This is a genomic window from Pantoea cypripedii (assembly GCF_011395035.1).
In the GTDB taxonomy this organism is placed as follows: Bacteria; Pseudomonadota; Gammaproteobacteria; order Enterobacterales; family Enterobacteriaceae; genus Pantoea; species Pantoea cypripedii_A.
On record NZ_CP024769.1, the window covers coordinates 288,543 to 333,864 of the forward strand.

36 protein-coding genes and 1 pseudogene are annotated in these 45,322 nt (G+C 51.3%); 16 read left to right on the plus strand and 21 right to left on the minus strand.

The window, feature by feature from the left end:
- Positions 1–328 precede the first annotated feature (328 nt).
- Both CUN67_RS21745 and CUN67_RS21750 read right to left on the minus strand, forming a co-directional pair.
- A complete protein-coding gene (locus CUN67_RS21745; protein ID WP_208717538.1) occupies positions 329–1,747 on the minus strand; it encodes an amidohydrolase family protein in 1,419 nt (472 codons plus the stop codon).
- Positions 1,748–1,756: 9 nt separating this feature from the next.
- Complete coding sequence (locus CUN67_RS21750; protein ID WP_208717539.1) at positions 1,757–2,725, minus strand: ABC transporter substrate-binding protein; 969 nt, start codon at positions 2,723–2,725, stop codon at positions 1,757–1,759.
- A 583-nt stretch (positions 2,726–3,308) separates the two neighbouring features.
- On the opposite strand from CUN67_RS21750, the gene CUN67_RS21755 reads away from it, so the two are divergent.
- From CUN67_RS21755 to CUN67_RS21765, 3 genes are all read left to right on the plus strand, one after another.
- Positions 3,309–4,289, plus strand: a complete 981-nt coding sequence (locus CUN67_RS21755; protein ID WP_208717540.1) for an isopenicillin N synthase family dioxygenase — start codon at positions 3,309–3,311, stop codon at positions 4,287–4,289.
- A gap of 272 nt (positions 4,290–4,561) precedes the next feature.
- The gene (locus CUN67_RS21760) at positions 4,562–5,098 is read left to right on the plus strand and encodes a C40 family peptidase (RefSeq protein WP_208717541.1); all 537 of its coding nucleotides are present in this window, start codon (positions 4,562–4,564) and stop codon (positions 5,096–5,098) included.
- A gap of 133 nt (positions 5,099–5,231) precedes the next feature.
- Positions 5,232–6,305: a GGDEF domain-containing protein gene (locus CUN67_RS21765; protein ID WP_208717850.1), complete on the plus strand. Its 1,074-nt coding sequence runs from the start codon at positions 5,232–5,234 to the stop codon at positions 6,303–6,305.
- 13 nt (positions 6,306–6,318) lie between these two features.
- Here the strand turns inward: CUN67_RS21765 and CUN67_RS21770 are convergent.
- The 7 genes and pseudogenes from CUN67_RS21770 to CUN67_RS21800 form a co-directional block, all read right to left on the minus strand.
- Positions 6,319–7,931, minus strand: a pseudogene (locus CUN67_RS21770) (mechanosensitive ion channel family protein).
- Positions 7,932–7,950: 19 nt separating this feature from the next.
- The gene (locus CUN67_RS21775; protein WP_208717542.1) at positions 7,951–9,138 is read right to left on the minus strand and encodes an OmpP1/FadL family transporter; all 1,188 of its coding nucleotides are present in this window, start codon (positions 9,136–9,138) and stop codon (positions 7,951–7,953) included.
- A 16-nt stretch (positions 9,139–9,154) separates the two neighbouring features.
- Positions 9,155–9,454, minus strand: coding sequence for a YicS family protein (locus tag CUN67_RS21780; protein WP_208717543.1), 300 nt, complete (start codon positions 9,452–9,454; stop codon positions 9,155–9,157).
- Positions 9,455–9,468: 14 nt separating this feature from the next.
- Positions 9,469–10,743, minus strand: coding sequence for an anaerobic sulfatase maturase (locus CUN67_RS21785; RefSeq protein WP_208717544.1), 1,275 nt, complete (start codon positions 10,741–10,743; stop codon positions 9,469–9,471).
- Between the two features lie 24 nt (positions 10,744–10,767).
- Positions 10,768–11,775 (minus strand): HAD family hydrolase, encoded by a 1,008-nt coding sequence (locus CUN67_RS21790; RefSeq protein WP_208717545.1) that lies wholly within the window; start codon positions 11,773–11,775, stop codon positions 10,768–10,770.
- 58 nt (positions 11,776–11,833) lie between these two features.
- A complete protein-coding gene (locus CUN67_RS21795; RefSeq protein WP_208717546.1) occupies positions 11,834–13,528 on the minus strand; it encodes an arylsulfatase in 1,695 nt (564 codons plus the stop codon).
- A gap of 174 nt (positions 13,529–13,702) precedes the next feature.
- Positions 13,703–15,676 (minus strand): alkyl/aryl-sulfatase, encoded by a 1,974-nt coding sequence (locus CUN67_RS21800; protein ID WP_208717547.1) that lies wholly within the window; start codon positions 15,674–15,676, stop codon positions 13,703–13,705.
- Positions 15,677–16,114: 438 nt separating this feature from the next.
- Between CUN67_RS21800 and CUN67_RS21805 the strand changes: the two genes are divergently transcribed.
- Complete coding sequence (locus CUN67_RS21805; protein WP_208717548.1) at positions 16,115–16,381, plus strand: YdgH/BhsA/McbA-like domain containing protein; 267 nt, start codon at positions 16,115–16,117, stop codon at positions 16,379–16,381.
- Positions 16,382–16,422: 41 nt separating this feature from the next.
- Here CUN67_RS21805 and fhuE read toward each other — a convergent pair whose 3' ends face one another.
- A complete protein-coding gene (fhuE, locus tag CUN67_RS21810) occupies positions 16,423–18,636 on the minus strand; it encodes a ferric-rhodotorulic acid/ferric-coprogen receptor FhuE (protein WP_208717549.1) in 2,214 nt (737 codons plus the stop codon).
- Between the two features lie 442 nt (positions 18,637–19,078).
- Here fhuE and CUN67_RS21815 point away from each other — a divergent pair, with 442 nt between their 5' ends.
- Positions 19,079–20,173 (plus strand): YncE family protein, encoded by a 1,095-nt coding sequence (locus tag CUN67_RS21815; protein ID WP_208717550.1) that lies wholly within the window; start codon positions 19,079–19,081, stop codon positions 20,171–20,173.
- A gap of 93 nt (positions 20,174–20,266) precedes the next feature.
- On the plus strand, positions 20,267–21,010 hold the full coding sequence (locus tag CUN67_RS21820) for a 2-phosphosulfolactate phosphatase (RefSeq protein WP_208717551.1): 744 nt from the start codon (positions 20,267–20,269) through the stop codon (positions 21,008–21,010).
- 2 nt (positions 21,011–21,012) lie between these two features.
- On the opposite strand, the gene CUN67_RS21825 is transcribed toward CUN67_RS21820, so the two are convergent.
- From CUN67_RS21825 to CUN67_RS21845, 5 genes are all read right to left on the minus strand, one after another.
- Complete coding sequence (locus tag CUN67_RS21825) at positions 21,013–22,659, minus strand: hypothetical protein (protein WP_208717552.1); 1,647 nt, start codon at positions 22,657–22,659, stop codon at positions 21,013–21,015.
- Between the two features lie 242 nt (positions 22,660–22,901).
- Positions 22,902–24,524 carry a hypothetical protein gene (locus CUN67_RS21830; RefSeq protein WP_208717553.1) on the minus strand — a complete coding sequence of 541 codons (1,623 nt, stop codon included), beginning with the start codon at positions 24,522–24,524 and terminating at the stop codon, positions 22,902–22,904.
- A 203-nt stretch (positions 24,525–24,727) separates the two neighbouring features.
- Positions 24,728–25,552, minus strand: a complete 825-nt coding sequence (locus tag CUN67_RS21835; RefSeq protein ID WP_208717554.1) for a sugar phosphate isomerase/epimerase family protein — start codon at positions 25,550–25,552, stop codon at positions 24,728–24,730.
- A complete protein-coding gene (locus CUN67_RS21840) occupies positions 25,549–27,003 on the minus strand; it encodes a sugar porter family MFS transporter (RefSeq protein ID WP_208717555.1) in 1,455 nt (484 codons plus the stop codon). Before CUN67_RS21840 ends, CUN67_RS21835 begins: the two co-directional genes overlap by 4 nt.
- A gap of 168 nt (positions 27,004–27,171) precedes the next feature.
- A complete protein-coding gene (locus CUN67_RS21845; protein ID WP_208717556.1) occupies positions 27,172–28,041 on the minus strand; it encodes an AraC family transcriptional regulator in 870 nt (289 codons plus the stop codon).
- A gap of 699 nt (positions 28,042–28,740) precedes the next feature.
- Between CUN67_RS21845 and CUN67_RS21850 the strand changes: the two genes are divergently transcribed.
- The 4 genes from CUN67_RS21850 to CUN67_RS21865 are packed head-to-tail and all read left to right on the plus strand — an operon-like array spanning position 28,741 to position 32,620.
- Positions 28,741–30,150 (plus strand): sugar porter family MFS transporter, encoded by a 1,410-nt coding sequence (locus CUN67_RS21850; RefSeq protein WP_208717557.1) that lies wholly within the window; start codon positions 28,741–28,743, stop codon positions 30,148–30,150.
- Between the two features lie 24 nt (positions 30,151–30,174).
- On the plus strand, positions 30,175–31,185 hold the full coding sequence (locus tag CUN67_RS21855; RefSeq protein ID WP_208717558.1) for a Gfo/Idh/MocA family protein: 1,011 nt from the start codon (positions 30,175–30,177) through the stop codon (positions 31,183–31,185).
- 37 nt (positions 31,186–31,222) lie between these two features.
- The gene (locus tag CUN67_RS21860) at positions 31,223–31,651 is read left to right on the plus strand and encodes a PTS sugar transporter subunit IIA (RefSeq protein ID WP_208717559.1); all 429 of its coding nucleotides are present in this window, start codon (positions 31,223–31,225) and stop codon (positions 31,649–31,651) included.
- Positions 31,652–31,678: 27 nt separating this feature from the next.
- The gene (locus CUN67_RS21865; protein ID WP_208717560.1) at positions 31,679–32,620 is read left to right on the plus strand and encodes a sugar phosphate isomerase/epimerase family protein; all 942 of its coding nucleotides are present in this window, start codon (positions 31,679–31,681) and stop codon (positions 32,618–32,620) included.
- 38 nt (positions 32,621–32,658) lie between these two features.
- Here CUN67_RS21865 and CUN67_RS21870 read toward each other — a convergent pair whose 3' ends face one another.
- Positions 32,659–35,859 carry an autotransporter domain-containing protein gene (locus tag CUN67_RS21870; protein ID WP_439332290.1) on the minus strand — a complete coding sequence of 1,067 codons (3,201 nt, stop codon included), beginning with the start codon at positions 35,857–35,859 and terminating at the stop codon, positions 32,659–32,661.
- Positions 35,860–36,180: 321 nt separating this feature from the next.
- Between CUN67_RS21870 and pagP the strand changes: the two genes are divergently transcribed.
- The 5 genes from pagP (at position 36,181) to CUN67_RS21895 (ending at position 40,306) form a co-directional block, all read left to right on the plus strand.
- Positions 36,181–36,738, plus strand: a complete 558-nt coding sequence (pagP, locus tag CUN67_RS21875) for a lipid IV(A) palmitoyltransferase PagP (protein WP_208717561.1) — start codon at positions 36,181–36,183, stop codon at positions 36,736–36,738.
- Between the two features lie 15 nt (positions 36,739–36,753).
- Positions 36,754–38,277 carry an alpha/beta hydrolase gene (locus CUN67_RS21880; RefSeq protein ID WP_208717562.1) on the plus strand — a complete coding sequence of 508 codons (1,524 nt, stop codon included), beginning with the start codon at positions 36,754–36,756 and terminating at the stop codon, positions 38,275–38,277.
- Positions 38,278–38,439: 162 nt separating this feature from the next.
- On the plus strand, positions 38,440–38,976 hold the full coding sequence (locus CUN67_RS21885; RefSeq protein WP_439332292.1) for a tetratricopeptide repeat protein: 537 nt from the start codon (positions 38,440–38,442) through the stop codon (positions 38,974–38,976).
- Between the two features lie 53 nt (positions 38,977–39,029).
- Positions 39,030–39,509, plus strand: coding sequence for a sigma-70 family RNA polymerase sigma factor (locus tag CUN67_RS21890; protein WP_439332293.1), 480 nt, complete (start codon positions 39,030–39,032; stop codon positions 39,507–39,509).
- Entirely contained in the window at positions 39,506–40,306 is an 801-nt protein-coding gene (locus CUN67_RS21895) for a hypothetical protein (protein ID WP_208717564.1), read from the plus strand. Before CUN67_RS21890 ends, CUN67_RS21895 begins: the two co-directional genes overlap by 4 nt.
- Positions 40,307–40,309: 3 nt before the next feature.
- Here the strand turns inward: CUN67_RS21895 and CUN67_RS21900 are convergent, their stop codons facing one another.
- From CUN67_RS21900 to CUN67_RS21915, 4 genes are all read right to left on the minus strand, one after another.
- Positions 40,310–41,071: a dimethylarginine dimethylaminohydrolase family protein gene (locus CUN67_RS21900; RefSeq protein ID WP_208717565.1), complete on the minus strand. Its 762-nt coding sequence runs from the start codon at positions 41,069–41,071 to the stop codon at positions 40,310–40,312.
- 55 nt (positions 41,072–41,126) lie between these two features.
- The gene (locus CUN67_RS21905; protein ID WP_208717566.1) at positions 41,127–42,842 is read right to left on the minus strand and encodes an ABC-F family ATP-binding cassette domain-containing protein; all 1,716 of its coding nucleotides are present in this window, start codon (positions 42,840–42,842) and stop codon (positions 41,127–41,129) included.
- A 430-nt stretch (positions 42,843–43,272) separates the two neighbouring features.
- Positions 43,273–43,581, minus strand: coding sequence for a contact-dependent growth inhibition system immunity protein (locus tag CUN67_RS21910; protein WP_208717567.1), 309 nt, complete (start codon positions 43,579–43,581; stop codon positions 43,273–43,275).
- Between the two features lie 2 nt (positions 43,582–43,583).
- The gene (locus CUN67_RS21915) at positions 43,584–43,751 is read right to left on the minus strand and encodes an RNase A-like domain-containing protein (protein WP_302882497.1); all 168 of its coding nucleotides are present in this window, start codon (positions 43,749–43,751) and stop codon (positions 43,584–43,586) included.
- A gap of 77 nt (positions 43,752–43,828) precedes the next feature.
- Between CUN67_RS21915 and CUN67_RS21920 the strand changes: the two genes are divergently transcribed.
- On the plus strand, positions 43,829–44,770 hold the full coding sequence (locus CUN67_RS21920; RefSeq protein WP_208717569.1) for a bifunctional helix-turn-helix transcriptional regulator/GNAT family N-acetyltransferase: 942 nt from the start codon (positions 43,829–43,831) through the stop codon (positions 44,768–44,770).
- A 223-nt stretch (positions 44,771–44,993) separates the two neighbouring features.
- Here the strand turns inward: CUN67_RS21920 and CUN67_RS21925 are convergent.
- The coding region (locus CUN67_RS21925) for a transposase (protein ID WP_208717570.1) at positions 44,994–45,322 on the minus strand (329 nt) is incomplete at its 5' end.

Below are 45,322 nucleotides of genomic sequence, written 5' to 3' on the forward strand. Positions count from 1 at the left end.
CTCCGGAAAACAAAATGGCGTATAGTGTTAACCGGTTCCCGACCTCGTCATCAGAGATTGTTCAGCCTGCCTTGTGATGCGAAGTCAGTCTCGCGAGAGAAAGCTTCCTGGTACTCTTCGGCCCGGACAAGGAGGCGGGAGCCACTCTACAGACGAAGTCACTGTGATAGCTGCTTCCAGCGGCGCGCGGCTTCCCGGTTATCAGTTCAGATTTCAGAGAAATCATAATCTGACCCTCCAAACATACAAGCGGCGCGATTTATCGCGCAATTCTGTGCACGGGACCAGAAAACCCGGCGCGATGAATCGCGCCGCTACGGAACCAGCGTTACACCGTCACACCTGCGCGCTGTTGCAGCGTCTGCACCGCATCAGCGGCAGCTCGCCTCAGCTCCAACAAATCAACCCCCGGAATCACATCATCCTGCATGATAATGTTGCCGTGGCAGAGTAGCGCTTTGATGTGCGCCCGTCCGCCACAGGCAATCGGGCCGATGGCCATATCGTGCAAGCCAAAGTAGCGCGGATCATCGAGTTGATAGACCGCGATATCCGCCGCCATTCCCGGTGCAATCACGCCAGTGTTCAGCCCCAGTACCTGTGCACCGCCGTGAGTGCCCCAGCGCACCACATCTTCAATGCTGGCGGCATCACCACCCCCTTCGAAGGTGCCACCGGCATAACGTGGTTGCGCCAGCATGCCTTTGCGGGCGCGTTGTAATTGCCAGGCCGCATGAGTTTCGCTCTGCATATCTGCGGCTTCATTGGATGCCGCGCCATCAACGCCTATCGAAATTTTCACTCCTGCCTGCTCCAGGGCGACCAGGTCAGCAATACCACTGCCGAGGCGGGCGTTGCTCTGCGGGCAATGGGCGATGCCGCTGCCTGCCGCGCCGAGTAAGGCGATCTCTTCCGGCAGTAACTTCACCAGATGGGCGAACCACACATCGCTGCCGATCCAGTCATGTTCGGCACAGAATTGCAGCGGCGTCATACCGAATTTCGCTTTAGCGGCATCGAGATAATCAACGGTTTCGGAGAGGTGGCTGTGCAGACGAATGCCCAGCTGGCGCGCCAGACGGGCGCTTTCCCGCAGCTCCTGTTGGGTGGTGGAATGCAGCGTGGTGGTGGGGGCCATCACCACCTGACGCATCGCGAAGGGATCGGCTTGATGATATTGCGCCACCAGTCGTTCGACATCGGCCATCATGGTGTCGAATTTTTCCGGGCGTAGCGCGGTGGGTAAATCGCTCTCCAGTCCGCGACTTTGGGTGGCACCTCCACGACATAACACAAAACGCACGCCGAGCTGCTGTGCTTCCTCAAACAGGATTTGCGCGCCATCAAACGGCATCTCCGGCCAGTAAAGATAGTGGTGATCGGCAATGGTGGTACAGCCGGAACGCACCAACTCCACCAGACCGATGCGCGCGGCGATGCGGAAGGTGTGTTCATCAAACGCACCACGAAAACGGTAAGGCGTCGCAGCCAGCCAGGCCCCGAGGCTTTGGTTCAATCCCTGCGGCTCGCCCTTCAACAGCGATTGAAACAGATGATGATGGGTGTTAACCCACCCCGGATAGATAACGCAATTGCCTGCGTCGATCACCTGCTCATCGGCCTGTGCCTGAAGAGAACCCAGTTCGCGGATCAGGCCGTTTTCAATGCGGATATCGCGCGCGCTGCTGCGGGGCTGCTGAGCATCGCCGGTGAGGATAGCCTGGCAGTTTTTAATCAGAATTTTCATGGCTGTCCCTTACATGGCCGCCTGACGGTAGAACTGGGTAGTGAAGGCTTTTTGCCACGGCGTGGCGGCATCCAGCAATCCGGCTTTCACCATAAAATCGCGCGTGGTTTGCCAGCGTTGTGCCGTCATCACCCCTAAGCCCTGTTTTGCGGCATCGCCACCATCGATCAGATGCAGCGTTTTCATCTGCGACACGCCAAAGGCCAGGATCGCGTCGGTCATCTGCGGGTTTTCTTTTTTGATCAGGGCGTTACCCGCAGTTGGATCGGCCAGATAGGATTTCCAGCCTGCCATCGACGCTTCGACAAAGCGTTTCATCACATCCGGTTTCTGCTGCAACAGGTCATCGCGCGTTACCAGAATGCCGCCATACGCGGGATAGCCGTAATTGGCGAACAGATAGAATTTGCTGTCCGGCTGTACCTCTTTGATTTGCTGAACTTCTGAGGTGGCGTAGGCCTGCTGAGCGGTATTTTTATCGGCGAGGAACGGCTGCATATTGAAAGTATAAGGGCGCACCTGGCCGTCGCTGAGCTGATATTTGCTTTTCAGCCACGGCCACCAACTGGCCTGGCCGCTGGCGGAGACCAGCACGGTTTTGCCCTTCAACCCCGCCAAATCTTTAACATCACCGTGGGTGATAATGCCTTGCGGATCGAACTGGAAGGGGGCGGCAATGGCTTTTAGCGGGAAGTGACGCTGGATGCCCTGCAACACCTGAAGATCATAGCTGACGATAACATCGGCACGATTTGCCAGCAGCAGCGTCATATTATTCAGCTGCGGCCCGCCCGAACGGACTTCCACATCCAGCCCATATTTTTTATAGATCCCGGTGGCGACAGCCTGGTAATAACCGCCTTGTTCGGCCTGCGCCACCCAGGTGGTTTGCAGCACCAGCTTGTCGGCGGCGTGGGCGAGAGAAGATGCGCCGATAAGTGCGGCGAACAGGGACAAACGGAAGGATGACATTGACATAAAAACCCCCAAAGCAAACGCAGAAATTGTGTTCGTGTCCAGGGGATGGTGCGGTGTATCAACCTGCTCACGATGCATAGCACCGTCCCCTGACGAGGTACAGCCGAAGCTGTAGAGCAATGTTCCGCATGGCAGGCGCGCCACGCTAACCGCTTATACTCTGCACTGAAATTAGCAAAGCCCATGCCATTCACAATGTTTATTATTATCATCATGATTTTAATCAATAAATTTCTTTCCGATATTATGAGTGAGTGAGATGTTTGTGAAACTTTGCTCTTATGTGAGTCATTAGTTGCTGATTTGCATCTTTATGGTGCAATAAAGTTGCATTTAATCCGTAGCGGCGCGATTTATCGCGCGTCGTTGCATCGGTGCACTACAGCAACAGCGCGATAAATCGCGCCGCTACGGAGTCGTGCGATTTGTGGCACAGATATTGCCAGATTGATATTGAGTAGAAGCTGTCAGCCGTGGTCGTTGCCCGGTGGGTCATTGCTCGATCGCCCAGCCAATGGGCGCGGGGATGGCCTGCCAGTTGCGGTGCAGGTCATCCGTTATCTCTTTATAACGAGGTGCACCAATGGAAAAGACAACGACTTACGCAATGCATGAACTTGATAAAGAATCGCGGATGGGCGCTCGCGGCAGTGAAGCGGTGCGCGAAGTGCGTATCATCGATCTCGCTGATTTTGACCAACGTAAACACGAAATCGCCGACCAGCTGTGGCAGGCCGCAATGGAGATCGGTTTCTTCCAGGTATCCGGCCACGACATCCCACTTGAAGATATCAACGCGGCATTCGCTAATGCGCAGCGTTTTTTTGCGCTGCCGGAAAATGAAAAAGCCCGCCATCCCCTGAGCCGCAATGCGGGGTGGGAATATCGCGCGCAAATCCGTCCTTCCACCGGCAAGCCTGACCAGAAAGAGTCATACCAGATCACACTGCCGCGCATGGATGGCCTGTGGCCGGATGATGACACCCTGCCTGGTTTCCGGGATCAGGTGATGACGTTCGAGCGTCAGTGCTGGGCGGTGGGTATGAAACTGCTTTCCTGCTTTGCATTGAAGCTTGGCTTCCCGGAAGACTTCTTCAGCCACGCACATGAACCCACGCAGGCCACTTATCAAAGTACCTTACGTATGCTGCATTATTTTGCGATCACCGGTGAGGTGGATGGTCCGTGGCGTGCGGGTGCGCATACCGATTTCGATTGCCTGACGTTGTTGTTCCAGCGTGATGGGCAGGGCGGTTTACAGGTGTGCCCGGGTAAAGAGATGGAAGAGCAGGTCTGGACGCCAATCGCGCCGCTGGATGGGCTGATCACCTGTAATATTGGCGATATGCTGATGCGCTGGAGCGACGATAAATTGCCGTCCAATTTCCATCGCGTGGCGAATCCGTTACCTGGTGAGTCGGTTCCGGCGCGCTACAGCCTGGCATTTTTCTGCCAGGCAAATGAAGACGTCATGATCGAAGGGCCGGAGAAAAAATATCCACCGATTTCGGCGAAGGATTATCTGGCACAACGAATCAGTGCCAACTTCTCCGGCAAATATTGAGCGCACAAATAATACCGTTTCGCTTCATAAGTCAGCGCTGAATTATTTTTAAGCCAAATTTGTGTGCAGGATGTGCAATTGCATCCTGCACCTGTCGATTAATTCACCATAAAGTGATTTAACTATTTACCTGCGGAAATATCCTGGTATTGTAGTGTAAGCCTGAGTAAGTGAAGTGTAAGGTACTGCAAGTCTGAGCGGTTCTGATTTTTCCGGCGTTCATTACTGCGGTATAAACCTGAAACCAACTTCAATGAGTGACACACGACACCATGAATTCCCCTGCAATGTTTAAGGCACTGGCCGCTCTGGTTTTTCTCTCTCTCGCAGGGTGTTCCTCCCATTCTGCCCATCGTGACTCACAGGCCGATAATGACGGTGCCCAGAGCCAGGAAGATCTTATTCCGGTTATTGCCGCGCTGCATGACCAAATGCATTCATGGCAGGGAACCCCCTATCAATGGGGTGGTACACAATTATCCGGTGTCGATTGTTCCGGTTTCGTTTGGCGTACCTTAAAGGATCGTTTCAATATTCCGATGGATCGCGTCACCACGCGTGAATTAATTCAAATGGGTGAGCGGGTTCAGCCTGACCATATGCAGCCCGGAGACCTGGTATTTTTCCGCATCAACCATGAATTGCACGTTGGTTTTTACGACACCGATCAACAATTCCTGCATGCATCGGCCAGCCGTGGTGTGATGCGTTCTTCTCTCAACAATCCTTACTGGAAATCGGTATTTATTCAGGCGCGGCGCCTGCACCGTGAATACAACTCCGAAATCACTCTGAATAAAACCACCTGACAGCGCGATAAATAGCGCCGCCGCCGATCGCAGATACACTGTATATCACCGTCATCTAATTGAAGGGTCACTGGTGAATATCAGTCTGAGAGAACGTCGGCAAACGATGCCGCACTGGCGCGAGCGAAGCGATATGGTCAGACAGGCGTTGTCACAAAGCCTGCCGTGGTTTGCCTTTGTCAATTTCAGTTTCGCGTTGGTTATTGCCCTGCGCAATTGGCTGGTCGTTAACTACGACGACAGTCTGCTCAGTCATAACGCGTTAATTCCGGTGATTGAAACAGGCGTCTGGCTGGTGATCACCGCCTCGCTATTGCTCATGCTGGTGGCATGGCGTGGACTCACACAGGCCTCCGTTACCCTGCAATGGCTGAGCCTGACGCTGATCATGCTGATGAGTCTGATATGGTCTGCGAGCTGCTACTGCTTCCTGATTTACTGGCAACTGCCGTTTACCTATCCACTCGGTATTATTCTGCTATTAAGCGCCGTTACGGCACTCTATTTTTATCCGCAAGCGCTACTGGCTTACCTGTTGCCACTGTGGCTGGCACTTCCGTTTGCCAGTTGGCAACTCAACGATGGTATCAACTCACGTTTTTTTGTCGTCTGGCTGATTCTGACGCTAATCATCGTCTATGGCCGCTTTATGCTCATGCGCTGGTTCAACGAAGCCTGGTGGCGCTACGAGCAAAACCAACTCCTGATTTCGCGCCTGGACATGCTGGCGCACCAGGATGGATTAACCGCCACCGCGAATCGTCGTGCGCTGGAAAAGCATCTCAGCCAGGCGATAGCGCAGCAGCGACCCTTCAGCATCATCATGCTCGATGTTGATTACTTCAAACGTTACAACGACCATTATGGTCACCAGGCCGGGGATGCCTGTCTGGCGGCGGTCGCGGCCATCCTCAGAGAATCGGTGCGCACGCCGGAAGATGTGGTGGCGCGTTACGGTGGGGAGGAATTTGTGGTGATGCTGCTGGATGCGAATCTGGCGCAGGCAGAAGCGGTTGCCGGGCGTATTCAGCAGCATCTGCAACAGCGAGCGCTGGCGCATGCGACTTCAGCGGTGGCAGCCTATGTGACCGTTAGTATGGGACTCGCCAGTAGTGCCCCCGACCTTGCCGCTGAGCCGTTGATCGCTCTGGCCGATGCAGCGTTGTATCGTGCCAAACAGCAGGGACGTAATCGCTGGGCGCGGTAACTTATTGCGGACATTACGATGACTCCTGCGACTCTTTTTTTGCTGGCGGTGTAAACCAGTCTTCAGGCTTAACCACCACAGTGGCTTCGGGCTGTCCGACAAAGTTCGGCGACATAATCTGCACGCCAAATTCGTTAAAAACATCCTGGATGTGGCAATGGAGTTCGTTTCTGGCTGCTGCAAGCGATCCGTCAGCAGGAAGGCAAACCTGGAGTTCGTAGGCGATATACCAATCCATCAACGCCAGCTGCCGTACCAATATCGGCATGTCGTGGTTAATACTTCGTGTACGGCTGGCTGCGAGTTCCAGCATGCTGTGCACCTGGCGCCAGGGCGTGTCATAGCCAATCGTCACGCTGGTAGTCAGATTGATACCCGCACCTTTTAACGGCGAGCTGAGATTGATAATTTTACCGCTCACGACAACGGCGTTTGGCACCGTAACTTCATAGTTTTCCCGCGTCAGGAGTTTGGTCGCCAGCATGCCAACTTCACTCACCACGCCTTCGTTGTCATTAATACGGATCACATCGCCTTTACGCAGGGCGCGTGAATAGGTGAGAACCAGCCCGCTCATGGCATGGTTCATTATTCCTGCCGATCCCAGTGTCAGCATCAAACCAAAAAATACACTGATGCCCTTGAAGGCCAGGGAATTGGCACCGGGAAGGAAAGGGTAGGCAGCAGACAGAGCAAACAGCCAGATAACGACACTAATTAAGCGCCGGGTGACGCCCACTGTTTCAGGATAAAGGCCTGGGATGTGGAGAGTGCCCATTTCGACCCGGCGCAAAATCAGCCGGATGATGCGGGTAAAGAAGGCGGTAATCAGGAAAATCACCGCCACGATAAACAGCCCTGGTAATGCTGAGAGCATGGCGACGCCGATATCCTGCAACAGACTCAGGGCATAGTTGCCGAGGTCTATTCCCCAGACCCGGGTATAAGGAAACAGGCGTAGTATCCAGCTTAGCCACAGATAACAGGCACCAAGGCAGATGATGACCAGCAGCGAGTGATAAAAGCGCAGTCTGACAGGACCTAAGAAGCTGCGCATCGGTGCAGGTAGCAAATGACGATGTTTTGCGGGCCGTGTGTTTTCCTGCCGCGTCAGCCATTGTGCCACGCGCCAGCTCAACACCAGCAACAGGATCAGCAGAAATAAACCCGCCAGACTTTTGCCCAGCGAGAGCAGCAAATAATGCGGGGAGTATTGTTCTTTCAGCAGCAGACGTATGGCTTCCAGACGCTGGCGTACCCGTTCGGCAGCTTGTGCCAGCGTTAAATCATCTCCTTCATCCAGGTCTGCCTGGGCAAGTAACATGAATGGATGGTTATTAACAGAAAACAATACCGCTTGTTGGTGATAGCGCATCAGAGTGTGTGTCTGGACCGGTTGCTGCAAATCCGTCGCATTAAGGGCACGAAGCTGATTTATGATGCGCTGCACACGTTCTTCCGGGGTAGTCAGGCCGAATTTTGCCTGTAACATCACCACCGGCTGGTAAGCAGCATCAACGTACGTGCCTGCTCTTGCGGCGAGGGAGACTGTCGCGGTTCAGCGCTAAATACAGCAAATGCGGCCAGCAATAACATACTGCTCAACAGATAAATGCCAGTTTTCATGCATGCCACCTTCATGACATCAGAATTGATAGCTGTAATTCATGCTGAAAAAGTAGATATTGGGATCGTGATATCCGCCTTTCACCAGCGGTGATGACACTGACGATGATTCCATATTCAGATATTCAAATGCGGCACCAATATTACTGGATGGCGTGAGCTGATATTGGGCACCAATGCCGTAACGCCATGCCGCCCCTGATGGCATCGTCATCGCGGTATCGTCCTGGTTTTTATAGAAGCTGCTGTCATAGGCAATACCGGCATTCAAGCGCCATTGATCATTGGGACGAAACTGCACGCCGAGCGCGGTATGCCAGGTATCGTTCAGGCGATTTTCCCGCGTCAGCGGCTGGCCGGAAACCTGAATCTGGTTCGCGCCGTAGCTGCTCCAGTCCTGCCAGCCCAAATCAGCAAGTAACGACCATTGCTGATTTAAATCATGAACCGCACTCAGCATCAGTTGAGCCGGGGTATTAATTTGCGCCGCAATCGGCAGGGCCCAGGAGACATTATCCAACTGCGGGAAACGTGCCTCGCCATTGATATTGAAGTGGTATTCCGTTTTGCTGGTATAAGTCAGGCCGATACGCGTTGCCTGCGTTACCTGCATCAACAGACCGGTGCGGAAATTGAGCGCCCAGTCGTGATCGGTGGCTTTCTCATCCTGCCCGTCAACATTGCGCGTCAGCGAAAGAAAACCGTAATTGATGCCGAGACCCAGCCCCCATGACAGGCGGTCATTAATCTTCAAGGCAATCGCAGGGCTGAGTGTCATCCCGACCAGGGTGCTTTTTTTGATCAGGCGGTCGCCAGCCCATTCACCAAAATCCAGTCCCAAACCGTAATTACCGTACAGGCCGATGCCCGCTGACCAGGCGTCGTTGATACGTTGCTGGTAAAAAACACTGGCACCGGGAAACCAGCCAATGGTGTTACCCGGGCTGTTGCCCTTCAGGATGGCATCGTTATCCAGTTGGTACGGCGTGTCGCCATACAGCGCTTGCAGGCCACCCGTGATCATGCGATCGGGCAGGCGTGTCATCCCGGCGGGGTTAGTCATCAATGTGGAAGCATCCTGCGCACGCGCTGCCTGGCCTGCACCCGCCAGCCCAATATCTTCCGTTGCGATTTCATACAGATAGAGGCCGCTGGCGCTGGCAGACAGCGGCGACATAACGGCCAGTAACAGGACAATATGGCGCATAATGGCTCCCAACTGTTTATTTGCTGGTTAAATCGGTTGGGCAGATCACAGCAGATATTTTTTGCTGGTAAAGCTGTTTTTTACCGTTTTTTAGCTCGTAAGCGGCGCTGGTTATGGCTTCATGGCTAGCCGGGTTATCCATAAAGTGTTTTTTCATTACTTCATCGGAAATGTTTTGACTGACATGGCAATGTGCACGCAAATCCTGGAGGATAGTTTGCTCGCGCAATGCCGTTGCGAGGCTGTCGTAAGGTGATGCGGCCAGGTGCTGAATGGGTATCACCGCGAATATGATCATCAGTAGAGATCGGCGCATGTTGTACTCCTTGATTACTCTTTGAGGTTGTTAAGGATGCTGGCGATTTGTTCTAAAGCAGGCATGGCTGATTTAAAGAATGTTTTGATACCAGGACATAAATAATTAAGCCCCAGTTCACCATCGGGTGCGCGCACGATGCGGTTTTTAGGACACTCGCCCCAGCACAATTTCAGGTAAGGACAGGTCTTGCAGTAGCGGGGCAGCGTGTCTCTTTTCCCTACGCCGAACTGGCGTTGCCGTTCGGAGAACACCAGATGCGCCAGTTTATGGGTAGTGACATTTCCCAGCCGATACTCCGGATAGACGTAATGATCGCAGGAAAAGACGTCACCATTTTTCTCTATCGCCAGACCTTTGCCGCAAAATTCAGCGGTGATGCAAAGTTGCGACGGCAGCCCCATGGTTTGCACCACCGCGGTTTCAAACAGGTTGACCTGTACGCGCCCTAAGTCTTTGCTCACCCACTCCTGGAACGTCACTTTCAGAAACTGCCCCCAGTCTTCGGGATCGACTGACCAGTCCGTGACGATCGAGTCGAGGTCGCCCGGTTTTGCCCGGCGGGAACCGGTTACCGGGATAGTTTCGTCGCGCCAGAACTGGGGGGCGGTGCTTTTAAAATCGACCGGCTCCACACAGGGATTAAATTGAATATAGGTGGCCCCCAGCTCCTGGGTCAAAAACCGATACACTTCAAGGGGAAATCTGGCGTTAGTCCGGTTCAACACCACCAGGGCATTAAAAGGCACGCCGTGGCGCTTTAATGCGTCGATACCTTTTATTACGCGATCAAAGGTAGGTTTTCCACTGCGTGTGACGCGGTAGCGATCATGCAATTCGCGTGGACCATCAATGGAGACGCCCACCAGGAAATGATGTTTTTTGAGGAACGCAGCCCACTGATCGTTTATCAGTACGGCATTAGTTTGCAGATCGTTTTCAATTCGCTGATTTCTGGGTTGATATTTTTTTTGCAAGGCGACAACTTTTTCAAAAAATGCCAGACCCATAAGCGTTGGCTCACCGCCTTGCCATGAGAAAATAATTTCCTCTCCGTCCTGGCTGGCAATGTACTGGCGAATAAAATCCTCCAGTATTTCATCGGTCATTCCTTTATCGCGGTGTTGATGGAGTAAATCTTCTTTATGCAGATAAAAGCAATAACTGCAATCCAGGTTGCAGGTGGATCCGGAAGGCTTCGCCATCACATGATAACGACGTTTATAATTCACACCCAGTTTTTCAAAGGTAAGAATAGGGGGTAACGGGACGGTGGTACTGTGTTTCATCTCGTTCCTCACTTAGCTGCTGTGTTATTGCGGAAACACGACTTTCCAGTCCGTTTTCATGCTGACGACAGGCCAGCCTTTCGCCCTGGCTTCATCCAGCCCTTTGTCCAGCTTGCCAAAACTGGATTTCCGGTCGTAGGCATATTCACGATCGGCGTCATCATGATGCAGGTAAAGAACAAGACGGCTACCAGGGCCGGAGCTGACGTATTGCAGCATTGGCAGGTCGCCATCGGAATTACCGAAGGCTAAGATGGGCATGCGGCCAATATAACGATGGATGGCAACAGGTTTATTTTCGCCATCGTCAATAAAGTTGATGGCACCTTGTTTAATCAGTTGCGGATGGCCCTGTTTATCCTGTTCGAATGTAATATTATCGGTGGACCCGATTACCTGTTCCGGCGGTATGCCATAAACTTTTTCCGTCCACGGACGCATAAAATCGGCACCGCCGCCTGAAACGATATAGGTTTTAAAACCGTTAGCCCGCAGGTAATTCAGTAGCTCCAGCATCGGCTGATAAACCAGTTCGGTATAGGGGCGTTTGAAACGGGGATCGCGCGCGGCGGCGAGCCAATGTAACACGTTGGCCTGATAAGCATCCGTCGTCATTCCGGCATCAGCGGCGTGTTCAATTGCCATCAGCCCCTGATTGCCTGTTGCTGCCACCGCATGCAGATCGTTTTCCAGTATTCCTTTAAAGGGTTGTTTGTCTTTCCATTCAGGATGCTGTGGGGCCAGTGTTTTAATGCGATCAATCAGATAAACCAGCTGGACATAAGCCGGTTGCTCGGTCCAGAGCGTGCCGTCATTGTCGAACACAGCAATACGCTCCTCTGGTTTGACATAACCAGCGTCACCTTCATGCGTCACTTTCTGCACGAACGCGATTATTTTTTCCCGGGCGGAGGAATTATTCCAGGAAGGCAGGTCGGTTGCTGCATGGGCATTTTGTAAGGCGAAGAAAACACACAGAGCCAGAGCTATTGCCCAGATCTGTTTACCGGCCCGACGAACGATAATATTCATCTGATTGCCTTAGTGAGGATGGGAATACTGGCCCGATAATGATCGGGCCATTAATTAATCAGTTACCGGTCGGTAATCCCAACTGGAAACCTTCTTTATTGAGCTGTTCGCGTACATTCTGGAAACGCTGATACTGGCTGATGGTAATCGGGCCGGTATAGGATTCACTTTGTGCCGGGCGTGGTGGGTATTTGACGTAAGTTTTCATCAGGTCACCGATAGCTTGGTTAAATGTCACCAGTGTCCATGTGTGCTCGGTGTAGTTATTCATAAAGATGTCATAGCGTTCCTGCGGGTCCTGCCAGAGGTCAAAGATCTGTGGCACGGTAGCCACATAGGAAGATGGTCCTTTCCAGCCTAAGTTGCTGTCTACCGCCAGACCACCGGTCGACATACCATTGTCACCGCGCAGATTAAATTCCGCCTTGTAATGCCCGACCCGAACCGCTCCCGGAGTCAGGTCATTCTCGGTGAAGTAGAACCATGCGGTACGTGGATCCGGGCCGGTGCCGAACAGCACCGGCGAGATGTCGTAACTGTCGAAAATAATCGGTTTACCAGCCCGATCATTTTTGGGCAGTTCTTTAATGCCGGCAACCGAGGCGAAGGTAGCCATTAAATCAAGCCCGCCGACGATGTCGTGATTCTTCACATCTGCTTTGATTTTTCCGGGCATCCAGGCGATGGCCGGAACGCGACTGCCGCCTTCACGATCGGTTCCTTTGGTGCCACGGAAGGGGGTATATCCGGCATCGGGATAGACATCCTGCCAGGCCCCATTATCGGTGGTGAACACCACCAGGGTATTTTTATCCAGACCAAGCGAGCGAACTTTATCCATGATATGACCGACACGGGCGTCCATTTCCACCATAGAATCGGCATATTTCGATTTTGACATCGATTTCCCAATAAAATCAGGGTCAGGCATATTCGGTTGATGGTTCTTCATAAAATTGATGCTCATAAAAAAGGGTTTAGTGTCTTTCGCATGAGCGTCGAGATATTCCAGAGAGGCTTTTTCCACATAACGATCAAAGAAAGGAATACCGACCACACCCTCTTTGCCATTAATTTCAGGGGTATTGACGTACTGACCATTTATCTTGAAATCTTCATGGGGCGCTTCACCGGCTTTCCCTGATAATGCCCCACGCGTCACGCGGGCGAACATTTCACGCAGTTTAGGATCCATATCCGGGAACCAGGTTGGATCGGCGTAGGTGTAGGCATTGAGATGATAAAGCCCGACATAGCGCATCTCGTCATAACCCTGGGCGTTAGGCAGGGCATAGTCCGATTCACCCAGGTGCCACTTGCCGGTGAAGAATGTATCGTAACCGGCTGTTTTCAATACCGAGGCCAGTGTCCATTCCTCTTTTGGTAACCCGCCACCCTGACCCTGGAAAGCCACGGTGGTCATGCCACTGCGGTTAGGTATGCGGCCGGTTTGCATTGCCGCACGGCCTGGGGTACTGCTTGGTTGTCCGTAAAAACTGAAGAAGGTCATCCCTTCCTGGGCCATTTTATCGAGATTTGGCGTTGGCATACCCCGGCCTTCACCACCACCGTATGCGCCGAGATCGCCATAACCGGTGTCATCAGCAACAATCAGAATGATGTTAGGCTTACTGCCATCGCCCTGATTGTCCGTCACATTTTTTGCGGGTTCTTCCGCCCGGCTGGCACCAGGGAGCAATATTGAGCCAGCAGCCAGAGCCAGAACGCCGACGCCTTTGTAGGATCTGTTCATCGTATGAATCCTTAGAAATCGCGGTTGATGAATAAAAACTAAATTCAACAGGGGTACTGATATTGAGCGAAATCCGGTGTCGGAAATTTTTATAAAGATTAGAAATGGCGAATGCTTAAAATAACGCTTAGGAAAGAGGCGGGCTGCTAAATGACGTCGCAGCCCGTTGAATAATTACGGTGTCACTATATTGAACCAGAACTCGAATTTATCCATGTAACCCAGCAGTTCATCGACTTTGGCAGGGTTACCGCTGATTTTGACTTCCCCTTTATCCTGCGCCTGCTTCAGCGTTTCTTCCTTCAGGATGATGTTGTTCAGGGTGTCGCGGTTGAGAGTGAGGGTGGCATCGGCGTTCTGTCCCTGGGCATTGGCTGTGTGGTTGAGCACGCCGTTTTCCAGTTCCAGCTTATATTTACCGCCATCATCGCCCAGATCGACGTTAATCACTGCCTTCGCATTACCCGCTTTCTCGCCATTGATATGCACGGCCAGGAAATCGAAGAACATTTCCGGTGTCATCGCTCTGACCGTATCCGGGCTGGCAGTGTTGGGGGTTGGGCCTTTGATCACTCCGTTACGCAGTTCCTGCGCGCCGGTCAGATAGAAATTGCGCCACGGGCCAGATTCTGCCTGATACCCGAGCTGTTCCAGCGCATCGGCTTCCAGATCGCGCGCGGCTTTGTTGTTGGGATCGGCAAAAACCACTTTGCTGACCACCTGCGCTACCCAGCGATAATTTCCCTGGTCGAAGTCGGTTTTGGCTTTTTGCAGGATATTGTCGGCACCGCCCATATAATCGACGTATTTCTTCGCCGCTTCTTCCGGCGGTAGCTCATCCAGCGTAGCCGGATTGCCATCAAACCAGCCAAGATACAGCACATAAGTGGCTTTAACATCATGACTGACGGAGCCGTAATAACCCCGGTTCGCCCAGGTTTTTGCCAGTCCATCCGGTAGTTTGAAGTTGGCGGCAATTTCATCACGCGTCAGACCTTCATTCGCCATCCGCAGCGTCTGGTCGTTGATGTAGCGATAGAGATCACGCTGAGTTTTCAGCAGGTTGTTGACGTTATCATTGCCCCAGGTCGGCCAGTGATGCTGGGCGATGATAATCTCAGCCTTATCGCCCCAGCGGGTGATGGCATCGTTGATGTATTTTGACCAGGGCAGCGGTTCACGAATTTTTGCACCGCGCAGCGAGTAGGTGTTGTGCAAGGTATGGGTGACGTCTTCAGCCGCCTCAATCATTTTTTTCTCTTCGACATACCACAACATTTCTGACGGGGCTTCCGAACCCGGAGCCATCATAAATTCATAGGTCAGGCCATCAATGGTGTGCTTCTCACCGGTTTTGGTAATGGTGTCCGTTGGCGCTATCAGCGTGACGGTTCCTGCCGAAGTGGTGGTGCCTAATCCGGCACCGACCTGGCCTTTCGGGTCGGCTTTCAACAGGTTGCCGTACATATAACTGGCACGGCGGCTCATTACGTTACCCGCCATGATGTTTTCAGACACCGCGGCCTCCATAAATCCTGCCGGTGCGTAAATTTTAACTTTGCCGGATTTCACATCCGCTTCATCGACCACGCCGCGTACCCCACCGTAGTGGTCAACGTGACTATGGGTGTAAATCACCGCCACTACCGGCTTTTTGCCGCGATGTTTGTAGTAAAGATCCATCCCCACTTTGGCGGTTTCAGCAGAAACCAGCGGGTCGATAACCGTGATGCCTTTATCACCTTCGATGATGGTCATATTGGAGAGGTCAAGATTACGGATTTGGTAGACACCATCGGTAACCTGGAAAAGCCCACTGATATTGATCAACTGCGACTGACGCCAAAGACTTGGGTTAACGCTATCCGGGGATTTCTCCCCCTCTTTAATAAACGCGTACTGGCCCGGATCCCAGATAACATTTCCCGCTTCGCCTTTAATCACCGCATCAGGTAAAGCTGCGATAAAACCTTTATGGGCGTCACTAAAATCAGTCTTATCAGAGAAAGGGAGTTGGTTATATAACACGTCATTCGTTTCTTTAGTCGCTGTGGTGGCATCTTTGCGTAAATCCGCGGCAGAAAAGGAATTAAATGCGTTGGTCAGCAGCGTAGCAAGCACAAGGCAATGCAGGTATTTCCGTTTCATTGATTGACCTCAACTGGATGGACTAAAAAATTTAATCATGTTTGAAGTCTGGTGAATTTCGGGCCAGTGAAAGGTAGACTTTTGGCCTGAAAATATCGATTTAAGATGTGTAAAATTAATAATATTTTGAAATAAACGTAGCCGATGGCTTACAGTAATCAAGCGAAGCGATAACAGTTTATTTTATTTTTGGATGTCCGAAAAAACTTAAAGACCAGCGGTTTAGTGGAGATGCCTGATGTTGCAGTGAAGTTATCTCCGTGGAAAATATCCTGTTTTCATCTCGTGTCGCTCCGCTAATAACCTGGTTTGGCTGGTAAGGTTTCGCTGGAAAATAAGCGACGGTATAAATTGCGCAGTTGCAATATTCCTAACGCAGTCTAAAAATTTAATTGCTGCAATGCATAGTCCATTCTCAATTATCTCTGAGGTGTGATAATGAAAAGAATTTTGACAGGAATGATAGCGTGTATTACCGCCTCGCTAATTTGCTTTTCGGCTTTTGCTGCAAAGGAAATCAGTAAGGCAGAGGCAAAGCAATATCAAAAAGTTGGCACCGTCAGCTCCACTAAAGAACATACTTCACCACGTGCGGTGATGGAGGAAATTTCACAAAAGGCCGATGCGATGGGGGGGAAATATTTTGTTATCACCTCCGGTAATGAAGGTGACAAAGTACGAGCTACCGCGACGGTATACAAATAACCTCACTGCGCCCTGCTGATGCGGGGCGCAGCCATCTTTTATCAGAACTGATATGACACGCTGACCGAGAAGTTACGCGGTTCACCGTAGACGTAGTTACTCATATAAGCGTAGTAGGTGCGATCAAACAGGTTGTCGATGTTAGCCTGTACTGCCACCTGCTTCGTCACCTGATAACGTGCAAACAGGTTAGCCAGTGGGTAGCTGCCCTGATAGACGCGTTGGGTGCTGCCATCCGGTGCGGTGACATCATCAAACACGCGGTTTTGCCAGTTGATACCGCCACCAATGGTGAGATCTGGCAACATGGGCAAGCGATAACGGGTGAACAATTTGAAGTCGGTTTGCGGCTGGTTCGGGTTATACCGGCCTTCCGAATCCCGTGCGACATAACGCGTCGCACCGAAGGTCAGTTGCAGGTTATCCGTCAGTGCGCCATTCAGCTCGAACTCGGCACCTTTGCTGCGCGCCCCTTTGGTGGCGGAGTAAGCCTGTTCGCTGCTGTTGTTAACATAAACGCCATCAACAGCCTCACCAACATTATTTTGTTCAATGCGGAAGATCGCCATCGTTGCGGTCAGACGGCCATCAAACCAGGCGGATTTCAGGCCGGTTTCATAGCTTTTCCCGGTGACGGGTGACAGATAATGGCCGCTGCTATCACGATAGGTTTGGGGCTGGAAGATTGAGGTATAGCTGGCGTAAGCCGACCAGGTATCGTTGATGTCATACACCACACCGGCATAAGGTGTGATGTTGTTTTTATCCATATTGCCGCTGCTACCATTGGTGCTGTATTGCGTGTACCGCGCACCGACAATTAGCGACAGCGGATCGGCCAGTGAGAAACGCGCGGCGGTGTAAGCAGATTTCTGACGTACCACGTCATCGGCGTTTTGATACCAGTCGCCCCATTCAGGTTCCGCGATATTGCCATTCCAGTGGTTATTAAATATTCCGATATCATCACTGGCAATATCACCTGCATCCTCATCAGTGATGCCATTCTGACTATAGGTGCTGTTGTGCTGACGGCTGTAGCTGACGCCTGCCATTAACTGGTGCTGACGGCCAAACAGTTCGAAGGGGCCGCTGGCATAGCCATCTACTGAGGTCAGTTCACGTTTGCCGCGGTCCTTGCTGCCGAAACCATCGGCACCTTCACCGGTGGTTTGATCCGGGTAAGCCATATATCCCACATACAGCAATTTATCGCTGAAGGTGTTTTCGGCATGCGTACCGTTCAGATGGAAACTCCAGCCGTTATCAAAGTTATGCACCAGGTCGGCATACACTTTGCGCACGGTGGTGTGGTAGTAAGTCCAGTCGGCGGAAGAGTTCAGGCTGCGGCGGTAATGCGTCAGAGAACCATTGCTGTAAAACACCGGGTTGCCGCCCCAGGTCGGGTCACGGGTATCGGCGTCCTGATAATCGTAAGCGAGCGACAAGGTGGTGTTATCGGTGAGATCTGCATCAAGGGTGCCATACAGGAATTTGGTGTTTTTGTGATAGCGATCCAGCCAGCTGTCCTGATCCTGATAACCCGCAATCACGCGGCCACGTACCGAACCTGATTCGTTTAATGGGGCGGAAAGATCAGCGACATAACGCTGTTTGTTCCAGCTGCCATAGCTGGCGCTTAGGGTGCCGGTGAAATCTTTGCTATCCGCATGTTTACGCACCATGTTAACCGATGCTGCCGGGCTGCCTGCGCCAGTCATCAGGCCGGTGGCACCGCGCACGATCTCAATTCGGTCGTAAATCGCGGTATCGGAGGCGGTATCGCCATAGTTCCACGAATCACCCATTGAAGTAGGGATGCCGTCATAGGTGAAGTTAGTCAGCAGGAAACCGCGGGAGTAGTAGTAATCGCGTTCACTGTCGACCGGGCTGCTGGTGATACCGGTGGCGTTGTTCAGCACGTCATTAATGGTTTGCAGCTGTTGATCCTGCATACGTTGCTGAGTGACAACGCTGACCGATTGCGGCACATCACGCGGCGTCAGCAACAGTTTGGTGCCGGCACGGGTGGTTTTGACCTGATAGTCGTGCTTATCCTGGGCGGTGCTGTCGCCGCCGGTAGTGGCATCCACCACCAGATCCTGCTGAGTATTGCTGGTGCTGTTATCCGCCGCTTGTGCGGCAATCGGGTTGAGAAGGGTGTGTACTGCCATTGCCAGCAATGAAACCGTAAAGGTTTTGCGGATGCCGGACGCGCGTGATTCCACGCGGATATCCCTGCGATTCAAAGACATAAGATTTCCCGTCAAAAAATGAACGTGTCTGCTGTTGTGTCGCTTCTGTTTTTTTATTTCGCCGCACCATTCCGCGGCACTTAACGCAAAGAAGCGCATAAATTGAGAAAGCCAATGATAATCATTTGCTTTAATAATTCTAAAAATGATTCATTCAATTATGTAAACATTTGTATAAGCTAAGTTAATCAAAAGGATAGGGTGGCGATAGGCCCTTTAATTCCTCAGGTTAACGTTTTTACGCACGTTAATTCTCCTGCCAGACGCTGAGTTTCTCAGGCAAAAATACCGTTTACGGCACTGGATTGTGGCTGCTTCTAACCCGTTGTTTAGGGGGAATTTGCTAAGTTTTCGTTAATGCGTATGATTCTCATTCTTTCTACGATCATTTCCGTGTGGGTGACAGCCAGCCGGAAACCGTTATCCATTGATGGAGTTCAGAATGACATCGTTTTTCAGCCCGCGTCGGGCAGCGCTTGCCGCTGCGGTGATTGCCGCATTTAGCCTGACTGCCTGCCAGGCTCCAGCCCAGAAAGCACAGACACCCGCTGTTGCCGTGGCCGCAAAACCCGCCGATAACCCGCTGACCCAGCGTGTGATTGGTGATGGTTTATATGAACTGGCTTACTCTCCGGCCGCCAGGGCGTTGTATGTCGCCAGTGCGCAGAGTTTCAAAGACGTCAACGGTGGCATGCTATATCGCCTTGATGCGACGACGCTGGCGACCAAAGGTGAAACCCATACCGATCTGAAAAACTTCGGTATGGCTATCGATAGCGAAGGCAGTGTGTTCTACACCACCAACTCGCTGGATGGTGGGGTGTCGAAAGTTGATGCGCAGAGCGGCAAAGTGCTGCAGCGCCTGATGCTGGGCGGTAAGAAGGATAAAGACGGTGACGTGCCTGGTGCACGCGAGATGTTGCTGCTGGGCCACGAACTTTACGTTGGTCGCGTCGCCGATCCTGGCTTTATCTCGGTGGTGGATACCAAAAGCTTCAAACTCAAAACCACGATCAAAAATGTCGGTAAATGGGTAACAGGTATCATCTATTCGCCGCTGACTGAGCGTATCTACGCCGCCAATGGCGCCGGTGAAATCGCGGTAATCAATCCACGCACGCACAAAATTGAACAACGCTGGACAGCAGGCGATGGCAAAGAGTATCTGTTCCTGAATATGGCAGAAGATCCGGCCACCGGTCGCCTGTTCGTTACCGATGATTCCAAAGGCAAGACCACGCTGGTGTTTGACGAGCATAGCGGTAAGGTGATTAAGCGTATCCCTGGCGACGCGCTGGGCATCAAGTTCAACGCTAAGCGCAATGAAATCTACATCAGCCAGCGTGAGTCGAAGAAAGTGCTGCAACTGGATGCCACCAGCTATGCGGTGAAAAACAGCTGGTCGTTCGATACCAACCCGAACAGCCTGCTGGTGTCACCTGATGGTGAAACGCTGTATGTTTCTCTGAAGCAGGCGTTTAATAAAGATAACTCCACCAAAGGCCCGGATAGCGTGGCACGTATCGCGCTGAAATAACTGGATTAACCGTAGCGGCGCGATTTATCGCGCATTATGATTATGCGCTTCTATTGTGCGATAAATCGCGCCGCGACGAAGGTAAGCCCTTAAATGCCTGCTCATTATTACTCTCAACATCCTTTCTCTGTCCGACTTGAATGGGGGCTTGCCGCCGCGCAGCATCTGGCTCAGGATGCAGATTGTGTGATTGTGGTGGATGTCATGTCGTTCTCGACCTGCGTCAGTGTCGCCAATGATCAAGGCGCGTTAATCGCCCCCTGGCCGTGGAAAGACGCGTCTGCCCAGACGTATGCTGCGGAAATTGATGCACAAGCCGCGAGCATTGATCGGCGCTTCTCTGCTGCAACCTTTACTTTATCGCCTACCTCGTTACTGAATATTCCTGCCGGGACAAAACTGGTGTTGCCGTCACCCAATGGTTCCACCATTGCGTTTAAAGCGCGCGAACATGGCGGCGCGGTATTCAGCGCCGGATTACGCAACCGCCAGGCAACCGCAACAGCCTGTGGACATTTTCAACGGATTCTGGTGATCCCCTGTGGTGAACGTTGGCCGGATGGCACTCTGCGTCCGGCTATCGAGGATTATGTGGCCGCAGGGGGCATTATCCAGGCACTCGGTACGCGCCTGCGCTCGCCGGAAGCGGAGATGGCAGTGGCGGCATTTGCGGCCGCGCAGCAGCAAAACTTTGTCGCCTTAAACCAGTGCGGCTCCGCCGTGGAGCTACGAGAACGGGGCTTTGCCAGCGATGTTGAGCTTTGTTTGCGGGTGGATGTTAGCTCCAATGCTTGCCAGCTGGCAGGGAACTTTTTTGTTCCCTGCCACGTGGCCTGAAGTCAGGACCAGTCTTTTGCTGCTATTTCAAAACGGGTGTCAGGAAGCGCAAGGAGCATGGCTGCGGTTTCCAGAATGATTTCAGGTGAAGCCTGACGCTGATTTGAATTCTCTAAACAATTTCTGACGTGGGCAATAAGTTGCTTCTCACCTGGTCTGCCTTTGCAAAGTTTTTCGAGTTCTTTCTCTGCCTTCTCTGCCTCCTCTGTCTTGAACTCTGTCTTGAACGCTGTCTGTAAGAAGTTCTGTTTAACCTGTTGAGCCGTTTGCCGATTGCTGACTTCCTGAAGACATGCAGATAATGTTTTGATGAAAGGACCGTTTTGATAGCGCTGAAGGTCCTGATTAAACATTTTTTCCCATACGAACGCCATACTATAGAGGTCGGTGCTTATACGCTGTACATCGCTGCCTGCTATAAGTGCCCTGGAAAAAAAAGGTGTGGTATTTGCTATTTTACGCTGTGCGTTATTGTCATTGTTATGCAGTAGCTTGTGGTTAAGAATTCCTCGTACGAAAAGTGGGGCGGGATCGAGTGATACCGAGGAACCATGATTCTCAAATAAAATGGTCTCAGGATTGAGATAACCGTAAGAATCAAATCTAAACTTCTCTGCTTTTTTTAAGGGTGCCAGATCCTGATGAAACTTATCTAAGGTATCCAGGATGGCTATAAATTTTTTTTTCTTGTTCTCATAGGCTAATGCTGCGTCATCTAATGTCCAGGGCGTGATTTTTTTATCTTCTTCACCCATCCATTGATCCAGTGTGACGGTATTGGTGCGATCGCACAGAATCATAACATGAGTTTGATGTTCTCCTTTCTCGTCAACCAAATTTTTTTCAACCACAGAGACTGTCTGATTGTCCGGGTAAAGTCCCTTTATTACCTCTTTAAAATTATTAATTTTGTCGCTGGTGATTTCTCCTTGATTGCCAATTAATGTGGCCTCAAAAAATTTACCTTGTTCATTCTTAAAGTGATAAGTTTCTATGTTGAGTCCATTTTTATATTTTAATTTATGCGGAGTGATCTCCCAGCTGTGAATTCCCGGGTGGATTTCTTTCAGTGCTTCATCAATCCTGCTCGTTCTGTCTTGTCGCTGATAATTGGTTTTCATCAGGTTGGGTTTATTTATTTTTATAGTTGCTTTAGTTAGCGGGAATTTTTCAAGCTTCGATGAAAATCTGTCGGTTATTAATGTGGATAATAACTTAACGCTATTTCCATCCTTCATGTCAGGTGCATCTTTTTCAAATGCCCGACATATGTTTTCCGCCAGCGTCATGACTTTTTTATCATGACGATTTATCCCATTATCAAGCAGAGTCAGTAAGGCATTAAAGTGAGCGCGTTGAACATCGTTGCAACCGCTAAATCCTGCAAGCATACTGGTCAATACGGCCGCTGGCATATCTGGGTTAGCGGCGAATTCATCATTGATTTTCTGAATAATAGTTTCGTGCGAGGTATTTTCCTGGCTCAATAAATGGTGTAAAGACCCGGGACCTATGGCGGAAGAAGGCAATGACGTTATGCTGTCCTGACTATTTGAGATCCTTGTCACAGATAAAGGATTGTGTTGCGGCTGGGGATCACTGTGGACGCGTGCAGGGGGAATGCCAGCAGAACCGTTTACTGAGAGCATATCTATGTCCTTATAAGTTATTGAGTAAAAGTTTAATAAGTTTTTTTACCCGGATGCCCCATCGCGAACAATGGATTAATTCATCCGGGATGAAATAAAAGATGTCAGGCAGGCATCAGAAAATTTTTATCCCTGAGTCCAGAACAGCAGGTTTGCCAGCAGGGCATGCAATACATATCAGCCCCGACGCCTGACAGCCGGAAGGGAACTTTTTTGTTCCCAACCATTTCTGATAGCCGAAATTAAGTCCAGTCTTTCGCGGCTTTATCAAAATCAGATCTGTAGTGCGCAAGGAGCATGGCCGCCGTTTCAAGGATTAATGTACGATATTCCTGGCCTTGCCCCGGCTTGTCTAAACATTTTTGGACATGGTCAAGAAGTGGCTTCTCGCCCGCTCGCTTAAGGCAAAGTTTTTCTAAATCGTCTTTATCCTTGAATTCTTTCTTTGATAAGTCATCTTTAAACTTTTCAACCGTATGCTTGCTTTTTGCTCCTTCCCTACACGCAATTAAGGTATCTTCGAAAGGACCATGATCATAGTTATTAATATTCACACCAAACATCTTTTCCCATACTTCTGACATACTAAAAAGATCACAACTTACGTTCTGAGTAGTTTTGAATTTTCTGACGTCTTCTGATAAGAACTTCTCTGGATACATAGAATCGATTATACGAACATACTCACGCTTGCCAGTTCTCTGCAAATTTTCCTGTTTAATCAACCCCCGAACGATCAGGGGGGATGGATCGAATGATATCGATGCGCCTTTCTGGTCAATTAATATGGTTTCAGGGTTGAGATAAGCGTAAGAGTCGAAGCCGAATTTTTTCTCCTCTTTTAAGGGGGCCAGTTCCTTATGAAACTTTTCTAATGTATCGAGGATAGCTATAAATTTTTCCTTTTTGTTGCCATAAGCAACTGCTGCGGAATCTAATGTCCAGGGGGTTGTTTTATTATCCTGATCACCTAACCATTGCCTCAGTGCTACCCGGTTGGTCCGCTCAAATAGCGTGGCAAAATGACTCTTATATTCAGCCTCCTCATCAGGCAACTTTATTTCTTCTGCAACAACCTCCATGTTATCCTTATAGAGTCTCTTTATGACTTCTTTGAAGTTCTCGATATCGTTACTACTGATTTTTCCCTGATTATCGACAAATGTCGCTTCGAAAACTTTACCATTCTCATCTTTTAAGTGATAGCTTTCAATGTGGAGTCCCTTTTTATAGTTGAATTTATAGGGAGTCACTTCCTGAATCTTACTTTCAGGGCTTATTTTTTCTACCATTTTCTCAAGTTCATGGATTTTAACTTGCCTTTGGTAGTTAATCGTATTTAGCCTGGTATCATTGTCAATGATGTTTTTGATTTTCGGCGTCTGAGCCATTACGGAACTAAGTCTGTCGATTCTTAAGGTGGATAATAACTTTATGTTATGTTCATCATTCATGTTCGGAGCGTTAATCTCAAAGCCACGGCATATGTTTTTCGCAAGCGTCAGGGAAACTTCTCTTTTGTTTTCTATCCCATTATCGAGATAAGCCAGTAAGGCATTAAAATGAGCGTGTTGTATATGGTTTCCACTGCTGAATTCAGAAAAAATGCGGCTTAAGACCTTACCTTCCTGACCAGGATGAGCGGCGAATTCGCCATTCAGTCTCTGCACGATTGTTTCAATCGGCGTGATTTTTTTACCTAACAAATCATGTAAAGATTCGGGCCCAATAACGGATGATGGTAATGACGTTATGTTTTGTCGACTATTAGAAATTGTTTTCACAGGTAATGCGTTATTTTGCTGCTCAGGAGCGCTGTGGACTGGCAAAGAAGTAATGTTAGAAGGACCGCCTGGTACGTACATATCACTTTCCGTATGAGTAATTGATTAAAGGTTTACTCATTTTTTTTACCCAAAAAGGGAATTACGAACAATGGGCTAATTCTTCCGGGTAACAAGAATATTGTGAAAGGAGAAAAAGATATGTCAGGCAGGTATCAGAAATGTCGAAATATCTGGCAGGTCAGAGAATCATAACCTGCCAGCAGGGAAAAACCAGCGCGTGATTAACCAGTATAACTGCGCATATTTTCAATCACTTGTTTGGCTAACGCCGCATGATCCATTTCCCAGCGTGCCGGGCTAAACAGTTCAGCCGACCACACCCCATCGAATCCTGTCGCTTTGACAGCATCGGTCCATGCCTGCACATCAATGTCGCCTTCTCCCGGCATATAAGCGCGCAATACCGTTTCTTCCCAGGCTTCCCCCGCTTGAGGTTTACGGCCATCACAAAAATGCACACCAAAAATAAGCGCGGGATCCAACGCACGTATATCCTCTGGTGTGGTGGTTCCGGTAGCGAACAGATGCCAGAAGTCGATCACCAGTCCGACATTCGCTTTGCCGATGCGCCGAATCACTTCCAGCGCCTGGCTCAGGGTATTGAACTGCGTATGGGCAATGACCTCAATTTGATAACGCACGCCGTACTGCTCACCAATACTGGCAATGGCGGAGATATTTTCCGTCATGATATCCATGATTTGCGCAGGCGGCAGGTGGTCAATACCATGCTGTGCCAGAATCTGGATCGTGGGGCACTCCAGCTCGGCGGCGATTTGCGTCAGACGGAGGGCCTCCGCCAGTAACTGCTGCTTCTCTCCTTCACGATGACGTTCAATATCAATCAGGGCATTCAGGCAGACGGTTTGCAAACCATAACCCTGCACCAGCTTATGGAGTTCGCGGGTACTGCCGCCGTTATCCAGGTAGCGCAACAGTTTGTAGTGCAAAAATTCCAGACCATCGTAGCCGGTTTCCGCCGCGATGCGGGTTTCTGTGACGACGTTACAGTAATGCGTTGAGATACCGTGCAGAGCTTTGATCATGATTTACCTCGCAGAGTGGGAGAGGAGACGGAAGTCGCGGAGGGCGTTGTTGTCAGCTTCATACGGCTCGCCAGCAGTTGCTCAATATCCTCCAGGGCAACACCACGCGTTTCGGGCACGAAGCGCAGTAAAAACAGCAGGCAGAACAGATTCAGCGCAGCGAAAATCCAGAACGAAAACGCACCATGAAACGCCTGCTGTAACGCCGGGATATCGTTCAGAACCGGGAAAAATTGGGTAACGAGGAAGTTGAAAATCCACATCAGGCTGACGGCTAAACCCATCGCATAACTTTTAATACGTGGCGGGAAAATTTCGGCAATCAGCACCCAACAACCAGCGCCCCAGCTGATGGCAAACATCACCATAAATAACAACGCGGAGAAAATGGCGAGATAGCCGCTTTGCTGATGGAGCATGCTCCAGGACAGCAGCAAAAGGGAGGCGATGGACCCGACGGTGCCAACCTTCATTACTGGCAGACGGCCAAAGCGGTCATAAAGATTCATCGCAACAAAGGCACCTGCTGCATTCAGCAGCCCAATAAAAATGGTCTGAAATAACAACGTGTCTTTACTCATCTCGCCGGTATTGAGAATCAAAGGAGCGTAATACATCACGATGCTGGCACCGGTTAATTGCTGCAACACCGCAATGGAGCAACCGACCATCAGTGCGTAACGTAACACCGGGGTTTGCCAGATATATCTCAATGAACGGCTGCCTTTGGTGGCATCCTGCGGTTCTTTGCGTACCGCGAGAATCTCTCGTGCCTCTGCTTTATTCAGGTCGGGATAGATTTTCTCCAGCACGCGTAATGCGCGTTCTCCCTGCTGATGATTGATACACCATTGCGGAGATTCCGGCAGAATCAGGGTGCAGAACAACATCATCATCACGGGCACAAATTGCGCGCCCATCATCCATCGCCAGCCTTCTTCAACCAGCCAGGTTTCAGACATCCCTCGTCCGATCAGATAGTTGATGAGAAATACCAGCGTTTGTGATCCCACTAAGGAAAGGTTGAAAATACCGGACGCCTTGCCACGGATACTGGCAGGCGCGATTTCGCTCATATACATAGGCGCGACGGTTCCCGCCAGGCCAATGCCCAGGCCTGCGATGATGCGGGCGCAGGAAAATATCATAAACGAGTCGGCAAAGGTGGAACCCACGGTGGATAGGGCAAAAGCCAGCGTTGCCAACAACAATACCGGTTTACGCCCCAGTTTTTCGGCTAGCCTCCCGGCGGTTAATGAACCGAGAATACAGCCGACAAAAATACTGGATACCACCCAGCCGGTTTGTGAAGGATCGAGATGAAACCAGGCCTGAATGGAATCGACGGTGCCGGAAATTACGCCAGTAGAATAACCAAACATAACACCACCCAGGGTGGCGATACAGCAGAGAGAATAAACATAACGGGCATTACAGCGACTATTCATCATCGCCTCCGCACAACCGCCAACTGGAATGCAAAGTCACCAGATACATAGTGGATCCTTACTCAGAGTAATAGAGATTCTGCAGGCTTAGCGAAATAAGCCTGTGCAGGGTACGCGGTCGGGAATGCTAACCAATGACGTCCTTCATAATTAAAACGACATTAAGAAGTCCTAACTTTTAGTTTGTCCGGTCAGCCAGAATTTTTTATAGCGTGCAGGTGGAATACCAATAAGATTATGAAATATGCGATGGAAGTTATTAACGTTGTCGTAGCCAACGGCATTGGCAACTTCGGTCACGCCAAGGTCAGTAGTGAGTAATAAAGATTGTGCTTCGCCGATGCGCCGCCGGGTCTGATACTGCTTGGGTGAATAACCGGAATAGGCTTTAAATACATGAGCCAGATAAAACTGATTCATATTCAGTGCGGCGGTTATCGATTTTAACGCGATCTCATCTTTATAATGATCATCAATGTAGTCCTTTATCCGCTGCCCCAACAAAGTGCTGTTGCTCTCATGCTCCTGTTTGTTTTCAATCCAGATGTTACGACATAGCAACAGTAATACATTGAGCAGGCTATCACCGATGGCAGAACTGTATAACCGCTTGCTGCTGACGTGTGACCACATTTGATCAAACAGCTGGCAAATCTCATCATAGAATTCACCGCTGGGCATCACCGCAGCCTGAGCACGCGTGGTCAGGACATTTTGAGGTAAACCTTCCACTTTTAACTGCTCCACACCGCAGCTGTAAATCAGCAGATCGTCAGAGGCGTGCGGGTTTTCATCATGCAACACGTTAGCGTTGAACAGCAGCAGGTCACCGCGCTGCACGTGATAGCCACGTCCATCAATGTTGTAGATGCCGCTACCAGAGCGGATAAACATCAGTTCAAAACACTCATCATGCTTGTGCATCACGCGTGGGATCGCCGCCTCAGTCCCTTCTGCTTTGCAGATAAACATCAGGCGCGGGCGGTGTCCATTTTCGAATCCACGTATCGATGGATGTTCATTGAGGCAGTAGGTCAGCATGATGTCTCCTGTCAGTGTGTCGCTATTCTTACATTACTCGGGGCAGCGGGTAATCATCAATTTTGCTTTTTGGCTATATTTAACTCACTGAATTTCAACAAACTCACTGAATTTTAGCGCAATCCAATGCTGATTATTGTTATTGGCTACGCTGATCAAAAATTAATTTTGATCGCCATCACACTTTTGTTTTGTGCGAAAAATAGACGGGGCAGGATGTTGTCACCACGCCATTTTTCGCGCAGCCACCAAACTGTACGAAAGTCCGCATCTGAGTCTATTTATCATCAAAATTGTCGTTTGCTGGACCAGCGTTACGCTCAGACAGGATTAATTATTTCCGTTCAGGACGGATCTTAAACAATTAATATGTTTATGCAGGTGAAAAAAATATCTTTCGTCTCTCTTGATTCTTGCTATGTCAACGACGTGAAATTAATTTGTGATGCGGATCGCGGGATTTTATTATTTTTATGCAAAATTTATGATCCCCGGCACGCTGTTAAATTGTGTCAGACGCTGTATATAGTTTTTCGATTTCACTTTGAGATAACGTTGTTGCAACGATAAGGGAACTGATTCCCCATCAGGGTGTAATCAGGACATAAAAAACAGCGTATTCTGGCTGAATAATTTTAGTCATAACCGACCCAATTTAACGGCTGTTTCGGTATTACCTTACAACCAGATGGAAAAGTTATGTACAACAAAACTCACCTGCAAAATCCTCAGCGCATGAGGTTAATCACTATCGTTTCGACGATAGGAGGATTATGTTTCGGCTATGACACCGGAGTTATTTCCGGCGCACTGATATTTATGAAGTATGATTTAAATCTTACGCCCACCCAGGAAGGTTTTATTACCTCCTTCCTGTTATTTGGTGCCGCACTGGGTTCACTGTTTGGTGGATATTTATCAGATAAACAAGGTCGTCGGAAGAATTTGCTATGGGTTGCCGCCATCTTTATCTTTGGCGCATTAGGCACTGCCCTGGCGTGGAGTGTGCCATCAATGATTGTGGCGCGATTTATTCTCGGGCTTGCAGTCGGTTGTGCCTCGGTTACCGTCCCCATTTATATCTCGGAGCTGGCACGAGCCGATCAGCGTGAAAGGCTGGTGACGGTAAACGAATTAATGATTGTGACCGGGCAGTTCCTTGCTTATACCGTCAATGCGGCGATTGTTAATCTTTATCCCGAAATGGCGCATAACTGGCGCGTTATGCTGGCAATTCCGGCTTTACCGGGGGCGTTGTTATGGCTGGGTATGTTAGTGATGCCAGAATCGCCACGCTTCTTTATCCGTCGCGGCGAAACGGAGAAAGCCGTTAAGGTGCTGAAAACATTGCGCCTGCCGCAGGAAGTTGATCGTGAGGTCAGGGAGATACAGCAGATCGTCCAGGCCGACGCGGTAAAATTTAACCTGCTGACGGAAATGAAAAAAAGCTGGGTTATACAGCTGGTGTTGATTGGCCTGATGATTGTGCTGGCGACGCGGGTTACCGGGGTGAATACCATCATGTATTACGCGCCGACAGTATTAAAATCTACGGGTTTAGGGGATGCAGCGGCGGTTACGGGTGCGGTAGCGAATGGCGTAATCTCCATCGTTGCGACGCTATTAGGCATGGCGCTGATCGGTAAACATTCACGGCGGAAAATGTTTTTTACCGGCCAGGCAGGTGTCACGCTCAGTCTGGTATTAATTGGTCTGGCATTTAAATTGTTTTTCCATAATGAAACCATTAATGGTGTTGAAACATTACAGGCCAATTTCACCGGTGCCAGTTATGTCATCCTCGGATTGATGCTGGTATTTCTGGTCTTTATGCAGGGATGGATTGCACCGGTATTCTGGCTGATGCTGGCGGAGATTTACCCCCTAAGAATGCGTGGCGTGGGCATGGGCTTTGCGGTCTTCGGTTTATGGATCTTCGATTTTATTATTCAGTCAATTTTCCCGTTCCTGCTCAATCAATATGGCGGCGGCATGACATTCGGTTTCTTTGCCGCAACTAACGTCATCATGTTAATCCTGCTGGTGAAATATTTACCGGAGACGCGGGGCCTGACGCTGGAACAAATTGAAAATAAATTTCGCTTTTAATGCACGGCTATTGAGGATGTAAAAATGACAGTCAAAATCGGCTTAATTGGTCTTGGCATGATTGGCCGGGATCACCTGAAACGTTTTAATCAGGTTATTACCGGGGCGCAAGTGACAGCGGTGTGTGATATTAATCAATCAACGGCTGATAATATCGCAGCTGAATATGGTGCCACCGCATTTTACGATGCTGTCGAGATGATTAATTCTCCGCTGGTCGATGCGGTGTTTATTTGTTCGATTGGTCCGGTACATAAAACACAAATTCTGGCGGCATTTAGCGCCGGTAAGCCGGTGTTTTGTGAAAAACCGCTGACCCCAACTGCGGATGAAGCCAGAGAAATTATCGATGCCGAAGTCGAGGCAGGTAAGCGCCTGTTGCAACTTGGTTTTATGCGTCGTTTTGATCCGGGATATCAGGCGCTGAAGCAGGCGATCGATAAAGATGAGCTGGGCGAGATTTTGCTGATGCACTGCGCCCATCGTAATCCTTCAGTACCAGAAAGCTACACTCTGGAGATGGCCGTCAACGATTCAGCCACCCATGAAATCGACATTATTCGTTATTTGCTTAACGAGGATATTGTGGCGGTAAGGGTGGATAAGCCACGCAAGAAAACCCGGCGTGCTCTGTCACATTTGCAGGACCCACTGATCGTTATTTTCGAAACGGCGTCAGGGGTACGAATCGATGATGAGTTGTTCGTTAACTGTGATTATGGTTATGACATCCGCTGTGAAGTGATTGGTGAGAATGCGATTGCGGCATTGACGGAGCAGGCACTTATCAGCACGCGTTCTGCGGTGGGCAGCGCATATCACATTACGCAATCCTGCATGGAGCGTTTTGCTACGGCGTATGATCGGGAAGTTCAGCATTTTGTCGATAACGTGCGTGATGGGCGCGCCATGAGCGGTCCTTCTTCATGGGATGGCTATGTGGTCGCGCTGGTTTGTGACGCCGGTCTGGCATCATTAAACGATGGTGAAAAACACCCGGTAAATATTCCGCAACAACCGGCATTGTATCAATAACTGACTTCATTCTCGCGAATAAAGTGAGGAATAAAACATGTTGCAACTGAATGAAAACGATCTCTTTCTGCATTGTCAGGCCGCCAATAAATCTGAAGCGATACAGATCGCAGCCAAAGAATTAGAAAGCGCGGGATATGTCAAAAGCGGATTCTTTGAGGCAATGATAACGCGTGAGAAAAATGTCTCTACGTATATTGGGGCGGGTATTGCCTTTCCGCACTGCGCAAAAGACAACACCGATCTGGTGATTAAAACCGGATTCCAGATATTTCAATTTCCCAACGGCGTGAGTTGGGGAGCCGGGAAGGTGGCTTTTATTGTGGTCGCGGTGGCAGCAAAGCAAGACGAACATATTCAGGTGTTGGCTGATATTGCCGATTTATTGGGTGACGAAGTTAAAACGACGTTATTAGCCAATGCCAGAACCAAAGTTGGCTTTATTGAGCAATTCAGGAAAGCCTGATTTTTTCTACCAGATAAAGGATCTGTTATGAAACTCGCATTATGTACCGATGTATTGGCTGATTTAACTTTTCCCGCGATGCTGGATAAAGTCAAAAGTTATGGAATCAGTGGCGTGGAAATGACCGCAGGTGGCTGGTCACCCTGTCCGCATGTCAAAACCGAAGAATTACTGGCGTCGCCGGAAAAATTGCAGCAGTTTCAGGCGCAGTTAGCGCAGCGGGAAATGCGCATTGTGGCGCTGAATTGTTCCGGTAACCCGCTGGCACCGGGAGAGCTGGGAGAGAAGCATACGCACAGCAGTTATCGCGCGGTCGAACTGGCGGGCAAGCTGGGAGTGAAAAAGATCGTCATGATGAGTGGCCTGCCGGGTGGCGGGCCGAACGACAGCGTTCCTAACTGGATCACCTCGACAGTTTCCTGGCCGGATTACATGCCGGGCGTGATCGATTATCAGTGGAACGAAGTGGCGATCCCGTGGTGGAAAAAGTTTGTCCAGCATGCGAAACAACATGGTGTTGAACAAATTGCCATTGAGGAATTTCCCTGCCAGCTGGTTTATAACCCTTCCACGCTACTGCGCCTGCGCAACGCAGTGGATAATATGATCGGCATAAATCTCGACCCATCGCATTTGATTGCCATGGGGGCCGACCCTATTGCTGCGGCACGCAAGCTTGAGGGCGCTGTCTTCCATGTACATGGCAAAGATGCACGTATCGAACGAGGGCTGGCTGATGTTGACGGATTGATGGAGTACCAGCCGGTGACCAACACCAAAACCCGCACCTGGAACTATGTGGCAGTGGGGTGTGGTCAGGATCTGAAATGGTGGAAAGAGTTTTTCTCGGTGCTGCGCATGACGGGCTACGATGGTGACGTGTCGCTGGAAATGGAAGACCTCACCATGAGTGTTGAAGCGGGGTTACAAACCTCTATTGATGCGTTGAACGCCACGATTAGCCGTTAAATCAGGGTATTAAAGGGCCGCCATCAGGCGGCCAGTCATCAAAAACCGATATTCACGCGAATCATGATCATCTGCGAACGGGTCTGCTTCTCATCCAGACCGAGGGTTCCCTGATAAGCAATGCCTGGCGTGATGTCATGGGGCAGCAGGAAATCTAAACCAATCCCGAGCGCCAGCGTTTTACGGCTCTGTTCATATACCGACATAGCCCAGTTATCGTTGCCGACATCGGCGTAACCGACGCCCGCACGTCCTACATCATCCATTAACTGGGAATATTCAATCCGCCCCTGTAGCTTCACTAAACCCCAGCTCACGGGAACGCTATGCTCACCACGCAGACCTGCGCTGGTCGTCACTTCTGAGAAAGATTGCGGCGCAAAGGCCAGATTGAATGCCCCGGCATTGGACTCGGCAAAACTGTCTAACCAGGTACGATAATATTGCACGCGCCCGTAAGGGGAGATCAGGCTATAAAGGGTACGGAATTCATAGCCTGAGGTCAGCGAGCTGAAGAACTGTCGGCCTGAACGATCGCCACGCGCGAAAACATCTGACTCACTGACATAACGTTTGCTGTCAAATTCGAGCCGACTATAGCCCATCAACCCATCAATAAAAAAGCCATTCGGATGGTAGCTGGCATAAAGCGCCGAGCTGAGTGATCTTCCGTTGTTACGTGTGCCTGAGTCACCAATGTCACTGACGTCACGTCCAAAGCCCAGCCCCATACCGGCCGTGAAGGTGGGAGTAAAACGATAATCCGCCCCGGTACTGATGCCCACCAGTGTGTGGCTGAAGCGCACTGCATCGTCCTTATCGCTGCCGAAATCGATATATCCCCCCGTCCAGTAAGACAGACGATTACCGGTGTTATTGCTGGCGAAAGGCGCGGCCGGAGCGGGTTTAGTCGCAGCGTCCTGCTGATATTTTCTTTGCTGCGACCAGGCTGTGGCCCACAGGTCACGGTCGGTATCACGCTCAGCGCGGGCGGTGGGCAGGTTAAAATGGATACCCGTCATATCTGAGGGTATCTCTGCGCCGTTATGCAGTTGTTCCAGACGATCGTTGAAGTTGCGAATCTGCGCTCTGGCAAAGTTCTGTGCAGCCTGGAATTGCGCGCTGATCATGCCAATCACATCGGCATCTTTTGATGGGTCAGGGCGGGAGGCAATAGTCAGGGTGACCAGGGCAGGTTCTGAAGTACCGGAAGCACTGGTTAAAACATAGCGCAAAGTGACCGTACCACTGGCTCCGCTCGCTGCCGTAAACAGCAATTGCCAGCCAGCGTCAGCAGACTGGATTGACGCGGTACCCAGGCGACTATCCGGTTGATTGAGCAAACGCGCCGCAGTGAAAGGGCCACCGCTCGCACCTGCGGTTAGATTGATCTTGACGGATTGTCCGGCATAGAGAGAGGCGCTGTGATCGATCGCCTGAGGTGCTGCTGCGTTGATGACCAGCGTATAAGCGCCATGCACCGCAACACCGTTGGCATCGGTTGCTGTCAGGGTGAAACTGCTGGAACCCGCGCTGGTCGGCGTTCCCTGCAATGAACCATTTGTGAACGTCAGGCCCTGCGGCAAGGTGCCGCTTAATTGCCAGCTGTAAGGCGATGTTCCGCCCGATACGCTGAAGGTTTGCGTATAACTCTGGCCCACCGTTCCTGACGCTAAAGCACCGCTGTCTGGTGTCATCGCCAGGGTTACGGCTGTGACGTTAAGCGAGACGGTTGCCACCTGTGAAGTGCCATAGGCGTTAGTCGCGCTGTAGGTGAAGGTGTCGCTGCCGGAATATCCCGCGACGGGGGTGTAGAGGATACGTAAACCAGACACCGTTGCAGTCCCGTGTGCCGCCTGCTGGACAATGGCCACGCTGGTGGCAGAACCGCTAATTGCCAGGCTAATGGCGTTATTCGTGCTGCCTGCATCCACGGTAGCTGAAACGGCGCTGACCTCCGGTGCCTGATCGCCTACGCTCAGGGTGTAACTGACGGTTCCTGTTGCATTGTTGCTGTCTGTTGCCGTGACCTGAATGGTGTAGCTGCCGATAGCGGCGGGTGTACCCGAGAGTACACCCGTGATGCTGTTGAGCGTGATACCCGCAGGCAGGCCACTGGCGGCATAACTATACGGGGCCGTGCCGCCGGATGCCGCCACGGTTTGCGACCACGCGCTACCCAGGGTTGCGCCCGGAAGCGCGCCCGCCACGGGGGTAAAACTGAGCGCAGGTGCGCTCACCGTCAATGAAACGGTGGCATCGGCAGAGGTTCCCCCCGTGTTGGTAGCGTTATAGGTAAAGCTGTCGCTACCCGAATAACCTGTCGTCGGCGTATAGGTAATGCTGGTGCCGCTTACCGTGGTGGTGCCGTGGGCAGGTGCGGTTGCAACAGCGACGGAGGTGGGTGTACCGCCACTCATTGCCAGGGTAATCGGATTGTCGCTGCTGTTGGCTGCGACGGTAGCCGCAACATTGGCCGCCACCGGTGCGGCTTCCGCGCGCGAGACGTTGACGCTATAGGAATCGGTGGTGGTTCCATCCTGTGCCGTTACGATCACCGGGATGCTGGTGGTTGCGCCCGCTGTCAGGCTGATGGCTGCAGAAGCAGATCCGGAAGTCACCGCACTGCCGTTAACGGTAACGGTGGCATTGGTATCGGTGGGGGTGGGTGTCACGGTGATGGAGGCAACGCTATTCGCCACGGACGCCGTATAACTGGTGGTTGCCGCAGAGAAGGCAGGCGACAGCGTACCGGCTGAAAGCGACAGTGCGCTCAGGGTGGCAACGCTGGAGGATGCCGTACCGGTGCAGCTAAATTGCACATTGCTGATCTGACTGTAATCAGTACTGAGAAAGAAGGCCACACCTTCAGTCGCAAGATCTCTGGCATAAGTCACCGTTACGGTATGTGACGTCGCGCTGGTTGACTGAAAGGCACCGTAGGACTGGAAAGCCGTCTCGTCGTAGTTCATCAGGTCCATTACATCATAATTCGACAACGGGCTGGCACCGTAAGCGGCTCCGCTATCGGTGAAGGTCACAGTCAGCGTATCCCCGGCGTTAAATTGCGCGGCAGGAAATTGACTACTACTACCATTTAACGTTGTTGCACCTGAGAGCGCGTTTACCGCGGTACACCCGGCCGATAAGGCATACGCAGAGGACGTCCCCGCGCCAGACAAAACCAGAAAAGCGAAACCGGCTAACGCCTTTCGCCGCGATGAGTTGCGCACCATCATTCACCCTGAAGTTAAATTTTATAGTTATCATCAATAAGATTAATCTTATTCTCGCGAGGCTAGCACGGGGCGGTGCTGGGTGATGGGCGGAATTAAGTCCGGTTTTGCAGTTATTTCAGGCTATTACTTATGTTGCTGACAACCTGATGAATTCATCGGCATTCAGCATTTTTTATCGACTGATATCAAAACAGAGAAAGTTTTTTAATGGCATAACGTCAGGGCCAGGGGCAGTACCCAACAAATCCAATATTAATTTGCAAACGTCTGGAATGTTTACCAAATTTACTAACATTCCGCGAATGCTCTGAAGGGAAAATCATGAGACGTATTCTGATGGCTTTACATTTGGCCCTGATGTTCTGTGTGTCTTCGGCCCATGCCGAGGGGGTGATTAGCGAAGGGTGGAACTGGTTAACCAATGATGTCTCCCAGACCTGGGAGCAGCCACAAAATTACGATCTCTATTTGCCGTTTATCGCCTGGCATGCCCGCTTTGCTTACGATAAAGAAAAAACCGATAACTATAATGAAATGCCGTGGGGCGGTGGCTTTGGCGTGTCCCGTTACAATGAAGAGGGTAACTGGAGCACGCTGTATGCCATGATGTTTAAAGATTCGCATAACGAATGGCAGCCGATCGTCGGCTACGGCTGGGAAAAAGGCTGGTATCTCGACAATGCGCGCGATTTTCGCCTTGGCCTCGGTTTCACCGCCGGGATTACCGCGCGTGATGATTTCGCCAACTATGTCCCATTGCCGATTGTGTTACCCCTTTTCTCGGCGGGTTATAAGCGCGCAACCGTGCAGTTCACCTATATTCCAGGCACCTATAATAATGGCAATGTGCTATTCGCCTGGCTGCGTTTGGCCTTTTAACCGACGGATGCTGCTATGGCGAGAACCCACTTTGATGGCTTAAAAAAAACCGGGTTAACCGTTGCCAGCCTGGCAAAAATCATCCTGGTGGGTCTGGTCGTCATCATCATCGTTTTCTTTATTGGTCGGATTTATCAGTCTGAGCGCGGTGCGCCATTGCATCGCTGGCACACCTGGTCAGCAGATGAAATGAGTGAAAAAGAGATCGACCGCGCCAGTTTTTCTGATTATCAGGCACGGGAAAACGCCATTTTTCTCGATATGAAGCACAGCATTACCGACACGCTCAGTGACGACGAGAAAACGACGCTGAACCGTTACTACGCGCAAAGCCGGGTTTATCCCGCCCGATTTCAACCGGACTGGAATCGTTCTTTTATTCTGATGCCACAGGGAACCCCGCGCGGTGCGGTGGTGCTGCTGCATGGTTTGACCGATTCCCCCTACAGCATGCGCTATCTGGCGGAGGATTACCGGCAGCAGGGTTTTGTGGCCGTGGTGCCGCGTCTGCCTGGGCATGGTACCGCGCCAGGTGCCCTGACCACGGTGAATTGGGAGCAATGGCTGGCTGTCGCCCGTTTGGCGGTGCGTGAAGCCACGCGCCGCGCCGGGCCTGATGTCCCGCTCCATCTGGTGGGTTATTCCAACGGCGGCGCACTGGCGATGAAATACGCCCTTGATGCCCTCAACGATCCCTCGCTACGCCAGCCCCAGCAGCTTGTACTGATGTCACCGATGATCGGCGTGACGGCCTTTGCGCGTTTTGCCGGGCTGGCGGGGTTACCTTCGCTACTGCCTGGATTCGCTAAAGCGGCCTGGCTGAATGTGGTACCGGAATTCAATCCCTATAAATACAACTCCTTTCCGGTTAAGGCTGCACGCCAGTCCTGGCTACTGACCCAGGCGCTCCAGCAACAAATTTTGCAGGAGGCACGTAATCAGCAGCTGGCACAATTGCCGCCCGTGCTGACGTTCCAGTCAGTAATGGATTCCACGGTCAGTACTCGTGCGGTGGTGGATTCGCTGTATCGTTATTTGCCTGGTCACGGAAATCAGCTGGTGATTTTTGATATCAACCAGGCATCTGATTTGCGCGCGTTGTTCCGGCCAGCGTTGTACACCGCGGTGAGCAACCTGCTGCCCGCCGTACCACGTCATTACGGCACCACTGTTATCACCAATGCGACACCTGCCACCAGCGCAACTGTGGCCCGCAACACGCCAGCCGATCAAACAACCGAAACCGTTCAGCCATTAAATATCGCGTGGCCGCCAGGTATGTATTCTTTGTCCCATGTCGCGGTGCCTTTTCCCCTCACTGATTCGCTATATGGTCTGGCACCGACGGAAAAGAATCAGTCGGGTATCAGCCTCGGCACTATCTCATTGCGCGGTGAAACCAACACGCTGATCGTTGGGCTGGATACGTTGATGCGCGCCAACTCCAACCCGTTTTTTGACTATATGATGATGCGCATTAATCACCACATTGCCTGTAGCCACCAAGCTGATGTTGCGGCATGTCTGCAAACCTGGTGACCGATAGCGAAAAAAATAAAATTTTCCCGAATAGAAATCTCCGTTGAGGTGTTTACCACCAGACAAGGTGATTTTTCGGCGTCCTTCTCCCGGTGAACCTTGCCCCCGGTCGGTGTGAAAAACCTGGCCGCTTTATTCCATGCCACTTTGCGAGGTTCAATGATGAAAACGATCAACTCTGTTCGCTGGTTGGTTCTGCCCGCCTTGTTACTGGCCCTGCACGCGCCCGGTGCATGGGCGATGGGGAATGATGACAGCAACAGTAAAACGCCGGATTGTCCGAAAGGCCAGGTGTATGACAGTAAATCGAAAAGCTGCGTACCGGATAAAACCAGCTCTCTCAGCGATGAGGACAAGACCAACTACGCTTACCATCTGGCCAAAAAAGGGGAGTATCAGGCCGCGCTTAATCTGCTGGATACGCTAAAAAATCCCAACACCAAAGAAGCCTGGAATTACCGGGGTTACGCCACGCGTAAGCTGGGCCGCACCGATGAAGGGATGAGCTACTATCAACGATCAATCGCCATCGACCCGCATTATGCCAAAGTGCGTGAGTATCTCGGTGAGGCCTGGATGATTAAAGGTCGTCCCGATCTGGCGAAAGAACAGCTTGCCGTCATCAAAACCCTGTGTGGTGTGAGCTGTGAAGAGTATCGCGACTTGCAGGCTGCGATTAACGGACATCCCGAGTCCTGACAGATTGTTTAGCGGAGGGTGGAAAAATCACCAGCACTGAAGTTCGACAGCATCTGGCAACACATCTGGTGCGCTTATGGCGTTACGCCATGGTGCTGTCACGTAACCGCGATGTGGCCGAAGAGCTGGTGCAATCCACCTGTGTGCGGGCGCTGGAGCGCAGTGCGCAATTCACGCCCGGCACGCGCATTGATCGCTGGTTATTTAGCGTGTTGCATTCGGTATGGATCAATGAATTGCGCGCCCAGCGGGTGCGCATGGGACAGGGATTTGTTGCCAGTGATGAGCTGATCGCCCCGGATCATCAGCAACATAATGAGGAACGCATGCAGTATCTCAAGGTGATGCAGCGGGTTGGGCAGTTGCCGGAAGCGCAGCGTAATGCGGTATTTCTGGTGTATGTCGAAGGTTTTACCTATCAGGAAGCGGCTGAGACGCTGGCAGTGCCGGTGGGCACCATCATGAGCCGCCTGGCTGCGGCGCGCAGCACGCTGGCCAATGCCGCGTCTGCGCCACAGGAGAAACGCGTGTGACTGTGATGCGATTTAGTTCACCTTACCCGGATGAAGCCATCGTCGCCTGGCTGGATGGTGAAATGCGCGCGGATGATGTTCAGGCATTTGAGAAGGAACTCAAGCGCAGCCCGGCGTTATCCGCCCGTACTGCAGAATTGATGAAAAGCAATCAACCCTTTGCAGAGGCGTTTGGTTTGATGCTGGAACAGGCCCCGGAACCCCGCATGCAACAACAGCTGGCACAGTTGCTGGCGCAAACGCCAGCGTCGCCCGAGTGGCCGCCAGCGCAAGTGAGTCGGCGGGCATTAATCGCCGCATCGTTAGGTTTTCTGCTGGTGGGTGGAGGGTTCGGCTATCTGCTGCGACCGGTAACTCAGCCTGATGAAAGCGTCACCATCCGTGAGCTGGAAGCACAATATATGTCGTTATACAGCCCGGAAACGCTGGCGGATGTTGATAGCTCACCGCAGGTACTGCAACACGCGCTAGCGCGCACCGCGCGTGACCTTGATCTGCATCTGACGCTGACACAACTCACGTTACCGGAAGCGGATCTTAAAAGCGTCAGAATGCTGCGTTATGACGATGCGTTGATCAGCCAGATTGCCTGGAACCACGCCAGTTATGGTCCGATGGCGTTGTGCATTTCACGTCAGGAGCCACAGCCATCCAGCGCACTGAATCAGGAAAAGCGTCATGGCATGAATCTGGTATGGTGGCATCGTGCCGGTTATCAGTTTGTGTTGATTGGACGTAATCCGGCGGAGCAACTGATGAAAACCGCGACCTTGCTCAGCCGCGGTTTGGTGGTGTGATGGTCAGAAACGCAGTGAAAGGCAGGTCAGGCCGCCGTCCATCTTACGGATCTCGCTGGTATCCAGTTCGATAATCGGCATATCCAGCGTGTGCAGCTGTGCCAGCGTAGCCGGATAACCCGCCGGGGTAATCAGCGTACCGTTGATCAGCAAGGTATTACCGGCATAAATCTCTTCGTCGGGAATAATCAGATGCTGATATTGGGAGAACTGCGGCAGGCGGGCAAACTTCTCTGTCGAGATCAGGGTATTTTTACCCACATAGTTGATGGCGGATTTCAGATGCAAGCCTTCGTCAACCTCCACAGAAGTGACGCTGTAACCATAAGGCTCCACCAGGGTGGCGAACTCGCGAATACCGGCCTCATTGGTGCGGGTCGTCAGCCCAATATAGAACGCTTTATCGATCAGCATCACATCACCGCCTTCGAGGGTGCCGCGATCGCTCATCACCTTCAGCGGGCGAAAATCCTTCAGCACCGCCGCGATTGACTCCACTTCGCCAGCCCGCTGAGGCGCACCGGGATGGGTGATCACGGCCAGTTCCGGCAGGACCACTGCGGTATCTTCGACAAAGTGCGCATCGGGAAAGTCGGCTTCAGCCGGCAGCAGCGTCACCTTCAGTCTGAGCGACAGCATGGCGTTCAGATAATCCCAGAATTGCCTGCGGGTGAGTTCAGCATCCGGTACGCCGAGAGAGGCGGTGGTCAGCCCTGCTGCGCAATTGTCAGCCGGGAGTCTTGCAATGATTTGAGTAAAATCCATCTGTCATTCCTTTAATAATGGTTATGCCTGATAACAAATCTACCTGGCAGGTGACTCACAGTAAATCAAGCTGCGCATTTAGCACGGCGATTTGTTGTCGCCACGCTTCCTGAAGCGCCGGTTTCTGGTGTTTCGGCTTACGACTGACGTCATCAGCCAGTTTTTGCTGTAAATCCAGCAAGGTTGCCAGCAGCGTATCTTCATCAGCGATTTTCGCATCCATACCCCTGGGGGCGGGTTGCTCGTCAGCGATCGCAGGGGGGCTAATCTGCAATTTTTCCGTCATGGCGGGCAAATCCTGCCATTCCGTAAGTTGCTGTTGTTCAATCAACCAGAAACGATTGCAGCTCTGTGCCATCAGTGACCGGTCATGCGTGATTAATAACACCGCGCCAGAGAACTGATTTAGCGCCGCTGCCAGCTCCTCTTTACCCGCCATATCAAGATGGTTAGTCGGTTCATCCAGCAACAGCAACGAATAGCGTGCCAGGGTCAGCCCGACAAACATCAGACGCGATCGCTCGCCGCCACTCAGTGAACTCACCCGCTGTTGATGTCGCTGATAGGGGAAACCGGCTGCAATCAGCGCCATCTTACGCTGGTCATTGCTGAGAGAACCGAAAGGCACCAGCGCATCGCTCAGGGTGTCGCCATCCGCTAACTGCATCAGGTTTTGATCGTAATAACCCAGCCGGGCACGGGGATGAAACATGCCAGATGATGGCTGCTGCCAGCTCTGCCACAGATGACGCAGCAGGGATGACTTACCTGAACCGTTACGGCCAGCCACAGCGATGCGATCGCCACTTTTGACCTGTAAAGCCGGTAACCTGAACAACACCGGTGCCTGCGGGGCCGGGCGCACCGTCATTTCCGGTAGTGCCAGCACGCGATCGGCATCCAGCGCCTCCCCCTGTAATTGCAAACGCCAGGGACTGCCGTCGGTGAGGGTGGTTTGTACCTCCTTCAGCCAGTCAACCCGTTTCTCCATTTGCTGCGCTTTGCGGGAAAGGCCTTCGTTATCATAGGTACGTCCCCAAATCGCCAGCCGGTGCGCGCTTTTTGCCAGCCGATCGATCTCCTTCTGCTCGCTGTGAAAACGTTGTGCATCGGCTGCATCCTGCTCCGCCAGGGCGGTACGTGCAGCGCTACAGGGCAGGTCAAAAAACAGCAGGGTTTTATCGCGCAGTATCCAGCTGCTGGTCGTCACGCGGTCCAGCAGGGTACTGTCATGCGATACCAGCACAAAGCTACCGCTCCAGCTCTTAAGGAAGGTTTCCAGCCACAGCAGCGTGGGGAGATCGAGATGGTTGCTCGGCTCATCCAGCAGCAACAGATCGGGTTGCCGAATCAGCGCACGAGCCAGCAACAAACGCATATGCTGACCACCACTCAGGGTTGCGGCGGTTTGGGCTTGCTGGTCCACGCTGAATCCCAGGCTGTCGAGCAAAGCTTGCGCACGCCAGCGTTCGCTCAGTTGCAACGAAGGTGGCAGCTGTGCCGCGACGCTATCCAGTAATGGGGCCTGCGCAAGCTCATGCGGCAGGTGCTGCTCAATTCTTGCCAGTAAACAGTGGCTGGCCTGTATGACGTTACCCCTGATGGCATCCAGTTCCCCACTGAGAATTTTTAGCAGGGTGCTTTTGCCGGTGCCATTGGCACCCAGCAGACCAATGCGGTCGCCTTTTTTCAGGGTGAAAGTGATGTTGTGAAAAAGGGTGCCGAAGGCATGATCAAAGCCGACAGCCTGTGCAGATAGTAAAGTGCTCATGTGCTTACTCATAAGTTGCAGGCGCAAAAACGCCTGACGTCAAACAACGCTGACGACAACCCGGTAAGCCGGAGGGAAGGGAGTTAGATTTTCAGTGACTTCGCTCAGGGCGCGGATTATCGCAGCACGATACCGGTGACGCCTGAGCACGGCCAATTACTATAGAGGTGTGAGTAAATAAACAATTCACACGGCAGCATAGTAATCCTCCTTAGTTTTCAGTGGGTGAATGGATGAATTGATGATAATGTTTGCTCGATACATTATCCAGAAAAAGTATTACCAGTGTGACTTATTTTCGGAGCCTTTAACTTCGCCATCATCGCCAGTAAAGAGAACGATGCTGTTCCTGAATCCTGAGACACGATAGGTATAAAGACGAACACTCCAGTAATCATTTTAATGCGCCCTGAGTCGGGTGCTTAAATTATTATTTGTCTTTCAAAGATTGGCTAACTTTGTCTCTTACCAGTTGCAAAAATGCAGTAGGGTTAGTTCCCCATAATTTGGGATCGAAATCAGAGCCATAACGATGATTGAAACCCTTATCCAGATCGTCACATTCTTCAGTGAGCAGATCGATATCGGCTATTAATCCATGTCGCAACGCAAAATGCGTATCCGCAATGAAAGCATCAATTTTGGGTTCAATTTCATCGCTGTCATCAATGAGATCGTAATCCTGTCCAAAGTAAACAGTGATAAAGCAGTCCAGCTCATTCAGGTTCAAATTCTTCATTATCAGGCCTTCGGAAACGCAGTCAGGACAAAATAGGGTTTTCCCTGCCATTGCTGAAATCGGATGACTACTCGTACTTTAAAACAGGCCGTAACTTTTGTTGAGCCTCTGGTCACAACAATGCCTGTCTGATGAGCAAAAATACGTTCCAGTTCCATTTTTGCATTCAAATTCGGTTTACGACCCTTGACAACTTCGCCAGCAAAATGGTTGTATTGTACAACCTTATTTCACCCGACCGCAGACCATGACTGATTCCACCCTTATCCAGACTATCCGTGCATCATCGCGCCTGATGGTGCGCGAACTGGGATTTATGAACACCACGCTGGCGGCGACCGAGTATTCACCCTCGGCGGTTCATACCCTGCTGGAAGTTGCCAGCCATGATGGAATGACCGCCGCGCAGCTGGTGCAAATCCTTGGGCTGGAGAAGTCCAGCGTGAGTCGTATGCTGGGCAAGCTGATCAAAGCAGGCGAATTAACCGAATTGCCCTCCGCGCAGGATGCGCGTGTGAAGCAGCTGGCGCTGACCGAACAGGGGAAAATCAGCGTTGCCCGGATCAATGAATATGGTACTCGCCAGGTTATTACTGCGCTGGCTCACCTGAGTGCGCCGCAGCAGCAGGCGGTTGCTCAGGGGTTAGCGGCCTATGCTGGGGCATTAAAAGCGCGACGCGATCAGGCGGAGGTTGTGCCGGAAATCACCATCACTACCGGGTATCAGCCGGGCCTGATTGGCCGGGTCGCGGAAATGCATGGTTGCTACTACGCGCAGCATCATGGTTTTGGCCACTTTTTTGAAGGCAAAGTGGCAACTGGCCTGGCGGAGTTTGCAGGTCGGCTGGATGCACCACGTAATCAAATCTGGGTCGCCAGCCAGCAAGGGCGTATTGTTGGCTCGGTTGCCATCGATGGGGAAGACCTGGGGAATAACCAGGCACATCTGCGCTGGTTTATTCTCGACGATGGGTGTCGTGGGGCTGGTGTGGGCAGAAAGTTACTTGGCGCTGCGATGGCATTTTGTGATGCGCAGGCATTCTCAGCGGTGCAGCTCTGGACTTTCAGCGGGCTGGATGCGGCTCGCCGCCTGTACGAGTTCTTTGGCTTTACCCTGACGCAGGAATGGCAGGGCGATCAATGGGGGAAAACCATGCTGGAACAGCAATTCACCCGCGTGGCTAAATAACTGTTATCTGTTTTTTTGCCAGCGGGCGGGCCATCGCGTCATCCAGCGGATAATTTAACAATCCCATGGCGATTGAAAGCGGTGAAATTATGGATGCGAAAACGATTATGTTGCTGCAACACCTGGCATTGCGCTTCAATTTCGATCCCGATCCAACAAACCTAAACTCAACACACAGGTAAATCGGTAAGTATCTGTAGATACTCTGTCTCGCGTCAAGTATTTACGGATGCCTGTCACTAAAAAGCTTCGCTGCATCAAAGTCCTGACCGTGTTTTATGCAACTCCATAAGCCGGTCAGGTATTTTCTCATGATGGCGCATATCGCCTGGATTTTTTTCCTGCCCCTCGCCACTAACGCCGTGTAAAACGCATTGGCCCGTGGTTCATGGTGCGCCGCACTCAGCGCCGCCATATACATTGCCCTGCGCAGGTGACCGTTCCCTGCCTTACCCAGACGCCCCGGCCGGTTTACGCTGCTCCCTGACTGGCTCCGCTTAACGTGTAGTCCCGCATGGCGACTCACCTGGTTCGCTTTCATATCCCGCGGCA

Bases quoted from the DNA above. Each gene is read 5' to 3' on its own strand.
- CUN67_RS21745 (WP_208717538.1), bottom strand. From the start codon at position 1,747: ATGAAAATTCTGATTAAAAACTGCCAGGCTATCCTCACCGGCGATGCT.
- CUN67_RS21750 (WP_208717539.1), bottom strand. From the start codon at position 2,725: ATGTCAATGTCATCCTTCCGTTTGTCCCTGTTCGCCGCACTTATCGGC.
- CUN67_RS21755 (WP_208717540.1), top strand. From the start codon at position 3,309: ATGGAAAAGACAACGACTTACGCAATGCATGAACTTGATAAAGAATCG.
- CUN67_RS21760 (WP_208717541.1), top strand. From the start codon at position 4,562: ATGAATTCCCCTGCAATGTTTAAGGCACTGGCCGCTCTGGTTTTTCTC.
- CUN67_RS21765 (WP_208717850.1), top strand. From the start codon at position 5,232: ATGGTCAGACAGGCGTTGTCACAAAGCCTGCCGTGGTTTGCCTTTGTC.
- CUN67_RS21775 (WP_208717542.1), bottom strand. From the start codon at position 9,138: ATGCGCCATATTGTCCTGTTACTGGCCGTTATGTCGCCGCTGTCTGCC.
- CUN67_RS21780 (WP_208717543.1), bottom strand. From the start codon at position 9,454: ATGCGCCGATCTCTACTGATGATCATATTCGCGGTGATACCCATTCAG.
- CUN67_RS21785 (WP_208717544.1), bottom strand. From the start codon at position 10,743: ATGAAACACAGTACCACCGTCCCGTTACCCCCTATTCTTACCTTTGAA.
- CUN67_RS21790 (WP_208717545.1), bottom strand. From the start codon at position 11,775: ATGAATATTATCGTTCGTCGGGCCGGTAAACAGATCTGGGCAATAGCT.
- CUN67_RS21795 (WP_208717546.1), bottom strand. From the start codon at position 13,528: ATGAACAGATCCTACAAAGGCGTCGGCGTTCTGGCTCTGGCTGCTGGC.
- CUN67_RS21800 (WP_208717547.1), bottom strand. From the start codon at position 15,676: ATGAAACGGAAATACCTGCATTGCCTTGTGCTTGCTACGCTGCTGACC.
- CUN67_RS21805 (WP_208717548.1), top strand. From the start codon at position 16,115: ATGAAAAGAATTTTGACAGGAATGATAGCGTGTATTACCGCCTCGCTA.
- fhuE (WP_208717549.1), bottom strand. From the start codon at position 18,636: ATGTCTTTGAATCGCAGGGATATCCGCGTGGAATCACGCGCGTCCGGC.
- CUN67_RS21815 (WP_208717550.1), top strand. From the start codon at position 19,079: ATGACATCGTTTTTCAGCCCGCGTCGGGCAGCGCTTGCCGCTGCGGTG.
- CUN67_RS21820 (WP_208717551.1), top strand. From the start codon at position 20,267: ATGCCTGCTCATTATTACTCTCAACATCCTTTCTCTGTCCGACTTGAA.
- CUN67_RS21825 (WP_208717552.1), bottom strand. From the start codon at position 22,659: ATGCTCTCAGTAAACGGTTCTGCTGGCATTCCCCCTGCACGCGTCCAC.
- CUN67_RS21830 (WP_208717553.1), bottom strand. From the start codon at position 24,524: ATGTACGTACCAGGCGGTCCTTCTAACATTACTTCTTTGCCAGTCCAC.
- CUN67_RS21835 (WP_208717554.1), bottom strand. From the start codon at position 25,552: ATGATCAAAGCTCTGCACGGTATCTCAACGCATTACTGTAACGTCGTC.
- CUN67_RS21840 (WP_208717555.1), bottom strand. From the start codon at position 27,003: ATGATGAATAGTCGCTGTAATGCCCGTTATGTTTATTCTCTCTGCTGT.
- CUN67_RS21845 (WP_208717556.1), bottom strand. From the start codon at position 28,041: ATGCTGACCTACTGCCTCAATGAACATCCATCGATACGTGGATTCGAA.
- CUN67_RS21850 (WP_208717557.1), top strand. From the start codon at position 28,741: ATGTACAACAAAACTCACCTGCAAAATCCTCAGCGCATGAGGTTAATC.
- CUN67_RS21855 (WP_208717558.1), top strand. From the start codon at position 30,175: ATGACAGTCAAAATCGGCTTAATTGGTCTTGGCATGATTGGCCGGGAT.
- CUN67_RS21860 (WP_208717559.1), top strand. From the start codon at position 31,223: ATGTTGCAACTGAATGAAAACGATCTCTTTCTGCATTGTCAGGCCGCC.
- CUN67_RS21865 (WP_208717560.1), top strand. From the start codon at position 31,679: ATGAAACTCGCATTATGTACCGATGTATTGGCTGATTTAACTTTTCCC.
- CUN67_RS21870 (WP_439332290.1), bottom strand. From the start codon at position 35,859: ATGATGGTGCGCAACTCATCGCGGCGAAAGGCGTTAGCCGGTTTCGCT.
- pagP (WP_208717561.1), top strand. From the start codon at position 36,181: ATGAGACGTATTCTGATGGCTTTACATTTGGCCCTGATGTTCTGTGTG.
- CUN67_RS21880 (WP_208717562.1), top strand. From the start codon at position 36,754: ATGGCGAGAACCCACTTTGATGGCTTAAAAAAAACCGGGTTAACCGTT.
- CUN67_RS21885 (WP_439332292.1), top strand. From the start codon at position 38,440: ATGAAAACGATCAACTCTGTTCGCTGGTTGGTTCTGCCCGCCTTGTTA.
- CUN67_RS21900 (WP_208717565.1), bottom strand. From the start codon at position 41,071: ATGGATTTTACTCAAATCATTGCAAGACTCCCGGCTGACAATTGCGCA.
- CUN67_RS21905 (WP_208717566.1), bottom strand. From the start codon at position 42,842: ATGAGCACTTTACTATCTGCACAGGCTGTCGGCTTTGATCATGCCTTC.
- CUN67_RS21910 (WP_208717567.1), bottom strand. From the start codon at position 43,581: ATGAAGAATTTGAACCTGAATGAGCTGGACTGCTTTATCACTGTTTAC.
- CUN67_RS21920 (WP_208717569.1), top strand. From the start codon at position 43,829: ATGACTGATTCCACCCTTATCCAGACTATCCGTGCATCATCGCGCCTG.